The sequence below is a fragment of the Ruegeria sp. CDSC068 genome (assembly GCF_059610545.1).
Window position 1 is genome coordinate 1 of sequence record NZ_JBXWNV010000013.1, and the last position, 56,739, is coordinate 56,739.

General features: G+C 54.1%; 56 protein-coding genes. 34 read left to right on the forward strand and 22 right to left on the reverse strand.

Annotated features, from left to right (window positions below; genetic code table 11):
* On the reverse strand, window positions 1–311 hold a 311-nt coding region (locus AC2FID_RS20455), incomplete at its 3' end, for a hypothetical protein (RefSeq protein ID WP_496838466.1).
* A 180-nt stretch (window positions 312–491) separates the two neighbouring features.
* Here AC2FID_RS20455 and AC2FID_RS20460 point away from each other — a divergent pair.
* The 7 genes from AC2FID_RS20460 (at window position 492) to AC2FID_RS20490 (ending at window position 8,806) form a co-directional block, all read left to right on the forward strand.
* Window positions 492–1,883, forward strand: coding sequence for a metal-dependent hydrolase family protein (locus AC2FID_RS20460; RefSeq protein WP_282022546.1), 1,392 nt, complete (start codon window positions 492–494; stop codon window positions 1,881–1,883).
* A 62-nt stretch (window positions 1,884–1,945) separates the two neighbouring features.
* A complete protein-coding gene (locus tag AC2FID_RS20465; RefSeq protein WP_496838468.1) occupies window positions 1,946–3,337 on the forward strand; it encodes a metal-dependent hydrolase family protein in 1,392 nt (463 codons plus the stop codon).
* A gap of 72 nt (window positions 3,338–3,409) precedes the next feature.
* The gene (locus tag AC2FID_RS20470; RefSeq protein ID WP_496838469.1) at window positions 3,410–3,811 is read left to right on the forward strand and encodes a hypothetical protein; all 402 of its coding nucleotides are present in this window, start codon (window positions 3,410–3,412) and stop codon (window positions 3,809–3,811) included.
* 62 nt (window positions 3,812–3,873) lie between these two features.
* The gene (locus tag AC2FID_RS20475) at window positions 3,874–5,097 is read left to right on the forward strand and encodes a carbohydrate porin (RefSeq protein WP_496838470.1); all 1,224 of its coding nucleotides are present in this window, start codon (window positions 3,874–3,876) and stop codon (window positions 5,095–5,097) included.
* Between the two features lie 151 nt (window positions 5,098–5,248).
* Window positions 5,249–6,571, forward strand: coding sequence for a mechanosensitive ion channel family protein (locus tag AC2FID_RS20480; RefSeq protein ID WP_282121341.1), 1,323 nt, complete (start codon window positions 5,249–5,251; stop codon window positions 6,569–6,571).
* The gene (locus AC2FID_RS20485; protein WP_496838472.1) at window positions 6,568–8,181 is read left to right on the forward strand and encodes a mechanosensitive ion channel family protein; all 1,614 of its coding nucleotides are present in this window, start codon (window positions 6,568–6,570) and stop codon (window positions 8,179–8,181) included. Before AC2FID_RS20480 ends, AC2FID_RS20485 begins: the two co-directional genes overlap by 4 nt.
* Window positions 8,182–8,305: 124 nt before the next feature.
* The gene (locus AC2FID_RS20490) at window positions 8,306–8,806 is read left to right on the forward strand and encodes a hypothetical protein (RefSeq protein WP_282171046.1); all 501 of its coding nucleotides are present in this window, start codon (window positions 8,306–8,308) and stop codon (window positions 8,804–8,806) included.
* A gap of 11 nt (window positions 8,807–8,817) precedes the next feature.
* Here AC2FID_RS20490 and AC2FID_RS20495 read toward each other — a convergent pair whose 3' ends face one another.
* Together AC2FID_RS20495 and AC2FID_RS20500 are read right to left on the reverse strand one after the other, a co-directional pair.
* Entirely contained in the window at window positions 8,818–11,562 is a 2,745-nt protein-coding gene (locus AC2FID_RS20495; RefSeq protein ID WP_496838474.1) for an AsmA family protein, read from the reverse strand.
* A gap of 112 nt (window positions 11,563–11,674) precedes the next feature.
* Window positions 11,675–13,300, reverse strand: coding sequence for a L,D-transpeptidase family protein (locus AC2FID_RS20500; protein WP_496838475.1), 1,626 nt, complete (start codon window positions 13,298–13,300; stop codon window positions 11,675–11,677).
* 228 nt (window positions 13,301–13,528) lie between these two features.
* Here AC2FID_RS20500 and AC2FID_RS20505 point away from each other — a divergent pair, with 228 nt between their 5' ends.
* Window positions 13,529–14,224, forward strand: a complete 696-nt coding sequence (locus AC2FID_RS20505) for an alpha/beta fold hydrolase (RefSeq protein ID WP_496686348.1) — start codon at window positions 13,529–13,531, stop codon at window positions 14,222–14,224.
* Between the two features lie 769 nt (window positions 14,225–14,993).
* Here AC2FID_RS20505 and AC2FID_RS20510 read toward each other — a convergent pair.
* Window positions 14,994–15,881, reverse strand: a complete 888-nt coding sequence (locus AC2FID_RS20510; RefSeq protein WP_282121335.1) for a LysR family transcriptional regulator — start codon at window positions 15,879–15,881, stop codon at window positions 14,994–14,996.
* A gap of 102 nt (window positions 15,882–15,983) precedes the next feature.
* On the opposite strand from AC2FID_RS20510, the gene AC2FID_RS20515 reads away from it, so the two are divergent.
* The 8 genes from AC2FID_RS20515 (at window position 15,984) to AC2FID_RS20550 (ending at window position 20,326) form a co-directional block, all read left to right on the forward strand.
* Complete coding sequence (locus AC2FID_RS20515; RefSeq protein WP_282121334.1) at window positions 15,984–16,274, forward strand: putative quinol monooxygenase; 291 nt, start codon at window positions 15,984–15,986, stop codon at window positions 16,272–16,274.
* Between the two features lie 26 nt (window positions 16,275–16,300).
* Entirely contained in the window at window positions 16,301–17,314 is a 1,014-nt protein-coding gene (locus AC2FID_RS20520; RefSeq protein ID WP_496837886.1) for a zinc-binding alcohol dehydrogenase family protein, read from the forward strand.
* Window positions 17,315–17,695, forward strand: coding sequence for a VOC family protein (locus AC2FID_RS20525; RefSeq protein ID WP_496761472.1), 381 nt, complete (start codon window positions 17,315–17,317; stop codon window positions 17,693–17,695). It abuts the gene before it with no gap.
* Window positions 17,696–17,840: 145 nt separating this feature from the next.
* Entirely contained in the window at window positions 17,841–18,224 is a 384-nt protein-coding gene (locus tag AC2FID_RS20530) for a nuclear transport factor 2 family protein (RefSeq protein ID WP_496699904.1), read from the forward strand.
* Between the two features lie 136 nt (window positions 18,225–18,360).
* The gene (locus AC2FID_RS20535) at window positions 18,361–18,864 is read left to right on the forward strand and encodes an aggregation factor core (protein WP_496699903.1); all 504 of its coding nucleotides are present in this window, start codon (window positions 18,361–18,363) and stop codon (window positions 18,862–18,864) included.
* A 13-nt stretch (window positions 18,865–18,877) separates the two neighbouring features.
* A complete protein-coding gene (locus tag AC2FID_RS20540; protein ID WP_496699902.1) occupies window positions 18,878–19,330 on the forward strand; it encodes a TspO/MBR family protein in 453 nt (150 codons plus the stop codon).
* Between the two features lie 11 nt (window positions 19,331–19,341).
* Complete coding sequence (locus AC2FID_RS20545) at window positions 19,342–19,896, forward strand: CIA30 family protein (protein WP_496699901.1); 555 nt, start codon at window positions 19,342–19,344, stop codon at window positions 19,894–19,896.
* A gap of 259 nt (window positions 19,897–20,155) precedes the next feature.
* Entirely contained in the window at window positions 20,156–20,326 is a 171-nt protein-coding gene (locus AC2FID_RS20550; RefSeq protein WP_282121329.1) for a hypothetical protein, read from the forward strand.
* Window positions 20,327–20,869: 543 nt separating this feature from the next.
* Here the strand turns inward: AC2FID_RS20550 and AC2FID_RS20555 are convergent.
* From AC2FID_RS20555 to AC2FID_RS20575, 5 genes are all read right to left on the reverse strand, one after another.
* On the reverse strand, window positions 20,870–21,319 hold the full coding sequence (locus AC2FID_RS20555; protein WP_282121328.1) for a MarR family winged helix-turn-helix transcriptional regulator: 450 nt from the start codon (window positions 21,317–21,319) through the stop codon (window positions 20,870–20,872).
* The gene (locus AC2FID_RS20560; RefSeq protein WP_496838478.1) at window positions 21,309–22,409 is read right to left on the reverse strand and encodes an Acg family FMN-binding oxidoreductase; all 1,101 of its coding nucleotides are present in this window, start codon (window positions 22,407–22,409) and stop codon (window positions 21,309–21,311) included. Before AC2FID_RS20560 ends, AC2FID_RS20555 begins: the two co-directional genes overlap by 11 nt.
* A gap of 215 nt (window positions 22,410–22,624) precedes the next feature.
* Window positions 22,625–23,302, reverse strand: coding sequence for a GntR family transcriptional regulator (locus AC2FID_RS20565; RefSeq protein ID WP_496838480.1), 678 nt, complete (start codon window positions 23,300–23,302; stop codon window positions 22,625–22,627).
* Window positions 23,299–24,330, reverse strand: coding sequence for a Gfo/Idh/MocA family protein (locus tag AC2FID_RS20570; RefSeq protein WP_496838481.1), 1,032 nt, complete (start codon window positions 24,328–24,330; stop codon window positions 23,299–23,301). The genes AC2FID_RS20565 and AC2FID_RS20570 overlap by 4 nt, the downstream gene beginning before the upstream one ends.
* Window positions 24,327–25,415, reverse strand: coding sequence for an isocitrate/isopropylmalate dehydrogenase family protein (locus AC2FID_RS20575; RefSeq protein ID WP_496758183.1), 1,089 nt, complete (start codon window positions 25,413–25,415; stop codon window positions 24,327–24,329). Before AC2FID_RS20575 ends, AC2FID_RS20570 begins: the two co-directional genes overlap by 4 nt.
* A gap of 135 nt (window positions 25,416–25,550) precedes the next feature.
* On the opposite strand from AC2FID_RS20575, the gene AC2FID_RS20580 reads away from it, so the two are divergent.
* From AC2FID_RS20580 to otnC, 7 genes are read left to right on the forward strand one after another with little or no spacing between them, the layout of a single operon-like run.
* Window positions 25,551–26,558, forward strand: coding sequence for a Bug family tripartite tricarboxylate transporter substrate binding protein (locus tag AC2FID_RS20580; RefSeq protein ID WP_282121323.1), 1,008 nt, complete (start codon window positions 25,551–25,553; stop codon window positions 26,556–26,558).
* 57 nt (window positions 26,559–26,615) lie between these two features.
* Window positions 26,616–27,365 (forward strand): hypothetical protein, encoded by a 750-nt coding sequence (locus AC2FID_RS20585; RefSeq protein ID WP_496838482.1) that lies wholly within the window; start codon window positions 26,616–26,618, stop codon window positions 27,363–27,365.
* A 4-nt stretch (window positions 27,366–27,369) separates the two neighbouring features.
* The gene (locus tag AC2FID_RS20590) at window positions 27,370–28,881 is read left to right on the forward strand and encodes a tripartite tricarboxylate transporter permease (RefSeq protein ID WP_282121321.1); all 1,512 of its coding nucleotides are present in this window, start codon (window positions 27,370–27,372) and stop codon (window positions 28,879–28,881) included.
* Entirely contained in the window at window positions 28,881–29,168 is a 288-nt protein-coding gene (locus AC2FID_RS20595) for a putative quinol monooxygenase (RefSeq protein WP_496838484.1), read from the forward strand. Before AC2FID_RS20590 ends, AC2FID_RS20595 begins: the two co-directional genes overlap by 1 nt.
* The gene (locus AC2FID_RS20600; protein WP_496838485.1) at window positions 29,165–29,962 is read left to right on the forward strand and encodes an N-acyl homoserine lactonase family protein; all 798 of its coding nucleotides are present in this window, start codon (window positions 29,165–29,167) and stop codon (window positions 29,960–29,962) included. Before AC2FID_RS20595 ends, AC2FID_RS20600 begins: the two co-directional genes overlap by 4 nt.
* Window positions 29,959–31,236 (forward strand): 3-oxo-tetronate kinase, encoded by a 1,278-nt coding sequence (gene otnK / locus AC2FID_RS20605; protein ID WP_496838487.1) that lies wholly within the window; start codon window positions 29,959–29,961, stop codon window positions 31,234–31,236. The genes AC2FID_RS20600 and otnK overlap by 4 nt, the downstream gene beginning before the upstream one ends.
* Window positions 31,233–31,874, forward strand: coding sequence for a 3-oxo-tetronate 4-phosphate decarboxylase (gene otnC / locus AC2FID_RS20610; protein ID WP_496838489.1), 642 nt, complete (start codon window positions 31,233–31,235; stop codon window positions 31,872–31,874). The genes otnK and otnC overlap by 4 nt, the downstream gene beginning before the upstream one ends.
* A gap of 531 nt (window positions 31,875–32,405) precedes the next feature.
* Here the strand turns inward: otnC and AC2FID_RS20615 are convergent.
* From AC2FID_RS20615 to AC2FID_RS20645, 7 genes are all read right to left on the reverse strand, one after another.
* A complete protein-coding gene (locus AC2FID_RS20615; RefSeq protein ID WP_282121316.1) occupies window positions 32,406–33,962 on the reverse strand; it encodes an ATP-binding protein in 1,557 nt (518 codons plus the stop codon).
* Complete coding sequence (locus AC2FID_RS20620; protein WP_108861842.1) at window positions 33,956–34,639, reverse strand: response regulator transcription factor; 684 nt, start codon at window positions 34,637–34,639, stop codon at window positions 33,956–33,958. Before AC2FID_RS20620 ends, AC2FID_RS20615 begins: the two co-directional genes overlap by 7 nt.
* 153 nt (window positions 34,640–34,792) lie before the next feature.
* Complete coding sequence (locus AC2FID_RS20625) at window positions 34,793–36,877, reverse strand: VIT and vWA domain-containing protein (protein WP_496838491.1); 2,085 nt, start codon at window positions 36,875–36,877, stop codon at window positions 34,793–34,795.
* Window positions 36,874–38,328 (reverse strand): exosortase T, encoded by a 1,455-nt coding sequence (xrtT, locus tag AC2FID_RS20630; RefSeq protein ID WP_496838493.1) that lies wholly within the window; start codon window positions 38,326–38,328, stop codon window positions 36,874–36,876. The genes AC2FID_RS20625 and xrtT overlap by 4 nt, the downstream gene beginning before the upstream one ends.
* A gap of 222 nt (window positions 38,329–38,550) precedes the next feature.
* A complete protein-coding gene (locus tag AC2FID_RS20635) occupies window positions 38,551–39,723 on the reverse strand; it encodes a saccharopine dehydrogenase family protein (RefSeq protein ID WP_496838494.1) in 1,173 nt (390 codons plus the stop codon).
* On the reverse strand, window positions 39,720–40,421 hold the full coding sequence (locus AC2FID_RS20640; RefSeq protein ID WP_496838496.1) for a DUF4166 domain-containing protein: 702 nt from the start codon (window positions 40,419–40,421) through the stop codon (window positions 39,720–39,722). The genes AC2FID_RS20635 and AC2FID_RS20640 overlap by 4 nt, the downstream gene beginning before the upstream one ends.
* A 40-nt stretch (window positions 40,422–40,461) precedes the next feature.
* A complete protein-coding gene (locus AC2FID_RS20645) occupies window positions 40,462–41,025 on the reverse strand; it encodes a GbsR/MarR family transcriptional regulator (RefSeq protein WP_496838497.1) in 564 nt (187 codons plus the stop codon).
* A 479-nt stretch (window positions 41,026–41,504) separates the two neighbouring features.
* Here AC2FID_RS20645 and AC2FID_RS20650 point away from each other — a divergent pair, with 479 nt between their 5' ends.
* From AC2FID_RS20650 to AC2FID_RS20675, 6 genes are all read left to right on the forward strand, one after another.
* Window positions 41,505–41,681 carry a hypothetical protein gene (locus AC2FID_RS20650; protein ID WP_282152763.1) on the forward strand — a complete coding sequence of 59 codons (177 nt, stop codon included), beginning with the start codon at window positions 41,505–41,507 and terminating at the stop codon, window positions 41,679–41,681.
* A gap of 326 nt (window positions 41,682–42,007) precedes the next feature.
* On the forward strand, window positions 42,008–42,931 hold the full coding sequence (locus AC2FID_RS20655; protein ID WP_496837846.1) for a hypothetical protein: 924 nt from the start codon (window positions 42,008–42,010) through the stop codon (window positions 42,929–42,931).
* On the forward strand, window positions 42,928–43,803 hold the full coding sequence (locus AC2FID_RS20660) for a ThiF family adenylyltransferase (protein WP_496837844.1): 876 nt from the start codon (window positions 42,928–42,930) through the stop codon (window positions 43,801–43,803). The genes AC2FID_RS20655 and AC2FID_RS20660 overlap by 4 nt, the downstream gene beginning before the upstream one ends.
* The gene (locus tag AC2FID_RS20665) at window positions 43,800–44,984 is read left to right on the forward strand and encodes a hypothetical protein (RefSeq protein ID WP_496838500.1); all 1,185 of its coding nucleotides are present in this window, start codon (window positions 43,800–43,802) and stop codon (window positions 44,982–44,984) included. The genes AC2FID_RS20660 and AC2FID_RS20665 overlap by 4 nt, the downstream gene beginning before the upstream one ends.
* On the forward strand, window positions 44,981–46,087 hold the full coding sequence (locus AC2FID_RS20670) for a hypothetical protein (protein WP_496838502.1): 1,107 nt from the start codon (window positions 44,981–44,983) through the stop codon (window positions 46,085–46,087). The genes AC2FID_RS20665 and AC2FID_RS20670 overlap by 4 nt, the downstream gene beginning before the upstream one ends.
* The gene (locus AC2FID_RS20675; RefSeq protein ID WP_496838503.1) at window positions 46,087–47,061 is read left to right on the forward strand and encodes a hypothetical protein; all 975 of its coding nucleotides are present in this window, start codon (window positions 46,087–46,089) and stop codon (window positions 47,059–47,061) included. The genes AC2FID_RS20670 and AC2FID_RS20675 overlap by 1 nt, the downstream gene beginning before the upstream one ends.
* On the opposite strand, the gene AC2FID_RS20680 is transcribed toward AC2FID_RS20675, so the two are convergent.
* Both AC2FID_RS20680 and AC2FID_RS20685 read right to left on the reverse strand, forming a co-directional pair.
* Entirely contained in the window at window positions 47,058–47,348 is a 291-nt protein-coding gene (locus tag AC2FID_RS20680) for a YiaA/YiaB family inner membrane protein (protein WP_113790425.1), read from the reverse strand. The genes AC2FID_RS20675 and AC2FID_RS20680 overlap by 4 nt on opposite strands.
* Window positions 47,349–47,395: 47 nt before the next feature.
* A complete protein-coding gene (locus tag AC2FID_RS20685; RefSeq protein WP_496838505.1) occupies window positions 47,396–48,097 on the reverse strand; it encodes a PspA/IM30 family protein in 702 nt (233 codons plus the stop codon).
* Window positions 48,098–48,210: 113 nt separating this feature from the next.
* On the opposite strand from AC2FID_RS20685, the gene AC2FID_RS20690 reads away from it, so the two are divergent.
* The 4 genes from AC2FID_RS20690 (at window position 48,211) to AC2FID_RS20705 (ending at window position 51,775) form a co-directional block, all read left to right on the forward strand.
* A complete protein-coding gene (locus tag AC2FID_RS20690) occupies window positions 48,211–48,804 on the forward strand; it encodes a TetR/AcrR family transcriptional regulator (protein ID WP_496723452.1) in 594 nt (197 codons plus the stop codon).
* A 114-nt stretch (window positions 48,805–48,918) separates the two neighbouring features.
* The gene (locus AC2FID_RS20695) at window positions 48,919–49,908 is read left to right on the forward strand and encodes a TRAP transporter substrate-binding protein (protein ID WP_496723454.1); all 990 of its coding nucleotides are present in this window, start codon (window positions 48,919–48,921) and stop codon (window positions 49,906–49,908) included.
* 73 nt (window positions 49,909–49,981) lie between these two features.
* Window positions 49,982–50,500 (forward strand): TRAP transporter small permease, encoded by a 519-nt coding sequence (locus tag AC2FID_RS20700; RefSeq protein ID WP_496838506.1) that lies wholly within the window; start codon window positions 49,982–49,984, stop codon window positions 50,498–50,500.
* A gap of 3 nt (window positions 50,501–50,503) precedes the next feature.
* Window positions 50,504–51,775: a TRAP transporter large permease gene (locus AC2FID_RS20705; protein ID WP_496838508.1), complete on the forward strand. Its 1,272-nt coding sequence runs from the start codon at window positions 50,504–50,506 to the stop codon at window positions 51,773–51,775.
* Window positions 51,776–51,902: 127 nt separating this feature from the next.
* Here the strand turns inward: AC2FID_RS20705 and AC2FID_RS20710 are convergent, their stop codons facing one another.
* From AC2FID_RS20710 to AC2FID_RS20720, 3 genes are all read right to left on the reverse strand, one after another.
* Window positions 51,903–52,268, reverse strand: a complete 366-nt coding sequence (locus tag AC2FID_RS20710; protein ID WP_282152752.1) for a cupin domain-containing protein — start codon at window positions 52,266–52,268, stop codon at window positions 51,903–51,905.
* A gap of 73 nt (window positions 52,269–52,341) precedes the next feature.
* A complete protein-coding gene (locus tag AC2FID_RS20715) occupies window positions 52,342–53,874 on the reverse strand; it encodes a phospholipase D family protein (RefSeq protein ID WP_496838509.1) in 1,533 nt (510 codons plus the stop codon).
* Window positions 53,875–54,161: 287 nt separating this feature from the next.
* Window positions 54,162–54,377: a hypothetical protein gene (locus AC2FID_RS20720; protein WP_108861834.1), complete on the reverse strand. Its 216-nt coding sequence runs from the start codon at window positions 54,375–54,377 to the stop codon at window positions 54,162–54,164.
* A gap of 241 nt (window positions 54,378–54,618) precedes the next feature.
* On the opposite strand from AC2FID_RS20720, the gene AC2FID_RS20725 reads away from it, so the two are divergent.
* Window positions 54,619–55,548, forward strand: a complete 930-nt coding sequence (locus tag AC2FID_RS20725) for an autotransporter domain-containing protein (RefSeq protein ID WP_222424386.1) — start codon at window positions 54,619–54,621, stop codon at window positions 55,546–55,548.
* Window positions 55,549–55,615: 67 nt separating this feature from the next.
* On the opposite strand, the gene AC2FID_RS20730 is transcribed toward AC2FID_RS20725, so the two are convergent.
* A complete protein-coding gene (locus tag AC2FID_RS20730) occupies window positions 55,616–56,632 on the reverse strand; it encodes a Fe(3+) ABC transporter substrate-binding protein (RefSeq protein ID WP_496838512.1) in 1,017 nt (338 codons plus the stop codon).
* Window positions 56,633–56,739 lie beyond the last annotated feature (107 nt).

The window sequence follows — 56,739 nt, forward strand, 5'->3', positions numbered from 1 at the left end:
TCTCCCAATGTAAGGGCTTCTGCCAGCATATCGCCAAGCGGGAGAAATTTGACAAGATCGACGGATTGCCCGACCCGTGCGCAAAAATCCGGTGAAGTGGCTTCTGCCACGGCCTGATAGATTTGGTAGACGGTATCGTGGCGCAGGAAATTCTTCGGGTCCATTACCTGCGCTTCGTTCAACCCCAGAGGATCCAGAACAAACGCGGGTTCGACCCCCACGCTGCGAAGCGCTGCGACAACCGGACCCGCAACTGAAGCCCTGACGAGTGGCAGCGACTGATCCGTGTTATTACCAAGTCTTCTTGTCATCTCTTCTCCAGAAATTCGCAATATTCCCGAGTGTAGGAAATTCCCACAATAAAATTATGAAACCTTGCAATTTCCCAAAACTATTTTTCTCGAACCGGTAATCTGTCAGGCATCAAGTTATTCGAATTCTATAATGACTCCTAATTGCGCCTTTTACGATTCTTGATGATAGGAGCCCTGATGAACGGATGTCTGATGCGCATACTTGTGCCCGCAGTACTGGCTGCGAGCTATCTATTTCCAACTCATGCCGCTTCACAGGAAGAAAGTTTCCCGGTCCTTTTCACAAATGTTCATGTCTTTGACGGGGTGAACGAGGCGCGGATCGAGAACGCAAACGTTTTGGTCGTCGATAACCTGATCGCCGAGGTTTCGACTGAGCCGCTTGTCGTTGCCAATGCGCAAATCATCGAGGGCGGTGGGCGCACACTGATGCCCGGAATGCATGATCAACACGTGCATCTTACCGTGTTCAACCCTCTCAGCGATGGTTTGCGCCAGAATATCACACCCTTTCATCTTGGCGGCGTCGCGACAATTCGGTCTGAACGCATCCTGATGAATGGGTTCACCACTGTCCGGGACCTAGGCGGACCAGCAAAATCCATCGCTCGCATTATAGATTCCGGCATGTTTCCCGGGCCGCGCATTTACTCCTCTGAAGCCTTCATCACCCAGACATCCGGGCACGCGGACTTCCGTAAACTGAACGACCGGCATCCCACACTGTCTGGGCAAGGACCATCACATTGGGTCGAAAGTGAAATGAGCTTTATAGCCGATGGGCCGGATCAGATCCGGATGGCCGTACGCGAGAACCTGCGCCGCGGGGCAACTCAGATCAAAATTATGGTCAGCGGCGGTGTTACGTCCGAGTTCGACCCCCTGCATTCGCTTCAGTACCAAGCCGATGAAATCCAGATGGCAGTCAAAACCGCCGAACAGTGGGGCACATATGTGACCTGCCATGTGTTCACTGAACAGGCGATCCGAAACTGTATCGACAATGGCGCGAAGACCGTCGAACACATCCCGTTTCTGACTCCGGAAGTGGCCGAGGTTATGGTTCAAAAACAGATCATGTTTGCGACCGCCGTGGCTCCGGTCTACTCGGTCTCCACCGAGCAGGCCGAAGCATTTTACACACCAGCGTCGTTTGCGAAGTGGAAGACGGTGCGGGATGCCGCGGCCAACATGATTGAAGTAATTCAAACCACGCCAGGCATGATCGACCTCTATACCCTGGGCACTGACCTCATCAACAACTGGGACCAAACGCTAGAGCAGGACAAGAAGATGAGCGACGAGTTCAAATACCTGCTTGAAGCGAATTTCACACCCTTCGACATATTGCGCATCGCAACTTCAAACGGCGCGCGCATGAACCGTCTTACTGGTTTGAACAATCCTTATCAGGACGGCCCGCTGGGTGTGGTCGAAGTGGGTGCATACGCCGATCTTCTATTGGTCGACGGGAACCCGCTGGAGGACATCCTGCTGCTATCCGATCCCGACACCAATCTGAAGATCATCATGAAGGATGGCGTGATCTACAAGAACACACTCGACTGAGTGTCGCGTGGGGTGAACTTACCTCGGCACCCCGCGCACTAAATTTTAAGGGAGAGAAGGACATGAATATTTCGACAAAGACGGGTGCCGTCGCGAGCCTGGTTTTTTTCACGGCCACTGCCGCGTTTGCGCAGGACACCCTGCCACAAACCCTGTTCACCAACGTCCATGTCTTTGACGGAGTAAATGAGGCGCGGATCGAGAACGCCAGCGTTTTGGTTGAAGGCAACTTGATCAAAGAAGTGTCCACCGAGGCCATCGACGCCCCTGGCGCGACGGTTGTGGATGGAGGTGGTCGCACATTGATGCCGGGGCTGATCGACAGCCACGTCCACCTGAACCTAACCGGTCTGTTCACAAGCTTTGGCGGCGCGGAATATGCGAATTGGGACGGCGTCGGCGCGATGGCAGTCGCAAACGCACGTGATTACCTTATGGATGGGTACACAACGGTTCGCGATGCCTGTGGCCAAGGCGATGCGATGAAAAAGCTGATCGATCAGGATATTCTTGTCGGGCCACGGATTTACCCGAGCGGTGCGTGCATCGGTCCACAATCTGGTCACACGGACTGGCGCAGCCCTCGTGCCCGGGCTGAAGGTGGCCCCGTCGCACAGGTGGAAGAACTCAATCTCGCGGTCGTTGCAGACGGCGTAGATGAAATCAGAACGGCCGCGCGCCGGAACCTCAGCTATGGGGCCACGCAAATCAAGCTAACCGTTGGCGGCGGTGTTTCCTCGGAATTAGACCCGCTTTGGTCCGTTGGATACAGCGTGGAAGAAATAAAGGCAGCGGTCGACGTTGCGGCTTTTTTTGACACTTATGCTTTCACGCATGCCTACACGGACGAAACTGTCCAAATGGCACTGGATGCGGGCGTCAAGGTCATTGAACACGGCCAGATGGTCACAGAAGAAACCGTGAAACGAATGGCTGATGAAGGGATATTCTGGTCCCTCAACACCGCCGGGTTCTCACCGATCCTGTTTGAGCACCCGAACTTTGCACCGGGTACGCCAGCAGGCATCAAGCTTGCGGTTGCACATGACCAAAGCAAGGATCTCATCGCGCTTGTCAAGAAATACAAACCCAAGGTCGTGCACAACGTTGATACAGTACTGTCAACGCTCGATCAGGGCCGTGCCCATCGCGATTTCGAAAAGTACCAGTTTGCTGATTGGTTCGGCAATCATGCCATGCTGGTCTCCGCTACGTCGACCGCGGGCGAACTGGCGCAGCTGACTGGCCAACGTAATCCTTATCCGGAGCAGTTGGGGGTGATCCAAGAAGGAGCCTACGCCGATATCCTGATCGTCGATGGCAACCCGCTGGAAGATCTTTCTGTCTTGGGGGCCCAACCGAAATGGTTTGACGCGGAACCGCGTGAAGAAGGTTTCGACACTATCCGTGTCATCATGAAGGACGGCAAGCTCTACAAGAATACGCTGGAATAAAAGGAAAGTGGGGTGGTCTATCTTTGATAACCCCACACTTCAGCCAAGAAACCTTCCCTGAAAGGAAAGACTGTGAAACATCTCAGCCTTGGCGTCTTTATGGCGATCTGTGGTTCAATTGCCGCTGCTGAAGACGCCGAAAGCATGCGTACGTTTTTGTTCATTGGCACGTCCAATAGCACCGCTTGGGAAATGCAGATCGCCAATCCGGGGGATCGCGCAGCCTCGGTGAAAAGCGGGATCGAAGCGCTCGGCGGAGAGCTTTTGAGCTATTACTGGGGGCTTGGAAACGGGAAGAACTACATCACCGTTTCACTGCCAGACGATCCAAGCTTTATCCAGGCCTTCTATGTCAGCCGCCTCGGCGACGGCTTGTTGGATGACTACCAGATGATCGAATTGATGAGCAGCGCCGACATGGCTGTGGCGCTGGAACGTGTTCCCGAAATCAAAGCTGTGGATGACGTAAAGTGATTGGAGGCTTGTCGCACCAGAGATCGTATCTTCCACCACGACCGACCCTTGCCACTGCATTATTGAGCGCCTTTGCACTATTTGGCGGTGCTGCTGATGCCCAGGAAAATTCTGCTCAGGCGAAACTGGAGGCCGCAGCCCAGGTATCGTTGGGTGGTCCGGGATCAGCCAGCGCGCAGCAGGAGCAAGACAGGTTGCGCCGGCTGGAAGATTCGCGTTGGCCCGGTTTGGACCGTGCCATTGATCCAACCGAAACCGCTTTGGGTCGATTTCGGGAAAACACCGGATTGGCGCTCAGCTTTGATTACCAAGCGCTATACCAACGCAGTTCTCACAGCCTGACCGGGCAGGACGAATCTGCATCCGGTCAGCTCAGGATGGTTGGGACGTGGGAATTGGCAAACCGGGGTGGTGAAAACCCGGGTAGCCTTGTCTTTATTCTGGAGAACCGACACCGGTTGGGCCAGTCCATTGCACCCTCAGCACTGCCTGCGCAAATTGGATATCAAGGGGCAACTGCGGTCACGTTTGCGGACACGAACACGACCTTGTCGGTAGCTTACTGGCAACAAGCCTTCGCAAACGGACGAGGAGGAGTGGTGGCGGGTCGAATCGATCCGGGCGACTACTCTGACATTCTGGGTTACGTGAACCCAAGGACGACCTTTTCGAACTATTCAATCCTGTTTAGCCCGGTGCTGCCAATCCCCGATCCCGGTTTTGGTGTCACGGTCGGCGGCTACCTGACGGATCAAATTTATGCGTTAGGGGTGGTCAGCGATGCCAATGGGTCTCTCACAGACATTGAGTGGTTTTCCGGGGGTAGCGAATTCTACAAATACGCCGAGATCGGCTGGACGCCCGAAAAATCAAAACGATTTCTGACAAACGTTCATCTGGGGATGTTTCACACGGATGCGCGCCAACAAGTTGGCGTACCGGAAACATATGGAGCCACACTTTCTGCCAACCATACATTCGACAACCAACTGATGATCTTCGGACGGCTGGGATGGTCCAATGGCGGCGGTGCGTTGGCCAAGCGTGCAGTCAACGCAGGCTTGATGTGGCGACCTGGCCCCTATGATGATCTCCTTGGCATAGCGGCCACTGTTGCCGACCTGACGACACCAGGATTGCCCAATCAAACGACACTTGAAGCTTTCTACCGTTTGGACTTGGCCGACAATCTGGCACTGACGGCAGACGTGCAATACCTGAAAAATCCCGGATCAAACTCGAACGACCCGCTGGTCTTGGGACTGAGACTGAGGGTCAATCTTTGATGAATGCCGGGTAGCAGTTTCCGTTCGGGCTTCATTTTGGCCGGAACGGGCGGGGGCGGCAAGTGAGTGGGTCGCCCCCAACTATTTTTAATGGCAGACCTTTTCGGTCTCCTTATGATCTCTTCAGTCTTTATGTGGGAGCTTTAGTATCATGGCGCGATACATCTACGGTTTGGTTATTTTGCTCTTTGCTGCGGCGGTTTCGACGTCAAACGCTGTTCCAGCGTATGCACAGAACGCGGCGAGTGAACAGGAACCTGCTGAGGTACAGCAAGAAGATCTCTTAACTCAGGTTGCCGACAAATCAATTTCTGCCGGTGACCTGGAGATACTGCTTGTTCCGCTGACGACTGATGAGCTTTCAGAAATTGCTGTTGCCTGGCAAGACCATGTTCGCAACCAACTTGAAGAAATTGCCCGTATCAATCTTAGCCTTCAGGCCGGAAACGAAGCGCAAGAAGATGACCTGAGATCACAGCTTTCTTTGATAAACGACACTGGCACTGTAATTTTGGATAATTACACTCTGGTCTTGAACGAATGGGCCCTAAAGGGTGCCGCCGAAGAAGACCTGAAACCGCATACCGATTATCTTTTAGCGCTCAAAACTGGCGTGCTTAAAACAACGGATTTACAGACTTTATTTCACAACGCTCTCCAATGGTTGGTTTCCTGGGAGGGAGGTGCTGGTCTTCTATTGGCTGGGTTGGGTGTTTTGGCTGCTGTTTGGGTTATGATGTTTGTAGCCAAAATGGTGCGTCGTTTAACTGAGCGCGGTCTTGAAAAGATACCAACAATATCGCGGATGCTTAAGAAATTCATTGCGACCGCAGTGTTTTGGGCGGTCTTTATTCTCGGCATTCTGGTTGTACTTGCCTTGTTCGGTGTGAACGTCACTCCTTTGTTTGCAATATTTGGTGGTTTGTCTTTCATTCTTGGCTTTGCGCTTCAGGAAACGCTAGGCAATCTCGCCAGCGGTCTGATGATCATGGTTTTGAAGCCATTCGATACCGGAGACTATATTCAGGTTGGCGGGTCATCTGGTTTTGTTGACGAGATGTCGGTCGTTTCGACAAAAATCCGAACCTTCGACAACCAGATCATCATTGTGCCGAATAGTAAGATCTGGGGTGACGTAATCACAAATGTCAGCGCATCTGATGAGCGTCGCGTCGATCTGGTTTTTGGGATCGCGTATTCAGACAACGCTGCTCACGCAATCGATGTTCTGAAGGAATTGGTCGCAAGACATGAACTATGCCTGAAGTCGCCTGATCCAGAAATATTTGTTGGTGAACTTGGCGACAATTCAGTCAATATCTTTTGTCGACCGTGGTCCAAGTCTGACGACTATTGGACTGTCTATTGGGACCTCACAGGACAAGCCAAGGAGCGGTTTGACCAAGAGGGAATATCAATACCGTTCCCGCAGCGCGATGTTCACCTGATCCCAGTGGAAGGAGTAAAGACATGAGAGCATTAGTAATATGGATGATGTCCTTTCTGCTTCTTTGCAGTGTAGCCTCGGCTCAGTCAGAAGAAGTTTTGCTGCCACAGCAGGAGCGAGAAGATCCCGAATTCATAGCACCGGTCATTGTCGACGGGGATGAGCTTTTTGTCGTCCGCGGATCCAGCGCATTGCCCGCAACGGACAGGGCCGCAAAGATTGAAGAAAGAATTGCTCAAGTCGCGGATAGATCAGAGAGCAAAACGGTCGACATCCAAATCTCCCGGGCTGAATTTGGACAACTCGTACGCGTCGACGGCCATATGGTCACTATTACCACTCAGGCTGACGCCGACCACGAACAGATGGACATTGAAGTTCTGGCCGGGCTGCAAGCAGAGGCCATCGAAAATGCCATTTTAAAGTACCGGGAAGCGCGATCCAGCGAAGGCCGCGTTGACAGCGCCTTGGCCGCTGTCGCTTGGACGGCGTTGTTTGCACTGGTGTCATACTTCTTCTTTGCCAAACGGAAGAAGTTTCTGGGCTACGTCAGAAACAACTTGGAAAAGAGAGCGGAAAGCGTCGAGGAAGCTACAAAGTCAATCCTACGAAGCAGGGCAATCGCGTCTATCATCGTTTATTCAATTCATGCTTTGATGTGGGTGCTGTTTCTGTTTTTTCTTTATTACTACCTGTCCTTGGTTTTGCTGTCTTTCGCGGAAACTCAGGCCATCGCTCAAGTTCTTCTAAAGTACGTCAGTGAGCCATTGATAAATGTTGTGCTGGCTGTCGTTGGGTACATCCCAAACCTGATCATGCTGGTGATTATTGCAGCCTTATGTCGATTTGCGATCCGCGGCCTCGATCTGTTCTTTGACAACCTGGAGAACGGTGCATTCGAAATCAAAGATTTCGAGGCGCACTGGATCGCGCCAACGAACATGCTGTTCAGGGCTTTGATCATTGTGATCGCACTGGTGTTCGCCTACCCATACATTCCGGGCTCAGGTTCCCGGGCGTTTCAAGGCCTGACAATTCTTGCCGGTATCATGGTCTCGTTGGGATCTAACACAGTTGTATCGAACATGATGGCAGGTCTGTTTGTCATCTATCGGCGCAGCACGAATGTTGGTGATCGAATAATGGTTGGCGACAAGATAGGGGACGTAACCGAAATCAAGCTTATGGAAACACTTATCAAATCCATCAAAAACGAAATGATCAGTATTCCAAACGCTCAGTTGTTGAACTCAGAGGTCGTGAATTATTCGCGCAAAGTCGATGGTCGAGGCCTTCTCGTACACACGACGGTCGGGATCGGGTACGAGGAGCCGCCAAAAAAAATCACGGCAATGTTGATAGAGGCGGCTCATCGCACACAGAGTTTGAAGAAAAACCCGGAGCCTTTTGTACTTTGGACACAGTTGGCTGACTATGCCATCAATTACGAAATTAACGCATACACATCTCGAGGATCGAGTTTGCCTAAGATTCTGTCTGATCTACACCAAAACATCGTGGAAGTGTTCAACGAGAACAGTACGCAAATTATGACACCGTCCTACATGGCTGACCCGCAAAGTCCTAAGATTCCCACTGAGGAATGGGATGGAAAGCTTGCTCATATAGCGGAGTAAAAGAATACCAAGCCCACTCTGGGTCCACAAAACCCCGCCCTTGCAGGTTGTCGGATTAGTTTGATTGATCCAGAGCTATGGGTAGGATTAATGCAATAGTTTTCAGAAAGTTTTGGGGTTCCAGATGATCAATTGGACATTTACCGCAATAGTAACGCTTCTCGCGAGTGGCGCTCTTGCCGCTGGTATGGAGCGGTGGGGTGAGTCTGGCGACTGGACAATTTTGATCGACCTCGAGAAAGGAAACGGCTGCCTCGCGTGGAAGCCCTTCGAAGACGACATGACAGTTGAAATTGGTGTCGCACCCAATCAGGCTGGCGGTTTCTTTGCCGCCTACAATCCGGCCTGGGTTCAGATTGAGGACGGATCAACCGGTATCGTGAACTTCGATTTCGGTGACGCAAAGTTTGAAGGCGAAGCCGTAGGTGTTTTTAAAAATGGCGTCCCCGGGGGTTACGCCTTTTTCGACAACCCCGCGTTTGTAACCGAATTCGGCAAGCGCCAAAGCGTCACGATAATTGGTGAAAGTGGAACCGAAGTAGAACTTGATCTAAGTGGGTCCTCAAAAGCCATCGAGGCCGTTTTGGCATGCCAGGCAGAACAGCCTGAACCACTAAAGAACTAGGTCGTGACCGACTATTGAAGCTGATTCATGTCTGGCACGCACGGTTGCCTGTCTGCTGGCATCGCATCAGCACCTTCCGGAGCCTTGTTTCTGGATCCACCTACATCCAACTTGAACTTCGGTGACGAAAGTTGGCCAGTCACGTCAAACGGCCACGCGCTACGGGATAGCGGTTTGCCAACTCGACGAGGTTCTGCCCTGATCGCAATAGTATCTTTGACCCAATCCACTTGGCCCTTGGCCACCAATTGAACAGAACCCGTTTCAACCACGATGGAGTCTGAGCTTACCCGGCCGGCTTCGATGCTAATTGGTGCCACAACGCATGTTATGTCCGTGTAACCTTGACGGAGTTCCTCTGAAAACAGCCATGGGAAAATACCAAGCCCTGCCAACTCCAGAAGGCTGGTGCTGACATAGCCTTGTGACATCGATAAAGAAGCAGTGCCGCGCATGGAATTCACAAACGCTTTGCCAGACGCGGTATTGCCTGAAACGTTAAACTCACCACTCAAACGTCCATAGGCATCTATCCCGATACCCAGTTCATCGAGAATCTCTCCGAATTCCCATCCTGAAGTTGACCCCGACAAGGAGAGCCAATCAGGTGAGTCAATCAGATCCATCACTGCCCGTAGGCTGAAGTTTCCACCGCCATAAGCCATCTGGAGCGGGCCAAAATCTACGGTCCCTTCTTTTGCAGACAATTGGCTGGAAACAGAAGTTACGCCTTGTTGGCCAACAATCTCCTTAAAGTCGATCTGTACCTCGACGTCTGCCTCTCTCAGTACGCGCTGCACATCCAGAAGATCGGCTGGCTTTCCTTTCTCCTTTGGTAAAACCAGGGGCTGTACGTTGGTTTCCTTCGGTAGAACCAAGGGCTGTACGTCGGTTTCAGGATCTTTTGAAGCGTCGCCTACCAAGCTTTTAAGCTGGTCCAGCGTAGCGGTCAGGTTTTTTAGATCGTTTAAATCGAGCCTTTTACTCGCAACGTTTCCGCGAATTACAGAAGCGCCCTCGGGAAATTTTGCATCCAAAGCGGCCAGAAGGTGTGACGAACCGGCTTCAAACTCGATTGAGGCAGTGAAGTCCTCGCCCTGCTTCGACGTCACTGCATCGACGGCAAGTGCGCCAATCTCGACAGGTTGCAATTTAAGCGCAGTCAGAAAACTAGCTCCGTCGCTGACATCCAGTTCCACGTCAAAATCAAGGCCTGACAGCCCTTTCAATTCGCTGACCGATAGCGCGAGGTCAAGCGCCCAAATATCTGTGCCATAGGTGGTTGCATTAAACCTGTTGAGCGAAACAGGCCCTCCTTCATTGGACAAGCTGAAGTCGGCATTTATGCCACCGAGCTGATCGACAAAATCTTCATCCATATTTGGCAAAATCAATTTGGCCGGCCCGTTGAGTGTGCCTTCGAAAGTCACGTCCTGAAGCTGAAGCAGGTCGAGAATTTCGCCGTCGGCCTTTAGAATTGGGTCCTCAATGGGTCCAGCCTGTAAGGCGATGCCCAGCATCGCAAGCCGACCATCGGGCATGCGGCGAATGCGTTCGATAGAGGCTGGCCCGATCACGTCCAGGCCTTGATCAAATGCGTTAGTTTGGAACAGAAGTTTCTCGAACTCGAAAGACGCAAGTGATCCTACCATGTGCATTTCAAAGGCTGTGAACTTCAGCTCCTGGAAACTCTTTGCTGCGTTCGGCGGCTGCCCTTCAGAAAAAAGCCGCGCGTCGAATAACAGATCAACGCCCCGAGCTGTGTAGAGGTCTTCTATCGACCCTTCAGCTGTAAGTTGCTGTCCGTCCTCAAGGTTTACGGTGGTCGTAAAGGTCTCGATTTTCAGAGCATCCTGAGAAACAAGCTCTGCTTGCAACTGGCCATTCCCTTCCAGAACTCGCTCCAGTCCAATGACTTCAAGAAAGTCACCGAACTCACCAGTGTCCATCTGCAAGACAGCACGATAGCCACCTCCTTCGCTTTCCGAAAATGGTTCGCCGTCATAGCTCACCGTCATTTCGCCAAAATTGGCGCGCGTCGTAAACGGTGCACTATGAGGATAGTCACCCTCGATTTCGAAACTTTGGCCGTTGACGGAGCCTGTCCCCGAGACCTTTGTTCTTTGCCCGTTGTCTACCTGTTCCAGAGCGAGAGACTGGAGGTCAAACACGAACGAAAAGCCAGAGGTTTGATCATCAATGTTCAACCCAATGGATGTGAAAGCTACATTCTTGTCACTCAGGAATGAGAGGATCCCGCTACCTTCTGGGTCGCCCTCATTGGACCCGCCTGTCTCAGCTATAGCTTCTTGATTGTCCACTTCCGTGGCGTTTACGGGTTCAGGTTTTGGCGTCGGTCGGCCTTTTCGCCAACTTGTAGTGCCGTCAGCAGCTGTAAGGAAATTCGCCTGGAGACCGTCAACGACGAGGTTGTCAAAGTGCAGACGTCGATTGGCCAAAGCGGCAACATCCAATTCCAGTTCCAGAAGGTTCAATTCTGCAAGAGATGCTTCCGGCATTGTTTGGCTCGGGATAATCACACCACCGACGTAAATGTGGGTAATGCGTCCAAGCGCGACACTTACATCGTCGTTGACCACAATCGGTTGGCCGATTTGTTCAGAAAGGACTTTTTCGACCAGGTCACGTCGCATCTCCGAGAATAGCGGCGCAGCAAGTAGCAACCAAACAAATCCGATTGTTGCAAACACAAGTAGTACGACAATCCCAATTGATCTAAGAAGCCAAGTCCTCATGCATCCCCCTGTCGTCGCCTACGCCGTTTGATCTATCTGCAATTCGGCGTTCGCCAATCTGCTGGACTAGATGGGCACATAATTCGGTTCGCGCGCGCCGCGCATTTCGTGCTCATCGGTCCAAAGCTGCCAGGATACGGGCATCCCGTTCGTAAGGGTCCTCGCGGAAATGAACGACCCCGTCTTCGACCCACGCTGTCCAATATGTCAAAAGAACCGGCATTGGCTCAGGTAGATCAACGCGCGTTGTCTTTCCGCTATCCAAAATGGACTGCATCTTCTGTCGGCTCCAATCTGGCTCTCCCTCCATCAGAAGGCTCGCGAACTCGAACGGATACTCAAGGCGAACGCAGCCGGAACTGAGATTTCTCTCGTTTCGGTCAAAAAGGGTTTTGTCGTTTGTGTCGTGCAAGTATACAGCGTATTTGTTTGGAAACATGAACTTAACCAAACCCAGCGCATTGTCTGGGCCCGGTTGCTGAACCAGGGTCACGCCGGGGTTCTTCGCCCCCCAGTTTACAGCGTTTGCGGGGATTGTCTGGCCATCCTTGTTCCGAACGACATAGTTGTTGCGTGTCAGATAGGCTGGATCCTTGCGGATGCGCGAAAGTTTGTCTTTACGAAAAATCGAGGCGGGAACGGTCCAGGTGGGATTGAATTCAATGTACTTGATTTCGTCTCGGAACACTGGGGTCTTTCGATAGGCTGACCCTGTGATTGATCTAGTGGTCCAAAGCGTGCCATCCGATGTGACCAAATATGTGCGGGCTCCTGCAATGTTCACCAGCACGAATTCGTCGTCGACTTCCCGCATAAGCCAGCGGCCACGTTCCAAGCTGAGACGCAGCTTGTTAATGCGATCTTCCACCGGTTTGTTTAGCGATGCGAACGTCTTACCGCCAATGACCCCATCGGCTTCTAATCCATGCCGACTCTGAAAAGATTTGACTAATTTCAACAATTTATCGTCGTAAACCCAAGCTGGATTTATGCCGTTTTCGCCATCTTCAGAAGAACTGCTTGTTTCAACGTAGCCTTCTGCCGCCAGCCTTACACGCAGCTCAGCGACGGCAGGGTCCACCATCTCTGGTTTAAGAACGGTTTCATCCGAAACATTGGTCCAACCGCCCTGTAAAGCAATGGCCCTATACTTACTCAGTGCTTCGACAAGCATCATATACTGCGCATTGTCGATATCGATGCGCTCGATTAACGCGCTAAAACCTTCACCTTGAAGAAACTGATTTAGGACAACGGCTGGGTCTTGTTGAATTACCGGTTTTGAGAAGTTCCAATCGTCGTCCAGTGCATTTGGGTCGACTTTCCCAAACACCAAATGATGAACCAGTTTCACCGCAGCGTCCGTTGCCAGAATATCGAACAATGCTTGATTAGAAACATCGCCAGTTTGGGCGGCCTTAAATGCGGCTTGAAGCTCCGCTAAGTCAAAATCTTCCGGTCTGAAGCCCTGTTCTATAGCGCCATCCAACTCCTCCAAGAGTTCGTCTGCCAATGCATCGCGTGTCCACGCAGGAGTGAAGCCCCTCTCTTCGTAGAAACGCGGCACTAGGATTTCAGCATCCAAGCTCTTTCTGTCAGGTAGCGTGCTACTCACGTCCAACTTGGCACCGAGTAGAGAAGCAATCTGCTCTGATATCTCGTTTGCGACACTTGGGTTGGGGAATATTGTTACCAATGCAGTTAGCGAAATCGCGACTAACGACTTAACGTGACCCACCAATACCTCCTGCGGCTTCGCGCTATATGCTGTCTCTATGTGGGAGGATACTCATACATAATGTATAATCAAATCGTAATTTATGATTTTAGTATGGCCATTTGATTGGAGGGTTCGAGTGCTGTGTGTATATGCAGGGGATTGACGCTGAACGTCCAAACGATCCTGTGGACGAGGCGGCCCTGTTGAATCTACTGTCATTGCAGTATCGACGGAGTTGGGCGGGTTATGGCGACATTTGTATTGGTCCACGGAGCGTGGCAAGGGGGATGGTGTTGGGCTCGCGTAGCCGCCCTTCTGCGCAGGGACGGCCACGACGTTTTCACCCCGACACTGACAGGGTTGGGTGAACGTGCTCACCTCGTTAGTGACGAAACCGATCTGGCCATGCATATCGAGGATGTCCTAGGGGTAATCACGTGCGAAGAACTCTCTGACATTGTTTTGTGCGGTCATAGCTATGGCGGCATGGTTGTCACCGGAGTGGCGGATAGAGCGCCCGACCACATTCGCTCACTTGTGTACCTCGATGCGCTCGTACCGGGCGATGGGCAGGCGGCCTTGGATGTTTTGCCTGCGGATATCGCGGCAGGGCTTCGTGATAGTGCCGCCGATGGTAAAGTCGCGCCGGGCCCAGCGGAGGCTTTTTCGGTGAATGGAGCAGACTGTGCGTGGGTGGACCGCCGAAATGTCGCGCAACCACTCAAGACATTTGAGCAACCGATGCAACTGGTGAGCGGCGGAGCCGAGGTGGTAAAGCGGACCTACATCTATGCCACCGGCTGGGTCCCTGGGCTTGGCCAACCGTTTTTTGAGCGATACCAGTATCAGTCGGGGTGGACGGCGATTTCGGTGCCATTCGGGCACTACGTGATGATCGATAGGCCTGACGACTTGGCCCGAATGCTAATGTCTGCGATTTGAATTTGGCCGCCGGATCCTGCACGAGCGCGCGGACAGCGAAATCGCCCGCATAGGAATAGTTATTGCTTCTATCCCGATTGTCCTACTTCAATCAGCGCTTCGGGCGAGATGCGCCGTAGCTCTGCAAGTGAATCCGCGTCTCGACTGATCAGCTGGCATTGATCTCAAACCGAAGCTTCAGCTTCAATGGCAGGCAACCGATCTCGGCGCCGTCACTTTCGGATGCTCGATAATGAGTATGCGGTACTAGCTAGGAAAATAAGATCGGCTCAGACAAGGCGCTCGACGTTATCTTGGCCAACAAGTCTCTCACAATTGCCTTAGAACTGTTTCCCACTGACTAGGGTTGAATTTTTTCGACCAGAGTGCACTCTTGATTGTGGATGAGCGTCTAAAGTCGATTGAGCTGAGAGAGGACTACTATAAATTGAACGAATTCTACGCACCGCGCAAACTTATGGGCAAAAAATGCAAACTTATGCGCAAATCTCGCGCAAGGTTATGGGCGTAGAATCCGTAATTTTCTGAATGTAATCAGTGTTGGGCGCGCAGCGATATGCGCGCGCCTACAGATATTGTGGAAGTTCGATATCGGGTTCATCTGCCTTGGAATCGTTATGATCTAAGGTGGTAAAATCTGGTTTGTAGATCGAATGGTCTGGGTCTGGCGCGACTTCCAAAAAAGTGGCGGGTCGTTGAGTGATCTTGAAACTGAGCGCTGAGGAATTGCCCTCTTGGAACAGTTCGCGGCTGCCTGTTCCCGTTTGGGTCAGATCGCACCCATTTTCCGGCGTAGATACTGCGCGAACTCCGCCACTCGGCGAGGTTGGGCTCGGCCGGGTGGAAACATCATTTGTAGCGGCTTGGGTGGTGGGAGGAATTCGCCTAACAGGGCCACAAGCTTTCCGGCTCTGACATCATCGCCAACATCCAGTTCCGATTTCAACACGATGCCATGGCCTGCCAGAGCCCAACTGCGGATAAGCGAGCCATCATTTACAATTCGGTTTCCCTTGACTGGGACAAGCTGGCGCTCTCGGCCTGCGACAAACTCCCAAACGTTGTCGAGCGAACCACCGAAACGCATAACCAGGCAGTTATGATTTGCGAGGTCTTCGGGCAGTTCTGGTGCTCCATATGTCGCCAGATAGCTGGGTGCTGCGCAGACGAAACGCTGGTAGCTTCCAAGGTTGCGTATTCGGAGTGAGCTGTCGGTGATGTCCCCAAACCGAACAGCCAAGTCAAAACCCTGACCCACGAGATCGACATAGCCATCGGATAGCGACAGTTCTATTGACACAGCCGGGTTCTCTTCGGTGAATTCAGAGATCACGTCAGAGACAACACCACGACCTAAATCAATAGGCGCACTGACGCGGATCAGGCCAGAAAGGGTTTCGGCGCCGAGGCGAATGCGGGTGTCGAGGTCGGTGACTTCACTGAGAACGCTCTTGGCGCCATCGATCAGGACCCGACCCTCTTCGGTCAAACTGATTGAGCGTGTCGTTCGGTTGAACAATACCACACCGTAGTGTGATTCCAGCGCAGCGAGCCGTTCGGAGACAGTTGTGCTCGATAAACCTGTCTCTCGGGCCGCCGCGACAAGGCTGCCTTTCTCGGCGATGGTCAGGAAGAGGCGGAGGTTGTCGAGCAGCATTAGTCGATATTTCCGGATTATATTTCCGATGAATGACTGTTTATCCCGTTTTGGCGGCGGCGTAAATCTACGACACCAACGTAACAGCAAAGGAACGACCTGATGGCCAAGCTGACCATTGTCGCCAACATCAAAGCCAACCCCGGCAAGATCGACCTTGTCAAAGCAGAGCTCACCAAGCTCATCGACATAACGCGTGCCGAAGAGGGTTGCATTAACTATGACCTGCACCAGGACAACGACAACCCGGCACATTTTGTGTTCTACGAAAATTGGGAAAGCCGAGAGCTTTGGCAAAGCCACATGGGTGCTCAGCACCTTGCGGCTTACCTGGAGGCGACAGAGGGCGCCGTTGCAGAGTTCACGTTGAATGAGATGACAGTCATCGGTTGATACAGAACCGGACAAAGGAGCACGTTATGAAAGCCGTGGGATACCGTGAGACAGGGTCGATTGAGCGGGCGGATGCCTTAATCGACTTCGATACCGACAGACCGACGCCGAAGGGGCACGACTTGTTGGTCAAGGTGCAGGCCGTGTCAGTGAACCCAGTCGATACGAAAATTCGTCAAAAACGAGCGCCTTCAGGTGCAGCACCAGATATTCTGGGGTGGGACGCAGTAGGGATCGTCGAAGAAGTTGGCGAAGCGGTTGAGACTTTTAGTCCAGGACATACAGTTTGGTATGCCGGGGCGATAAACAGACCGGGAACCAATGCTGAGTTTCATCTGGTTGATGAACGTATTGTCGGAGCCGCGCCAAAATCCATACCTGCAAAAGCAGCTGCGGCGATGCCGCTAACGACGCTTACTGCCTTTGAGATGCTGTTCGACCGCTTGCGAGTCCAAGATGCCGTTCCCGGCGGGACAAAAACGTTGCTGGTTATAGGTGGCGCAGGCGGTGTCGGATCAATCACCATTCAATTGGCACGGGCTCTCACTGAATTGACAGTGATAGCGACAGCGTCCCGACCCGAGACACAAGACTGGGTTCGAGAGCTGGGCGCACACCATGTCATCAACCATGCGGAACCTTTTGGCGCACAACTCGGGGCTCTCGGTATCGAAAGCGTGGATTTCATCTATTCAACGAACCATTCCCAGCTTTATGCGTCTCAAGCCGGAGAGGTGATGACACCTCAAGGTCGCTTTGGGTTGATCGATGATCCTGAGACCTTTGACATCGCGCCATTCAAACCCAAATCGATCTCATTGCATTGGGAGTTCATGTACACTCGGTCGCTTTTTGGGACTGGAGATATGAACCGTCAAAGCGAAATCCTGAATCAGGTCGCCGGGTTGATAGACGATGGAAAGATCAGATCCACAGCAACCGATACACTTGGTACAATCAATGCTGCAAACTTAATGAAAGCGCATGCTATCCTCGAAAGTGGCAAGGCCAAAGGAAAGCTCGTGCTTGAGGGTTTTTAGATGAGAATTGAGCGGCTAGATCATGTGAACATCGTAACAACTAAGTTGTCTGAAATGGCTACTTGGTATGAAGAGGTCTTGGGTTTGAAACCTGGGGCCCGCCCTGATTTTCCGTTTCCCGGGGCTTGGTTGTATGCGGGTGATCACGCCGTGGTTCACCTTGTGGGTCACGAAGGCACGCCAAACGTTGGCTCCGAAGTGAAGTTAAAGCTCGAGCATTTTGCGCTCTCAGCCACTGGTTTGAGCGCATTCGAAGAAAAACTGACCTCATGTCAGATCCAGTACCGAAAAACTGACGTCCCGGGGGCTCGAATGGTCCAAATTCACGTGGCGGATCCTGATGGGAATCATATTCATATTGACTTCGAAGAATCCGAGTAAGCGGCTAACCCGTGAAATAGATGGAACGCAAAATCAAGCTCGTAACTTCTTGTCGATTAGGGATTGAGATCCTTGTCGGGGTTGCTTCCTAGAACTACGCAGGTCAACATTTTCGGGAGGTGCAAACGTCGACTTGGAGATTAGCATGCCGGACCTCGAAACAAACAAGAAAAACGTCATCGCTTTCTACGAAATGATGTTCAACGAGTGTCGACCTGCCGAGGCCATAGCGACCTTTGTTGGTGAAACCTATACGCAGCACAACCCGCATGTTGGCGACGGCAAGCAAGCCTTTGTCGAGTATTTTGAGCGCATGGCTGCCGAATACCCGGGAAAGCGCGTGGACATCGAACGCGCGTTTGCTGAAGACGACCACGTTATTCTGCATTGCCACCAAATCTGGCCCGATGGTCTCGAGTACACAGGGATTGATATATTTCGCCTGGATGCTGAAGGTAAGGTTGTCGAGCACTGGGATGTTCTTCAGGAAATTCCAGCAAACAGCGAGAATGACAATGGCATGTTTTAACTTAACCGTTCTGACTATGGTGCATGGAACTTTGAAGACTCCTGTCGGCTGAACCACGATAGTCAAAGGGCGTAAGTCTGATCCAAGAATCCCGCCGAAGCGTATCTATCAAGAACCTTTTAGAAAGGAGATAAATATGCTCTCGAAGAGTATTCTTGCCGCGACCCTTGGATTGTTTGCAGCTACTTCGCCTCAAGCTGGTGTACAAATTCGGTTCATAGAGGGCGCACCCAAGGACCGTTTTGTTCTGACAAATGTCGGAGCGTGCGAAGTAAATGCCTCGACTCTCAAAATCGACTTGTCGCAATCTGCCGGACGATTGATCTTCGACGTTACCGAAAAAGGTGCGGGCGTAGAGGTCTTTCAACCTCTCGAATTCGTTGAGGGTGTGGATGCTCTGCGGCAATTTCCAGTGGTCGTGGATGGGCAAGATTCAATTGAACTTGAGATAGCCTCCCTCGCGGCTGGGGACAAACTCGCCTTTACCATCGATGTAGATGACACCATCGGGCAACGCGAAATCACCGTAACAGGGTCGGAGATCGAAGGCGCTACGGTGTCTTATACTGATGAGGGAGAGACCATTACTACGACCTTCTCTTCCGAAGCGTTTGTCAACGTCACGACCAAGGATTGCTGAAAGCAGTAGCGCAATGTCGAATTTGTTGATCCGCATAGCATTTCTTGCGCTCATGTTGGGAGGCGGCATCCTGATCGGGACACTGACTGCACCTGGCGAATGGTATGCTCAGCTTTCTAAACCTGCTTTCAATCCACCAAATTGGATATTTGGCCCGGTCTGGACGGTGCTTTATGTGTTGATCGCCATGGCGGGTTGGCGTCAGTTCGAAACAGACCGAAGCTCGGCTGCGATGAAGCTGTGGTGGGCACAGATGGGTCTGAACTTTTTGTGGTCCCCAACCTTTTTCGTACTGCAACAGCCTTGGTTTGCGTTTGTGGTCATTGTCGGGTTGCTAATTGTCGTCGTCGTGTTCATCGCTCGAGTCAGGGACTCGGATAGGGTCTCCGCACTAGCCTTCCTGCCGTACTTTGCATGGGTCGCATTTGCCGCGGCACTGAACCTTTCCATTGCAATACAGAACTGAGAAGGAACAATATGCGTGCCAAATTTGCTGGGTTTGTTTCAGGTCTTGTTATCATCGGATCTACAATGGCACAGGCTGATGGAAATCTTACTGAGGACTTCTCCGAGTCTCCGAAGACGCGTTGGGACTACGTTGCGGACACTGTCATGGGAGGGGTCTCATCAGGGCAGGTGCAGTTTCGTTCGGATGGTGATGTTGCATTCGCGAGGCTGACCGGATCCGTCAGTACAGAAAACAACGGTGGATTCATCCAATTCAGACGCAAGTTGCCTGATCGGCCAGATGCGAGTGTATCGGGCGTCAGGCTGTTGGTACGGGGGAATGGCGAGCAATACTTCGTCCACCTCAGGACACGCGGCACGGTGCTTCCGTGGCAATACTATCAGGCCGAGTTCGCAACTTCTGACAAATGGACCGAAGTCTCTTTACCTCTGTCAGGCTTTAAGGCTTCAGGTGCCATGTTGCGCGCTATTCCCGTTGCTAACGAAATCACCTCTGTTGGAGTTGTAGCCTACGGGCGCGATCACGAGGCCAGCGTAGATGTCAGCGAGATTGGATTCTACTGAAGGTCTCTCAAACGAGGGCTGTGTTCTTCAAATAGGTCCGCAACGCCGGTATTTCTTCTTCTGTCAGTTCCTGAATACGGATGTGCTGTTTCTTCTTTTTAGAAGCTGAACCTGTCTTTTCTGAGCGAACATTCAGAGTGTGCTGCTTTCTGAAGAGACAACTCGACTGGCAGTCCCAAGTTAAAAATACTTAATCAAAGCAAAGTACTTTTAGCAAAAAACAACTCCCACATGACGCTTATCTAAAGGAGTGAGTATCATGAAGAGGATTGCAGCATTGGGCCTTGTTGCCCTGACCCTATCATTTGTTGGCACTGGTGCGTTTGCGGAGTGCTACTTTGGGAACGATGAGGTAACCGGGGCGGAAACGATCATCTGTGAGACAGAGAGTGGCTTTTCCAGCTGGGGCACAATGATCGCTGAAGCTTGAGCGCTTCGGGGCACAACACCAGGCTTTCTGTGAGTTAGGGTAAATCAGATCGAACTCTGCAATTGGTAGCACCAAAGCCGAGAAACACGCAGCGCCGAGAGTAGTTACTCAACAGACTCTTCGGTAGTTGTTGCACGACGCGGAACCTCGGGTTTCGCTGCGATTCAAGAAGCTGCTCCAGTTCTTCACCTTGGTTTGCATCGCCGGAAATTTCAAACTCACGCAACATTGCGCAAATTCTTGGCGTTCTCCGACTCTCTGGCCAGGCAATGTGTTGGCCTCTATTGTTAGGAGTTCAATCGCTCTTTGTATTGACCCGTCACGTCACTGCCCCACCTTTCTAACTCAGTTTTGGGAACATCCTGAGTGTTTGTGAGGCCCACCGCCTTATTGATTTTTGCTGTGTCTACCCCGGCCATGTCACTGCAGCTTCGCGAAACAGGGCGTTATGAGCTCAATCAACCCGCAAGTCTTCCCCCGGGGTCGAGATTGCATAATGTTCTAAGAATTTGGCTTCACATTCTGGCTAACACCAGTTTTTGCCTAGTCCCGTTCGCTGTCCAAAGCTTCGCGTATGAGCGTCAGATTCGGCAACGAATTGTGAAATGGACTTGCCCCGAGTTCGGACAAAATTGGAGCCAGAGATTCCGACATCCGCTCCATACAAGTTTTCAGGAACTCTGCGCCTTGCGGCGTTGACCGGGCAATTTTTGAACGCTTGTCATTGGGGTTGGCTTCAAGGGTAATCAGGGCATGATTTTCAAGGCTGGCGAGCATGTGCGTCATCGAAGTTTTCGGCACTTGAAACGCTTTCGAAAGTTGCAGTGGTGTCTCTCCCTCGGGGCGCCGGACCAGGTGGCCCAATATGCCAAATTGGGTTGCGGTCATACGACCAGGTAAGAACGCTTCAAGCTTGGTCGAGATCAACTGATTGATGATCCCGACCTCGGTGAAGAACCGGTAGACTTCGTTGGTCTCATCTTCAGGCTTCATTCAGAATTCGTGTCTCCAGCGGCCAGCGCGGTGTGGCGATTGGCTCGGGTCCATGCCCCAAACGCAGCAACATTTGCACTGTGTGGCCCGGTGACGCAAGAAGCTCATGAGCCAGCGCGTATTCGTTAGCCATCTCAGGATATTCCTGAAGGGCCTGACTGACCGGATGAACGCCCAGGCCCATTTCGGTTGTCTTCAGGTAAAAACGCATCAACTGACGCCCGGCATCGAGTTGATCGCTTCGCGTATTTGTGGCTGTCGTAAGGACTGCGTATTGCGGCGTCGCGTCTAGCATCGCGAAGTAGTCTCGCATGTGTGACTGAGTGCCTGGGTGGTCAACGTTCATCAGGGTCTCATTGTCCAATAGGCCGGTAAGTCGCAGCGTTTCCAGCATGGGATCGCGCAATTCAATCCCGTCCGGGTTGGCGTTGATTTCTGCTTTCCCGATCCGCATCAGGTCGACGGATTCTTTCAGGGTCTGCGGCGTTCGCATTTCGATTTCAAAAGCGCGTTTCGTAAGATCTTGAATACGGGTCACCAAATCTTCGTCGGTAATCAAAGTTGCATATTCGCCAAGCGTAGCCACTTGATCGGCAGAGAGGCGCTGTTCAGTGTATGGTTCTTTGTTCGAATGCCGTTTGAGGATTTGATCTGATAGTGGATCGGATGCCCCGCCCGGCACAAACACTGCTTCTGCGACGGGTCCGTCATCCCCATCAGGCAGTAACTTGACCTCGGTATCAAACCCCTGTGCACCTGCCGCCAGGACCATAGTCTCAACAAATGCACCGAGGCCAATATAGAGCTGGCGGTGGTAAGGATCGGTTTCCGGAAGCTCGCGATCAGGATCACGGTGGATGCGCACCTTGTCTTGTCCAGCCAACTCAACCAGCCAAGGTTGCAAGTTGTGCGGATTGGGGGCGAGAATTGCGTAAGATAAAGCGGCTTTACGTGGGTCGTCATACGGTTTTGGCGTCCACGGAGCCAGCGCGTCATGCGGCGTGCGTGTAGCGAGGAACGCAACCGCGCCCGTTGCCGCCAGTATTGTGCCTCCGCCTAGAATCTTGAGAAAACGTCTTCGGTTTGGCATGTTGACTCTCCAGTAGTGCGATATCGGACTAATTTAATACGAATTCGTACTACATCAACCCCAATCGATGCAGTGATTGGCTGAGTGATTTATAAAAAGAAAATCAGAACAGCCGGGCTCAACTGCGGACTGCCTTGGCAGACAATTATTCGGAGCGCTTTTAGTGCCGAAAATAAGCAGTTATTTTAGCCGATTAAGGATTGGAAACGAGAAGATCAGAGGCTGTTGAGCCGATGCTTTTCAAGTATCCCGCAAAGCATGGCCTGAGCTTGCAGCCTGTGTTCTCGATGACGTTCGCGGGCGGCATCTGGACGACCTTCACTAATCGCTTGAAAAACAACCCGGTGATCTTCATTGGATTTGACGGGCAGGGGTCTGATAAACAACGTCGTTGCGCGCGCGCGACGCACTTGATCGCTCATCATGGCGACAATCGCTTCGACTCGTTTGTTGCCGCCCAACCGAACGAGCTCCTGATGAAACAACTCGTCGGCCTCGGCCCAGGCTTCAAGGTCTTCGGCTTCGATGGCTTGGTCCATCTTTGCAATTGATCCGGCAAGTACTGCCAGTTCATCTTCTGAATAGCCCGCTTCGGCAGCGCGCTGTGCTGCGAGACTCTCGAGTTCCGTCAGTATGTCGTAAATTTCACGCATATCATCTGATGAAACAGGCAGTATCCGAACGCCCTTTCGGGGCCGCATTTCCAGCAAGCCCTTACTTTCCAACATCAGCGCAGCTTCCCGTATCGGGGTGCGGGACATGCCAAGGGTCTCGGCGAGTTCCGACTCCAGATGGTCAGTTCCGGCTGCAAGTTCGCCGGACAGGATCATCTTTCGCAAATCCCTGACAGCGCGTTGCGTATTGGAAAGAGTTTTTGCGTCTTGACCCTTCACGGCGTCTCCAGGTTGATCTTTCGTCCCTCCGCAGCCGAGAGATAGATGCTCTCTTCGATGCGGATCACGTCCAAATAGTCGCGAGCCGTGTTTTCCAACGGCGTGCCCCGTAGAAGGCCTGAAACGACGTGACTTTGCAAGGCGTGGACACAGTCTCCTCCAAATCCATCGTGATCGCTTGGAGGTAGAATCTGCTGTCGCTTCTGTTTTCCAAAAGCGCGGAGCTCGACTGAACCGTCGCCGTTAAGAACCAGTGATCCTTCCGTTCCTTCGATGAGCGCTTCGCCCATGGTCTGACGCAGGTTTTCGGCGCTGTGGTCAAGGCATCTGTTGCCATCGAACAGAGCTCTTAAACCGTTGGCGTGGTCAAACAGGATGTAACCTGCGTCCTCGCCTGCGATAACTGGGTTAACTTGGCGCAAGTCCGCATAAACTGCGCTGGGCGCATCGAATAGAAACCGGAACGTGTCTACCCAGTGAACCGCTGTTTCATGAACCAGGAAACGCGGCATGTCCTGAAAGTACGGCTGCCGGTCTAGGTAGGCTCGTGGTCCCTGTCCGTCGCCGGGCCGAAGCCGGAAAGTAGCTTGGAGAGGTGTACCAATTCGACCCTCGGTCATCGCCTCTTTGATTGCGCGATACCAAGGCTGGAAGCGGAAGTTCTCGTGTACAACAATAGTTGCTCCAACCGCTTCAGCCTCTGAAACAATCTTCTCAGCTTCATCCAGAGATAAGCAAAATGGCTTTTGGCAGATCAGCCACTTGATACCAAATCGCAGTGCCGAGCGGATTGCCTCGGCCTGCGCCACAGGCGGAAGGATAATGTCTACGAGATCCGGTTCTTCCGCCTCCAGCATTTTTGACAGATCATCGTAAGCGGCCAGTCCTGTTTCTTTCGCCTTGTTGATATCACGGTTGCAGGATGCAATCGGAACCGCTCCGGGCATTCGGGACCAGCTTTCGTAGTGGAACCTGCTGAAGTACCCCGCACCCACACACGCGACTCTGATGGCTTGTTGAGTATTCATGCCCGCATTGCTTCCAATACCGATGACGCGGCACCCTGCGTTCCGGCCGTTCCACCTAGGTCACGGGTCAGGTTCTGTCCGTTCGCCGTCACCTTTTCCACGGCTTCACGCAATCGTTCGCCGTCGCTGGACAGGTCTGGATGATCATGGGTGAACCCCAACCATTCAAGCATCATTGCTGCGGACAGGATCATCGCAAAAGGGTTTGCAATACCCTGTCCCGCAATGTCCGGGGCGGAACCATGGCAGGGTTGGAATACAGCGTGATTCAACCCGATATCCGCTGATGGCGCCAGTCCCAGACCACCCATGAGACCCGCACCAAGGTCTGAGAGGATGTCTCCGAACATGTTCTCAGTCACCAAGACATCAAATTCCCAAGGCTTCTGGACCATCCACAGAGCCGTAGCATCAACATAGGCATGGTCTGCCTGTAATTCGGGATGGTGTGCAGCTTCTGCATCAAACATCGATCTGAAGAACGCAAAGGCGCGGAATACATTGGCTTTGTCGACACATGTAACTCGACCCCGGCCGCGCCCGGTTCTTTTGCGGTTCTGGGCGAGTTCAAACGCGAACCGGAACAGTTTTTCGGACACCTCACGAGTGATCAGCAGAGTTTCACGTGCTTCGTCATCGGTAACTTCGCCAGCGCCTTGGGTGAAGAACAGCCCTTCTGTGCTTTCGCGTATCAAGACAAAGTCGATCTCTTTTCCACTGGGGAGCGACAAAGGGGTCATTTGTCCGCTGCTTACCTTTACTGGCCGCACACCAGCAAAAAGTCCCAGTTGCTTTCGCAGATCAATCTGCGGTGAAATCTCGGTTCCGTCAGGATATCGAACATCCGGCAAGCCCATTGCAGACAGCAGAATTGCGTCAGCATTGCGTGCAGTTTCGAGTGATCCAGTCGGAAACGATTCTCCTGTTTTGGCGTAGTGGCCTGCGCCTGCCGGCGCGTCTGTAAACGCCAGCTCGTAGCTGGGACTGTTGCCCGAGAGCTGGCGCAGGATTTCAAGCGTAGGGGCCATAATTTCCGGGCCGATCCCGTCCCCGTGGAACACCGCAACATCGTACATTTTTTTCATCTTGGCCCGTTTCCTTCCCGTTTCGCATTCATAGCGCGATAGCAGCTTCCACTACAGTACGTTGACAATGCATTCTTTAATGTATACGCAAATAAATGCAATAATAAACGCAAAGATGTTTGGGAGGACTTGGAAATGAAACTAAAGCTAGGGCGGTTGGCGGCCGCAGCCGTGATGGCGACCGGGATTACAGGGGCAGCTGCTGCGCAGGATTATCCCTATCGTGATATCACCACAGCTGTGGTCTGGGGGGCCGGAGGAGGTACGGATACGATCAACCGGATGATCATGGCCGAGATGGAAAAACACCTTCCGGTCTCGATCAATGTGATCAATCAAACAGGTGGTGTCGCAGGCTCCAATGGTATGGTTTACGTCATGAACCAACCAGACGATGGCTATACATTGGTTGGTTTGTCAGAGTCGAACGTCACCGCTGCTGTGCAGGGTGGTTGGGATAAGAAATTTGATTTTTGGTATCCGTTCATTGTTGGCGGATCACCTGATCTGATCTCGGTCCCGGCGGACAGCCCTTACAATACGCTGGAAGAACTGGTCGACGCTGCGAAAGCCGCTCCTGGCACTATTCCCGCGGCGGCTTCCGGCGCAGGTTCAATCCACCACTTGAACCTTCTGGCCATCGAAAAAGGGTCCGGCGCAGAATTCAAGTTTGTTCCCTACAAAGGCTCGGCACCAGGTCAGGAAGCAGCTATAGCGGGTGAAGTTGCGTTGGTTGTGACCTCACTGGCTGAACAAGCTCCGCTGATCGAAGGCGGTCAGTTGAAGCCGCTCGCGATGCTGACGCCCGAAGATGCGCAGATTGCAGGGGCAACAGTGCCTTCTGCCTTTGGCATCTATGACGGTCTTGATCAGTATTTGCCGCTCAAACAGGCCATCGGGTTTGCAGTTCACAGTTCAGCCGGGGACGATGTAAAGGCCGCGCTTGGTGATGCCTTCGAGCAAGCTATTGCCTCCGACACCGTCGCCGAATGGGCCTCTGCAAACAACTATGATGTCGGTGGTCAACACGGTGAAGAAGCTCAAGAACTGTTTGCGAACCTCGAGGCTACTTTTGCCTACACCTTGCAGGACCTTGGCGCTGCCACAGTGGATCCGGCCTCGCTGGGTATCGAGCAGCCCTAATCCGATCAATTTTGAAGGGGCGCGCTTGATCGCGCCCTTTCCCTCAGGAGGCAGGCAATGGACAAACCTGACGAAACACTGGTCATGCGGTCGCGCGACTTTTGGGCAGCAATTGTTCTTATAACAGTGTCCGTCTTTTTTCTTTGGAAGACATCGGACATTCCACTTTGGGGCGAAAACCGCGCAGGTGTAAGTGGATCGGATTGGTACAACTCGGCTGCAATTGTACCGCTGTTCATCTTCGGGGGATTGCTTGGCTTGTCCTTCGTTTTGCTGGCTATTTCAATCCGCTCAGGTGGGGCCCTAAACGCGCTCAGTGCTTTGGGCATCGGATGGGATAAGTCGGAAGCCTATCGAGCTTCTACAATAGGCCTGATCCTTCTTGCATATGTCGTCGGACTGGTTCCCAGAGTGGACTTCATTCTGTGTTCTGGGTTGCTGATTACAGCTCTGACTTACGGCTACTACGGGGGTCATGCGCGGCGTGCTTTGGTGGCCTGTAGCGCGGTTGTCTCTGCCGGGCTATTTGCGTTTGCTGTATTTCCCGCGCAGGCGGACTGGAACGCACACAGTGATGATTGGTTTACACTGGCCTTATGGGTCTCGCTCACACTTGTGGTGTTGAGCAAGGCGGTTTCCGAACGCGTTTTGCGATTCGTTCCGTTGGTGGCAATACTTGCCCCGTTCATTCTGGTTTGCGCGATGGCCTTTGTTTTCCGACAGAACGTGCCCGCGCGCGGCGGGCTGATCTTCGAGCAAATCGAATACCACTACTACGTGACGCTTCGTCCGCTATGGAAAGATTGACCGGATGGACTTTATCCTTTCGCAACTGGCTGGATTTGGGACCGCATTCGTGGGCCTGGCAGTAGACCCGCTGACCTATCTGTATTTGATCGCATCCGTGTTCCTGGGCATCACATTCGGCGCATTGCCCGGCCTGACCGCAACGCTGGCAGTGACGATCCTGACGGGTTTCTTCGGCAACAAGATCCCATTGGACTATTCGCTTATCGCTTTGCTCGGGGCCTATGTCGGCGCGATTTACGGTGGCTCTTATCCGTCAATCCTGCTGAACATTCCGGGCACGGCGGCCAGCGCGGCGACAGCCATGGATGGATACCCTCTGGCCAAAGCGGGTCGAGGGGGCGAAGCACTAGGGCTGACCACAACGGCCAGTTTCATTGGCACAGTTATCGGGACCATCACGCTTTTGATTTTCGTGTGGGCGCTGCTTTTGGTTTCAAAGAACATCGCAAGCCCGGAGAAAGCGTTGCTGGCCCTTTTCGGCATTCTGCTTTCTGGCACTTTGATGAGCGAAGACCTGGTGATTAAGGGATGGATCGCTGGTTTGATCGGGCTTGCGATGTCCATGGTGGGACTCGACCCTTTGTTGTCTGAGCCGCGCTATACCTTCGGCTGGTCTTACTTGATGAGCGGGTTTCAGGTCGTGCCAGTTTTGATGGGGGCCTTCGCCATTCCCCAAATCATCGACGGTTTAAGGCACGTTGAGGCCGGGAAAGCTCTGGCCCTGAAAGGTCGCATCCTTCCGAACCTACGCTCCATCCGACGTTACTTGCCGACCATTGGCCGTTCAGGAGTGATCGGGACCGGGGTAGGAGCGCTTCCCGGCGTGGGCGAAGATGTCGCCGGTTGGGTCAGTTACGGTGTCGGCAAGACCGTATCTGCCGAGGGCGACAAGTTTGGAAAAGGCTCTTTGGAAGGTCTGCTGTGCTCTGAAACGGCAAACAACGCCTGCATTGGGGGCGCGCTAATCCCGCTTTTGGTTTTGGGCATTCCCGGCTCACCACCCGCCGCGGCTTTGATGGGGGCTTTCAAGATTAACAACGTGATCCCAGGTCCGACGATAGACCCCGAGATCATTCTGCGCGTGGTTGCAATTTTAGTGCTGGCCTCCCTGACAATGTTCTTGATGGGCCTGTTCACTGCTCGGGTCTTTATCAAAATACTCGCCATCCCGCAGACCATCTTCTTGCCCGTCGTTATGGTTCTGACAACAATTGGGTCTTTCAGCGTTGGTGGTGGCATCAATGATCTTTACCTGATGCTTGGCGTCGGCGCCGTTGCCTATTTCATGAACCTGATGAAATACCCAATCGCGCCGTTGGTGATCGGGGTTATTCTAGGCAGCCTGTTTGACGAAACCTTCCGCCGGTCGCTGTTCTTGTCGGACGGGGATCTTTCGGTCTTCTTTTCACGACCCGGTGCGGCCATTCTGCTGGTGCTCAACATTGGTCTGATCCTCAGCCAGCTGCCCGTTGCAAAGCGCGCTTTCTCACGTCTGAAAGGACTTTCTGTCTGATGTTTGTAGTCACTGTCACTTTCGCTCTCAAACCCGGTACGAGAGACACTTTTTTACCGCTGATGGTCGCAAACGCTTCAACCTCTTTGCGTGACGAAGCCGGATGCCAGCAGTTCGACGTTTGCCTCGGCGACGAACCCGAGACAGTTTTCCTCTATGAGGTTTATGATGACAGCGCGGCGTTCTCTGCCCACCTAGAAAGCGAACATTTCCAGTCCTTTGATACGGCTGTGGCTGATATGATCGCCACCAAGGTAGTTCACCAGTACTCCGAGGTCATCCGATGAACGATTGGGAAATCCACGCCGTGAAATACGCGGATCGCAATGCCCGGACGCGAGCTGATAGTTTCATCATCGATGATAATCACAGCGCGCCTCACGCGATGGATTACTTCGTTTGGGTGCTCAAACGCGGTAACAAAGTCATTCTGGTCGATACTGGCTACGACTCCGATGAGGCCGCCGCCCGTGGTCGTCCCATTGCGATGGATCCTCGCGAGGCTCTGCGGCCCCTAGGCATTTCACCGGAAGCGGTAACCGAGGTTATCGTGACCCATCTTCATTATGATCACGCGGGGGGGCTGCATATGTTCCCGAACGCGAAGTTGCATATGCAATCGGCGGAGATGGCCTTCGCCACAGGCCCCTGCATGTGCCACGACCATCTGCGCGCACCTTTCACGGCGGGCCATATTTGCGAGGTCGTAAAGCGTCTCTATTCAGGGAAGGTCGTGTTCTACGATGGAGAAGTCGAGATTGCAGATGGGGTCACGGTGCACTGCATTGGTGGGCATTCGCGAGGGTTGCAATGCGTTCGCGTGAGAACGGCAGTCGGGTGGATGGTGCTCGCCTCTGATGCCTCTCATTACTATGAGAATTTCATGGCGCGCAAAGCGTTTCCCATCGTCGTCGACCTGCAAGACATGATGGATGGTTTCGAGACGCTCGAGAGGTTGGCCTCGCACCCTCGACTCATCGTGCCCGGCCATGATCCACTTGTGCGAGAGATTTTTCCCGTCGGAGCGGCACCGCATATCCATAGGCTGGATTTCGGGCCAACCAGGGACATCAAATTATGAAGATCGGCGTTATAGCGGACGACTTTACCGGTGCGAGTGATATCGCGAACACCTTGGCAAAGGGCGTTGAGCCGGAAGGTGGATTAAGAACCGCGCAGTTTCCAGGTATTCCGGATCTCCCAGCCGACGAGGAGATCGAAGCGGGTGTCGTATCGCTCAAGAGCCGCACTGCACCGGTCGAGGAAGCTGTTGCAGACAGTTTGAGTGCCTTGCGGTGGCTCGTGGACCAAGGATGCCAGCAGTTCATCTTCAAATATTGTTCGACCTTTGATTCCACGACGGAGGGAAACATCGGTCCCGTTGCGGAAGCGCTGGCCAACGAACTGGGCGCGGAAAAAGTGATTTTCTGTCCGGCCTTTCCGACAACGGGGCGTACTATCTATTACGGTCATCTCTTTGTGCTTGGTAAGTTGTTGCACGAGTCTGGGATGGAAAATCACCCTCTTACTCCGATGACGGATGCCAATATCAGGCGATGGTTGCAGTATCAGACCCAAGAAGCGGTCGGGTTGGTGTCAATTGACGCCGTGGAGCAAGGATCAGAGGCGATTGCTGATGCTTTGCAGAAGGCCGGCGAACGATTTGTAATTGGCGATGCGATTTCGGATGAAGATTTGTTCGCCTGGGGCGAAGCTCTAAAGGATGCCAAGCTCATTACTGGGGGATCGGGTATAGCACTGGGGCTACCAAGAAACTTCCTGAGAGAGACTTCATCCAATAGTGCTGGCAGTGCGTTCACTGGTATCGCAGGGCCTGCCGCGATCCTTGCGGGTTCTTGTTCAGGTGCGACCCGCGGGCAGATCGATGTTCATGCGAATTCCCATCCAACCTTCGCCATTGATGTTCCGGGTGTCATGTCCGGGGATGTGACCACGCAAACGCTTCTGGATTTCTTTAAAGCGCATCCGGGTCAGGCGCCGCTCGCATATTCATCGGGAAGTCCGGATGATGTGCGAGCGATCCAAAATCAATTTGGTCAGGAAGCTGTAGCGAACAGGCTGGATAATCTCTTTGCAGAAACTGCACGGGAACTTGTCCAAACGGGTTATGAGCGCCTTGTCGTGGCCGGAGGAGAGACGTCGGGAGCTGTCGCCCAGGCTGTCTCTGAGGCACTGGGGTCACCGGCCATGTCAATTGGGACAGAGATTGACCCGGGCGTACCTGTCCTGAGCGTTGGAAAAACTGAACCCATTGCGATGGCTTTGAAATCCGGAAACTTTGGCGCTCCAGATTTTTTCGCGAAAGCGCTGAAAATGATGGAGTCGGGCAAATGAGCCCTGAAGAAATGGCGCTGCGGCAGCAGATGTCGGAGCTGTGTGCCTCGCTGTTTGTGCGTGGCTTTTCCGTTGGCACTGCGGGCAATGTCTCTGCGCGTTTACCGGACGGGATTCTCATGACGCCAACGAATTCGACTTTGGGCAATGTTGACCCCGAGCGAATTGCCAAGATTGATTTGGATGGCAACCACGTTTCCGGAGACAAGCCGACCAAGGAGGTCTTTCTGCACCAAGCGTTCTATGAGACGCGGCCGGAAGCTGGTGCAGTGGTGCATCTGCATTCGACCTGGGCCACCGCACTGTCGTGTCTGGAAGACACCGATCCCAATGACTGTATTCCGCCGCTTACACCATACGTGGTCATGCGCGTAGGCACGGTTAAACTGGTTCGATACGTTAAGCCGGGTGATCCAAAATCCGGTGATTTGATCCGCGAACTGGGCGGCAAGTATAGTGCTGTTCTGCTGGCCAATCACGGTCCCGTGGTATCAGGAATGGATCTCTTCTCAGCGGTCTGTGCAGCGGAAGAGTTAGAAGAAACAGCCAAGCTGCTCGTGGCACTGCGGGGTATGCCAACCCGGATGTTGAATGCAGAACAAGTCGCAGAACTCAAAGAGACTTTTGGAAGGATGTAGTTGGACACCGATAGGGGGAGTGTGCAAACTTTTGGGTAAATCGTGCAAAATTATGCGCAAATACCACGCAATGTTATGGGCAAGAGCATCTGAATTTAATGATTGAAATCAATAGCAGAAGCGCAGCGTTATGCGCGTCCCTACAGATTTTGTAGGATCACCCATAATCGTTCGCGACGCCCTTAAACGTTCGCGGACGACCCAAACCGTTTGTTTAGGAGAATTTGACGGAATTCCAGGACTCGCGATAAATGTCACCGCTAGATTAAATACCACTTTCCGAAGAAGCGGACATAAGAAGAGCCGTCAAGCATCTTTCTATAGGCCTCACTTCCCACCGCTCTTAAGTTCACTATGTGTTGAATGTGGCTGTAGGTCTTGAACTCAAAGCCCCTCCAACTGGTTCGTAGTCGCTTAATGATGTGGAGATGCATGAAGTAGCACCGCTTTTGCCAAGTGTAGGTGAAACGAATAACGACGTATTTCTCTCAAGTGTCTCAAAGTTATTCGGCGAACTATTTCCAGCAAAGTTCAAAACTTGATCCGAAAACTGGCGCCTTGCTTTGGGGTCATTGTTTCAATCGCTACACCTGCCTGTTTCAAAACAGCGGTAACAATGGATAGGCCCAAACCAGTGCCGCCTTGGTCCCGTCTGGTTGTGAAGAATGGTTCTGTGATGCGTGCACTGTTTCGCGGGCAAATGCCCGAACCATTGTCGGAAACGATCAGGCTGTTTGAAGCCGCGTCAAAACTTATGTCGACACGTGTTGCGCCGTGTTGAAACGCGTTTTGAAGAAGGTGATGCAGAACGATATGGCCCTGATCTTTGGACAAAGGCAGGTACGTTTCTGGCGGCGCCTGCAACTCGACAACCTTTTCTGAAAACGCGGCTGACGCCGCCTGGACCATATCCGCCAGTGACGTTGGGGTAGGGTCAGTTCGAATACTGGCCCGTGCCAGTTCGCGAAGACGGCTCAGCAAGGCGTTCATACGCAGACCTTCTTGCTGAATGTTATGAACCAGTTTCTGGTTGCGATCACCGGATACCGCTGACGGCCCATCAGACAACAGCTCTGCCGCACCCAAAATTGCCGTGACCGGCGATTTCAACTCATGGGTTACGTGGCTCGTGTAAGTCTCGATCGCAGTCGACCGCTCTGACAAGGTTGCAGCCATCGAAACGACGTTGTTACCCAGTTCCGCCAGTTCCTTCACGCCATAGTGCTGCACGGGATCGGGGATCGGTTTCAATCCGCTGGCGACATCCTGGCTTTGACAGCTGAGATCGCGAATTGGCTTCGAGATCAGCCGCCACATCATCCAACCGACCACAGCTGCAGACACCAGCATGAACACCACGACAGAGCCAAGCGTGAACCGTTCCTGAAACAGGAATTTCCGAAGGTCCATTGGCGTGCGCGACAGGTAAACGGCCCCGATGACCCTGTCATTCAACACCACCGGGTGGGCGACAAACACGCGGTATGAGGTATCGCGACTGATCGAGTTCAGCAGGTGCCGATTGGACGTGTCATCGCGCTGTCGCAGCAATGAAACGGTTTCACCCTCCAACGCTTGCGACACTTCGGGTACATGCAGAAAAGACCCGCTGGCTGATCCACTGCTGGCGATGATCCGCCCAGAGTGATCCATGAAAACATACCCCGACAGAGTGGTTTTCTTAGCCGACCTCGCCAGCTGTGACAGTGATTGAGAGATCTCCGAATACGGCGCGTCCAGCGGTTCATCACTTGAAACCGGGTCGGGGCGCGGCGGCGAGACCTGACCGCGAAACAGATCCAAACTGGCTGGGATGGGATGAAAGTCCTGAGTAAGGCGTTCCATCTGCTCAGTGGACAAACTGTGGCCGACATCGGGTGCGGCCTGGATCTCAGAAAAGGCCGTGGCATAGATTTCGCCAAAGATAACGGCCTGAGACAAAAGACTGCGTTCGGTTTCGCGTGCGAACTGGTTGCTGGACAGGCGGGCACCCAAAACACCAATGATCGGAAGGGTCACAAGGGCGATGCAGACCAGCGAAATCACCAGCGCAAGCGGCGGTCGCCATTTTTGCGTTACGGTCAGCACTGGCAAACGCCCAGCTTCACCCCAACCCCGTGCACGGTTTGAATCAAATCTGGATATCCCAAAGTGCGCGCCTTCTGACGGATATTACGGATATGGCTATCCACCGTGCGACCAGACAGATAGGTGTTGTGGCCGTAAACCAGCTCGATCAAGTGCGCGCGCGCATAGACGCGGCTTGGTGTTTTGGCCAGGATCGACAGGACCGCGAATTCGATCCCGGTCAGCTGGACCTCGGCCTCGGCAAGGGTGCAGCGATGCGCGCTATGATCCAGTTGCAGATCCTGAAAGACCGTCACGTCGTCCGGCGATTTAATGTCGGCCGAGCGGGCAAGGATGGCCTTGATCCGCAGCACCAGTTCACGCGGACTGAAGGGTTTGGTGACATAGTCATCGCCACCAAGCTGAAACCCCAGAATGCGGTCAATCTCATCATCTCGTGCCGTCAGAAACAGGATCGGCACGGTTGAGCTTTTGCGCAATTCCCGGCAGGCCTCCAACCCATCCATTTCGGGCATTCCGATATCCAGCACGACCAGATCGGCCGGGGTATTGCTAAAAACCTCCAATGCGTCCTGACCAGTGGATGCTTCGGTTGTTCGAAAGCCGGATTCTTCCAGCGCAAAGCGTACGACATCGCGAATACGGGCATCATCATCTACGATCAGGATGTTGTTCACTGTATGCGTCCGCCGTCGAAATATTACCGAAGTCACGATCAGAGATCATACTGCCATTGTCCGGGTCAAGTGGAGCTTGCACCTGTTGTCTGCGCCAGGTGAAATCATCCCCCAGCCACCAGGCATCGGTGCGCAGTTTGTAGGGTATCGCTCTCATGCCGAAACCCTCCGGCCTCGGCTCAGGCGCAGCGCGCCCAAAGCCATCAGCATTATCAGTCCGAAAATCGTTTGCGGCTCGGGTGTCGAAGACCCGCTGAACGCTGTTTTGGGATATGCTGCTGGGCCAACGCTCGCCACCTGCGGCAAGGCCACCGGCTTGGCATCTGCTGGCGCGTCGTCGGGGTTTACGACCATTTTTGAAACCGCAACAAAAGAGGTGAACTGCGTCTGAAGGTTGAATTTCAGCCCAAGATCGGTGATTTGCGCTTCAATCTTTCTGGGATCGCCAGCCTGCACCGCCATGGCGCGGTCAAGATCCGCGATTTTGGAACGTGCCCAGGTCAGTGGGATCGCAGTGCCCTGATGCGTATCACTTTCTGGACCGGATTCTGTTGGCAGGACTGTCGAGAGTGGCATCTGTGCTTTTCTACCTTGCACCAGGCCATTGATCGTGATGTCCGCAGGCCCGCCACCTTCGTACCGAGCCAAAACCCGGATTGAGCCGCCATCGAACAGGTCGGGAATATGTTGTGGCACCACTTCGGTGACATTCAACCCGCCCCAATCAATGGATACATCCGTCAGCACCGGCGATTTCAGATCCCGGGCCAGTGTGTCGGCGACATCCGAGGCGTGCTGGGTCGGATCAACGTAGCGGGCATAACCGCGCCCTTCTTCGGCCATCGCATCCAACAGATAGCGATTTACTGCAGTACCCACGCCAAAGGCATAGATACGCGCATCGCCGATCTGTTGCCGGATTGTGCGCAACACGCGGGATTCCTGCCCAATATACCCATCGCTAAGGAAGACGACGATGCGCAATGTGTCGGCAGGTTGCAGCGTTGCAAATGCATGACGGATTGCGTTGTCGATTTCTGTACCACCCCCGGCGCGCAGACTGTGCACGTAGCGCAAACCGGACTGGATGTTACTGCGTGTGGCAGGAACGGCTTGGGACGCAAACTCGGACGCGCCCGAGGAAAACCGGATCACGCGGAAATAATCCTCGGGGCGCAGGCCTTTCAACGCGGTCTCCATAAACCGCTTGCTGGCATCCAAAGGCGCGCCGCCCATTGATCCCGAGGTGTCCAGCACAAAGACCAGCTCTCGTGCAGTTATCTGATCCGACTGCGGGATTTTTGGCGGCTCAACCAGCACCGATACAAAGCCACCCCGGTCATCATGGTGGGCCAGCACTCCGGCTGTCGTCTCATCACCACCAAGCGCGTAGCGAAGAACAAGATCGCGGTTGTCGATCACCCGCCCGTGCTTAAAAGTGGCGCTGATCACTCCCTCCGACTCCTGGACTTGTAGATCATGCGTGGCGCTTGTCAGATTGGAAACGGGAACTGCACCGCGCAGATTGAGGTTCAGCGAGACCCGAGCGGGTTCAATTGTATCGGGGTTCGCCAGGCGCGGAACCAGAGGGTATTGCGGTAGCTCGGAAACCGTCCAACCATCGACTTCGGTTACGGTAGAAGTGACCGGTTCTTCAGTATGGAAATCAGCCAACTCAACGCCCTGAGACGTTTGGTCAAAATTCACCGCCCCTTGATAGCGCGGCCCGACGATCAGAGGGAGTACTAGCTCATAAGCCTCGTCTATCTTGGGGACGGCCTGCACATAACTCAGCGTCACGGTAATCGGCTGCCCCGGCATCAGATTGGCGACGTTCTGCGTGAACATGTTGGGACGATGCTGGGTCAAAAGGGCAGCGGCTTTGCCCTCTTGCTTTGCTATCTCAAAGGTTTGTTCGGCCTCGTGCTTTTGTTGGATCTGCGCCTCAATCACTTCGTCGCCCACCTGCATCTGCATCGCGTAGACGGCGGCTTTTTGGTTGAGGGGGAACAGATACTCCGCCGACATCGGATCGTCCGAAGGGTTTATGAACACCTGCCGCACCTGAACGGTTGCCATATCGCCCTGAATATCAACGGAAAGGTCTGATTTCAGCAGGGGCAGATCCAATTGACCAGCCGCTCCGCTGCCGATCAATCGACCCGCGATGTCGTCTTCCGGCTGGGTGTACGCAGCCGCGGGGAATAGCAGAATAATAAAAGCAAAATACCGTATCATATGTCCGTTCCTTTGATGGTGTGAATGTCGAGCGCTGCAATCGCGGCAGCGTCGAGTTGGGCGCGCAAGCTCGTGTCCAAGGCCCATGGGGTGATCCTTTGCACGCTGCTCCAGGTGCCGCCGGACCCGTTCAGCCAGCGCCAGATCGCTTCGCCCACGCTGGGTGTGACTTGCCCGTTTTGTGCGACGTAGCTGACCGCAACCAGCCATTGGTCCCCGTCCGGGCCGGTGGCACGGTAGTAGGCGCTGGGCACGCCGTCATAGCGTGTGCCCAGAAACCGAACCTTGTAGCCAAGACCCCGCAGGCAGATTTCAGGGGCGTGCAGATGTCGCAGCGGCGCGCGCGTGCTGACCACATTCAGCCCCAGTGGACCGAATTGAGCCTTTTGCGCGTGTCCGCCATAGGCTTCGAAATAATAAGCTTCCATCTGTGTCAGGGGCACTTTCTGCCCCAGATATCCTTGGATTTGTGCGGGCAGATTCGGGGTTACGACACTGCCTGAAACATCCACTGGGTTTGCCTTGAGAGACACGATCGCAATGCTGCCGATCAGGCATGCAAACCCTGCCAGTGCCCTGATGGGTTTGGGCAGAATGAACTGCTTGGGATGTGCGCGGCTTTTGTGCGTGTTTCTGCTGCGGGGCCGATAAAACAAGGCAAAAGGCGCAACTGTCAGGCTAAGGGTCACCAGCCCGATAAGGCTGTGCCAAGGCTCGGCCATAACATCCAGACCACGTGCAAGCCCAATCGCCAGCAGCGAAATGCGCAGGCTATTACCCAAGGTGGCGCATCCGATCACGGCCAACAGGCTAAGGCCACCGACATGCCATCGCGGGCGCATAACTGCGTTTTGCGTAACCACGAAGGCCAGCGACAGCAAAAGCCCCGAGGCTCCGGAACATGGCAAGTCCACCAGAATATCTCTCTGTTCCAAGGTGATGCGTACGCCGTCGCAGACAACATTCGAGAACAGTGCGCTGAGCATGTGGCAGGACAGTTCCGCGGAAGCCATCTGTAACGGGAACCCAAGTGTGCGCTGCAAGACCATTTCGGTCGGTAAGGAAAACAAGAACAGCGTAGCCATCCAAAACGGCGACAGCGCAAAAGGGCGCCGATTCAGCTGCAGCAACCCGACCAGCGCAAAAACATCCAAAGCAAGCGCAAGAGCGCTGAGAATGTTGATCGCCAAAACCTGCCCCAGAAACCGGATCAAAGCCGCCAAGAGCAACAAGGCAATCGCTGGAACGTCAGAGCCTGCCTCTTTCCGGCGGCCGCTCAGCAAGCTCATCCCGGCCAGGCCCAAAATCAGTAGGACATAGACATACCCAAAAGACCCATAAGCTGGGCTAAGCCAGCTTCGAACAAGCCATTGCAAAGGTTGCGCGGCCAGAATTGCTGAGGCAATCGCGAAGGCGCCCCATGCCAGTGTATCTGCGGTCAAGTGTTTCATGCCGCCAGAAGTGACAGGTGAATGCGCAGTTCCCCTGCCCAAGATGTGCAGATTTTGATGAGGTCCTCTTAGCTGAGGTCCTTGCCGCGATTGTTATCTAGGCTGAAATACAAGGTTGCGGACCAGCCTATTAACCAATGCGTCAAATCTTGAATTAAGTGAACTGTATGGCGTATCGCAAAACGCCACTATTTGCCGTTTTTGATTCGAGTTCAGGTTCTTTCAAGGTGCTGCTGTGTTTAGGCGCTGCCTGTTCGAATTGCCTGAGCGTTTGCTCTTTTGCACGTCGCCTCTTGGGTCAGTTGTGCCATGATCCTTCAAGTCGACGATCTCAGTACGAATTTCCAGATCCGCCATTGCGCCTTCAACCAGGGGCCTTGTCAGCTCTGCCAGGCAGGGTCGCGCACCAGCATTCACGTTGTCATGTTCTCGCAGGATCGCGCGGCACATGACACCGGGAACAAAAGGACCGTGCCCCTTTTCCGCGATCAGCTTCCAATTTTGGGTTAGGCTCTGCCCGGCGCGCTTGCCGGAAACACTTACCTGCATACCGCCTCGGTCACTTCCGAAGGCATAAAGCGCTTTTGAAAGAACGTAGAGCGCAGAATAGGCAATGGCCGGTAATTCAAAGTGCCCGTACTGCCTGAGTTTAGCCAGCAGATGTAATGCCCAGTTCATCAACGGAAGTTCCAGACCTGCACGAAACATGACGCTCTTCGCGCCTGTCTTTTCCGGCAGCAGTGCGATGTCGGGAACGTCGACGCTGTATCCGGCGCGCCTCATACCCGGTTCCAACTCATACAACTTGCGATCCGTCCATCCGCTAGTTGTTTCCCAGGCACCATTGCGCCACACCTGATGCCGCCGTCCGACACCGCTGACAATACTCTTGATAACGGACATGCCTCGCGGTGCCCGGTTACCTGGCAGGATTGCGATGTCGATAACATCAACTTCATCCAGATCTTCGATCAAGTCTTCGACGATACAGGAAGACAGACCGGGTACGCTGGACGCACCGGAAAGGGCAAAAACACCTGCGGTTGTTGCTTCGGTGTTCAAAGCACCAATACCCTTCGTGAACTTGGCGCTGTCAGACAGATCAAGATAGTGGCAGCCATGAGCGATACAGAGTTTCGGGACTTTATACGGATCATCACCATAGTGTTGGAACGGTCCTGCCGCATCAATCACAACGTCTGGCTTAACGTCGAAAACAGCTTCTGGTGCTTTGCCAATGTTCAATTTCAGGGTTTGCGCCCCGAGTTCCTGAGCCAGAGCGCGACCCTTTTCAGGGCGTCGCCCGGCCAGCCAAAGCTGATGCCCATCACGTGCCAGCAATCGGGCAGTCAGGGATCCGAAAACACCGTATCCGCCGATAATCACGACCTTCATGACGGGACACTCCCGATAACCTCAGCATCATGAAAGGTTGCGTCCTGCCAGATCAGCTGACCAAAAAGCGGATGCACCAGTTCCAGAGTGAACCGGAACTGCCCACCCCCAAGTTCTTCGTGGCCCACCATAAGCCCCCCAGGACAGACCCACCGTGGCAGAGGCAGTCGGTTTTGCCCCAGTTTCAGGAAGTAACGGTCGCTGACGAAATAGAGACCGTTCGCTGTGCTTTCGATCTTTAGCGAGATGCCGATCCCAAAGCCGATATATTCTTCCAACCCGGTTGGCCCGGCAAAGCGTTTTGAGCTGCCGACCATCTGTGGAAACCCGGCCGCCCGACCATATTGCCGGATCCAAAACTGCCCGCCCGTTGCCGCATCTTCGGTGACGGTGACCACGGCGGATCGACCGACCGAGGTGCGATCAAACGGCAGCGGTGCCCCGATCACGCGCAGGGCAAAAGCCAGCGCACGCCCTGCGGGGTTCATCCGCATTTGGGTCACGCGGCCCTGATAGGCAAGGCTGGCATCCCCCAGCAGACGCTTGCTGAATCGGCGCTGAATTGCTTTGGGCAGGCGAGACCATGCCGAAGCCCCCAGCAAGTTCTTGAACCGATCATCCAGACTGCTGACCGCATCGGATTGCGGTTGAGCCGGCTTCGGGCCTGGCGGCGCTATCCTTTTGCTAATTTCGATCATTCTGTTTTTTCCGTCAAAAGAGAAATAGCGGGACAAATTTTTAGCTGCTTTTTTTGCCTCCGGTGAAGCTGAGCAGGGAAACGACTTTGGTTCCCATTTTCATCAACATTACCAGTTTCGGACGGGGCACCGTAAGCATATCGCTGAACCACGTATCGGCGGTGGCCAGAAATTCTTGCATGTCCTGCATGCGCCGCAACGCTGTTGGGTCAAGACTGCTTTCGGTTTCAGCCTGGGCCACGCACGCGCGCAGGGCTTGTGTCGCCGGATCAATCTCGCGTTCCTTGCGCCCTTGGGCGATGCGGATCCCCATTTCCCAGACATCCACTTCGGCCTCATAATGCTCGCGCCGGTCGCCTGGCACCGGAATGCGGCGAATGAGGCGCCAGCTCACCAATTCTTTGAGCGAGTTGGACACGTTGGATCGCGCAATACCCAACGACTCGGCGATCTGCTCGGCATTAAGAGGTTTGGAGCTAAGGTAAAGCAGCGCGTGAATCTGCGCCACAGAGCGATTGACGCCCCATTGATTGCCCATATCACCCCAATAAAGAATGAAATGGCTTGCAGCGTCTGATTTCGTTATGTCATAAATTTCTGTCATGACAGAAATATCAGATAAGATGGTGCGAAAATCAAGACCTTTGTTGATTCAATGACACCTAATTTCGTGCTGACGCGACGGCCCAATGTCCAAAGGCGATCGAACAACTGATTTAAGGAGATTTCTCCTCATAGCATTCATGCAGCCGTTCAGCGTTAAAATCTGCGCCGGTAAATCTCAGGAATATGTATCGCAGCCATCAACAAGAAATGACACGGAAAGCAACCGACATGGGCGTCGAAGAGCTTTATCAAGTGATCTTGAATGATAGGGTCAGGCGCGCAAAAGAATAACATGTGGATGCACCGGAACGCTCGCCTGATCAGATCGACCGGCTTGGAACGCCCGCGGGTGACACGCAATCTGTGCAAGATTTGACGCGTTTCAAAACAGCCAGCCGACAGTAGTCTTGGGTGCAAGGCAAACAACTTGATCTGACATTTTCGCCCTTCTGGTGCGCAAGCAAGGCGAGGCGATCAATGACAAGCATTCCGGAAAAGACCATCGATCCGAAACTCGGGTTGCTGGAATTGGTCGGGCAGGTTAGCAGTGTTTCGCAGACCTATGAAGCAATGGGATACAGCCGGGAAATTTTTTATCCGGTTCAAGGAGCACCCAATGCTCAAATTGTACTTTGTCAGGGTAGCGAGGTTTGAGCGCGACCCGACAATAAAAGTGACATTCGGGCGTTCGGCTTTGGCAGAAATATCCCCGCCGACTTCCTTTGCTATCCTGGGGTACAAGCGGCGGATATGTCGACCACCTTGCTGACGGCGGAAAGAGAAGTTGGTTGGACGCTGGCGGAATTCAGGACTTGCGCCGAAAAGAAAAAAACCGGTTGATGACGAAGCGATGCGACTGCAGGCAAAGTTGATTTCAAACGTTGGCTTTACCGAAACATAGTTCGGATCCAGAGTTGAGCAGACATTAACGGGAACGGAATTTGATAAGTGCCATAATTAACGCGGCTTCGCAGCGTTACATGGATATTCGTCTGGGTATTCCGGGTGGATACCACGTACGCATTGTCGAACGCCCCGGCCTTTGGATGCCGAGCGAGGAGCTGGACAACCTGGTCGCGGATCTGCGGAGCGTGGCGTCGAAAACGCTGCCTGCCGGGGAACTGGCGTATGGCGTCTTCGCTGGGGATCGCGACCGGCTTGAGCATTCGGTGATCACTCTGATTTCGCGCCGGGATGATGATACGCCTGTTGCCTTCAATGCCTTGGCCCTGATGGATGTCGATCTCGGGCACCGGTCCGAACAGGTGTTGCATCTGGGATTGGTCATGGTTGATCCAGATCTTCGCAACCAGGGCTTCAGCTGGGTTCTCTATGGGTTGACCTGTGTGCTGCTCTTGTTTCGAAATGGTATGCGCCCGCTTTGGGTTTCGAATGTGACACAAGTCCCTGCAGTTGTGGGGCTGGTTGGTCAGGGCTTTGCCCGTGTGTTTCCCACGGCGCAGACAGGGCCGCAGAACCGACGCAGTCTTCTGCATCTGCATTTGGCGCGAAGTATCATCAAGGATCACCGCCATGTTTTCGGCGTCGGACCTGATGCAGGGTTTGACGAAGACCGCTTTGTGATCACCAACGCCTATACTGGCGGGTCGGATTATCTGAAGAAAACCTTCGAGGATGCGCCGAAACATCGGGATCAGGTCGTCAATGCGTTCTGCGAGAACCAGCTCGACTATGATCGGGGTGATGACATCCTGCAATTGGGGCAAATGGATATGCCAACCGCCCTGTCTTATGTCGGGCGCGAAGTTCCGCGCGGATCCGTTGTTGCACTTGCCCTTGCTGTCATAGCCGCGGTTTTGCAGCGACTGGCGATGCCGCTTTGGCAATGGGCAGACACGCGGCACGAATTTGGCATCCTTAGGCCACGAGAGCAGAATAAATGACGGAATTTACCTATCAGGACTTCACCACCCGCAACCTCGGTTTTGTGTCCGGGGATGAACAATCACACCTGCGCAACGCCTGTGTGTTCGTCTGCGGCACCGGAGGAATGGGAGGCAGCGCGATCATGACCCTGATCCGCGCCGGGGTGGGCCGGTTGATCCTGGCCGATTTGGATGCGTTCGAAGTGTCCAACCTGAACCGACAACTGTTTGCAACGCTGAAGACAGTCGATCAGGACAAAGCGCAGGCAACCCGGGATCAGTGTCTTCAAATCAATCCCGAAGCTGAGATTGAGGTGCTTGGTGCGGAATGGTCCGACCATGTGGATCGTCTGGTTCAAAGCGCGGATGTCGTGATCAATGGCACCGACGATCTTGGTGCCAGCTTGCTGTTATATCGCACGGCGCGGGCCAAAGGGCGCGCGGTGATCGATGCCTATGCGTCCCCGTTGCCGTCAGTCTATGTCACAACCCCCGACGACCCCATGCCCGAGGAGCGTCTGGGCTACACCACACGCGGCACCAGCTGGAACGCGCTGACCCCCGAGTTGCGGGATGCGGCGGCCAAAGCTGAGGCCGAATATGTGCTGACCCATTCCTCATCCCGGCATCACGTTGATCTGGCTCTGGCAGGTGAGGTGATTGCTGGAACCCGCAGCCGCATGTCCTTTGCGCCGATGGTCATCATGGCGGGGACATTGATGGGAGGAGAGGCGCTTCAGTCTGTTCTGGGCCGCCCGCACGGCGCGGATTATCGCGGTTGGTTTCTGAACCCACACACAGGCAAGGTTGAGCGGCCTTTACCGCGCTTTCTTGCCGCGCTGATGCGTCCGCTGGTTCGACGGCAGATGAACAGGTTGCTGGCGTCATGATGGATACTGCGGCTTTTCTGGCGGATGCCTGGGTTTCGCTCTGTGCGGCGCTGGGTGCGGCAACTGTGTTGCTGCATCTTCAGGATCTGGTGCAGAGGCCGGAAATCGCCAAACGGTTTCAATTCTGCTTGTGGGTTCTGGTTGTTCTGATGCTGGCGCGGATTGGTCACTGGGGCGGCTGGGGCTGGCTGTTTTCGGCGGTCACAAATATCTGCGCGGCACTGATTCCTTTGGCTGCACTTGTTCTGTCCGAAGGGCTTTCGCGCCGCCACGCGCCGCCGGTGCTGAAACAATTCTGTGCTTGGGGGGGCGTGATTTTCGGGCTGTTGGGTCTTTTCCAGTTCAGCAGTATCGAGATCACCCGGCTGGCCGGCCTGCTGCTGTTTCAACTGTTCGGTTTGGGCGGCGTAGCTCTGTTTGTGTTGCGGCGTGACAAAGACAGCCTGTCACCGGCGGAAAACAGAGCCATCAATTGGATAAGCCTGTCCTTTCTGCTGATCCTGCCGTTTCTGGCAACGGATTTCATGCGCGGGACAACGCTTGACCTGCCGGTCAGACTGGGTGGCGTGGCCGTGCTGGGACTGTGCTGGTTGTCGATCGGGATGAACCGTTCCGGATTGCGGCCGTGGGATACGCTGAGAGGTTTCGGCATCGTTATAGTCATGGCCGTTCTGCTACCGCTGATCTTTTCGGCGATCGTGCCGGTGGATATGCGGTCTGGCGTGCAGGTAATGGCGATCACTTTGTCCACGCTCATGCTATTGGCAATTTGGCAGGCAGCGATTGCCTTGCGGATTGAGGATCGCCAGCTGATCGCTTTGCGCGAGATTGCGGATGTCAAAGGGCAGGGACCACAAGCCAGCCTGACTTTGCTGCGCCGTGCTGCCGGATCTCCGGACTTGATACTGGTTGAAGAAGCAGATTTGATGGACATGAATCTTGATGATTTGCGCGCCAGCTTCACCACAACACCCGTGCAACAATTGGGGGCAACGGATGACGAACAGGTCAATTGGCTGTTCGCCCGTTTTGATGCGACCCATGCGGTGTTCCTGTCCGGCACCCCAATGCGGGTGGTCATGCTCAACAGCCCTGAAATCGCGACCCTGGACAGTACCGGTGCAGCCTTGCGCGCCGTACAGCGCATGGCGCGCGTCTTGGTACATGAGGGGGCAGTATGATTGAGCTGCTCGAAAGGGATTTTGCAAGTTTCTTCGCGGCCCCGTTTCACGCCTATGGTGCCGGCACTCCGTATGTGTCGCCGATGAAGGCAGATCTGAAACGTTTCCTGTCGATCAAGAATCCGTTGTTTTTCGATGCATCGGATTTCACCTATTTCTCGGTGAAACGCCAAGGCAAGCCTGTGGGTCGCATCACGGTCCATCTACATCGTGGGTCGAACGACCTGCATCATGAGGCGCGAGGATGCTTTGGCTTTTTCGATTGCGCGAATGATCCCGAGGCCGCTGCGCAATTGCTGCAGGCGGCGGAAAGCTGGTCCCGCGCGAAAGGCATGACCCGGTTGACCGGCAATTTCAACCTGACCGCGATGCAGCAGGCCGGGATCATGACGGATGGATTTAACCGCGCCCCTTTTACCGATCAGATCTGGGGGCCTGCACACCTGCCGCGGCTGCTTGAGGCGAATGGATATCAGCCACACTTTCCGATGACGACGTTCGCGCGGTGTCTGGACGCCAACCCGGCTCCGCAGGTTTTGCCCGACGAGCAGCGCGCGCAATTGTTAGAGCAAGGGTTCTCTTTCGCGCGTGTCACCCGTGCGACTATTGCCGAACGACTTGAAGACGCCCGTGCCATTCTGAACCGAAGCTTCAAAGACAATCCAATGTTTGTTCCGGTGACGGCTGAAGAGTTCCACTTTCAGGCCAAAGACATGAAATGGATCATGGACCCGCGGATTTCAAAGGTAGTGCATTATCGTGGTCAACCTGCGGGCGCGGTGATTGCCATTCCCGATCTCAACCCGTTGCTCCGGCGGATCGGATCGCGGTTGCGCCTGTCGCTGCCGTATCACTACCTTAAGTACAAGGCCCGCCGTGACCGCGCAGTGGTCATCTTTCAGGGCGTAATGCCCGAGTTTCAGAGTCGTTCGGTCAATCCATTGATGCTGAGCGAGATGACACGGGACATGATGGCCGCCGGATACAAAACGGTTGGTGGCACGTGGATTGCTGACGAAAATGCGGCCAGTTTACGCCAAACTGAAAAGGCGGGGGCCGTGCCGTTGCACAGATTGCACCTGTTTTCCAAGGAGCTGACGTAGTGGATCGCGCAGAATTTGAAGCAATTGTTGCGCAGGCGATGCTTGCCCCTTCGGCGCATAACACGCAGCCAGCGCGATGGCGGCTGGATGGCGCGTGTATCGAGGTCCATGCCGATCTGTCGCGGCGCCTGCCTGTCGGTGACCCGGACAATCGTGATCTGTACGTTTCCTGTGGCGCGGCGGTCGAGGGCACGGTGTTGGCCCTGGCGGCGCGCGGGGTTGGTGCTGACGTAACCTTGTCGGAAGGGCCGGTCGAGGCGGGATTGCGTATGATTGCCCGCATTGTCCCCAAGACAACCGCCGATACCGGTGATGTTGTGCTGGCCAAGGAGGTTTCAAAGCGTCTGACGCATCGAGCAGGTTTTATACCAGTACCGCAAGAAGCCTTCCGGAATTGGCGCGCCGACCACATGACATTGGTCCAGAATGCGTCCCAGATCGAATGGCTTGCCGGGCAAATCGACATCGCCTCGTCCCGTGTTATGCGGTCCAGGGACTTTCGGTCCGAGTTGCTGCACTGGATGCGCTTGCGCGAGGGCGATCCCAACTATCACACCGACGGTCTGAACCGAGAGGTGCTTGCTATGGATGCGGCCACCGCAAGGATTGCACCGACTATTCTAGGTGGCAGGCTTTATGACATTTTATCATTTTTGGGCCTTGGCCCGCACCTGTCGGGCGAGGCTGCGCGCAGCCGTGGTGCAGGTGCAATCGCACTGTTTCACTGGCCTGAAAATGGGTCGATGGTCGCCGCTGGCCGGGCGTTCTATCGGTCCTGGTTGCAAGCCACCGCATGCGGGTTGGTGGGTTGGCCTGCCGCGGCTTTGGCGGATGAGCCACTTACACGCGCCGCTGTTTCGGATCGTTTTTCCATACTTGCCGACAGGGTTCTCTTTAACGCGTTAAGACTGGGGGTCGCCAACGGTGCCACCCCCAGTCGAACGCGCCTGTCGGTGCGCGAGGTTATCGTTTAGGCAGCGATGTTCTCGCCCACCTCTTTCAGCAGCTTCTCGGTCTTTGCGTCTTCAATCCGATTGTGCAGACGTTGCGATTCCTCACGGTCGCGCAGGGTTTTTGTGATCGAAACGGTGGTATGTACCAACATCAACGCGGACATTGAGTAGAACCCTTTTGCCGCAAAGCTGGCTTCCAGGAAGTAGATGCCGCCGGCCATCATCGCTGCCGCGACAATGAACGAAATAATGGTGAACATGTTCCAGGCGTTGGATTGCGGCAGGTTCAGGTTTTCTTCGGTATTCATGGATCAATTCCTTTCAATTTCTCTGTTGGTTCAATTCAGTTCGGTCGTCAGCTCGATTTCGATTTATTGGATTTCTGCGCCTTCTTTTTTAGGCGATCGAGAACGTCGTCAGCGTTTGATCGCAAGGGCTTGCCGCACCCTGCTTCGGCCAACTTGTCGCGAATGTGCTCGGCCGAACCCGTTGTTTCCAGCTCGGTCATGGCGCGCGCGGTGGCGTCCATCTCGCTTTGACGCTCTTGCAAACGCTGCAAGGTGTCTTCTGCCTCGCGGAGTGTGGACAACCCGCTGTCGGGTGCGACTTGCTGAAGGCGCTGCGTCTTGTCCGTGGCTGTGGCAAGGCGCTGACCGCGCTGTAACTGCCTTAGCCGGGTTTCGGCCTCGCGCAGGACAGTGCGTAGGCGGCTGATCTCGGTTTCAAACCGGGCCTGCGCTTGCGTTGACACGTCACGCTCTGCCTCAAGATGTGCGATTGTCTCGGCAGCATCCCGGGCCAGATCCTCGCGGTCTTGTTGCAAGGCATCCAGCGTGCGCGTTTCGAGGTCTGCGATCTGTTGGGTCAACCTCTTGTGCTGTTTGATCTCTTGTTCGTTCTGCGCCATTGCGACAGCGACCGCCTTGCGCGACACCTGAATGGCATGGGCGCAATCCCGGATTTGCTGACGCAAAATGGGCAGAGCGTGACGATCCGTAACAACGGTTGCCGCCTCAAAGGCCCGGCCTCTTAACAAAGTGGCAAACTGTTTGAACATCTTTGGCTCCTCGTTTATGAACATTGTTCATGAAGGGACTATGCGATGATTCTGAACATTGTTCAACAGTAAAAATGAACGATGTTCAAAAATTTTGAGCCTGCGAGGTTTAAATGGCAGAAAGTAAAAGAGAAATTCTGAAAAAAAAGATCTTGGATGCTGCGGAAAAGCGTATTGAATCGCAAGGTTTGGCCGCGCTGCGCGCACGTGACATCACAAAAGATGCCGGGTGTGCGCTGGGCAGTCTTTATAATGCGTTTGAAGATCTGGACCTTCTGATACTGGCGGTGAACTCGCGCACACTGGCGCGTTTGCACGTCTCACTACAAAACGCCCCCGCATCGCAGGAGACACCCAAGGAAAAGCTGCTTGCACTTGCGTTGGCTTACCTGGATTTCGGTAACGAGAACCCAAACCTATGGGCCGCTTTATTCGATCACCGGATGCAGCCGGGCGTACCGGTCCCGCAATGGCACCTTGAGGAACACGCGGTGCTCATTGCCGAGATCATCGCTCCGTTATCGCAATTGAACCCTCAGTTGGACGACGACACCTTGGCTTCGCGTGCACGAACTGTGTTTTCTGCCGTGCACGGCATAGTAAAGCTATCGCTGGAAGGTCGGTTCGTCGCGTTGGACCCGGATGCGGTACAAGCTGAATTGTCCGAGTTTATGTCCCAATATCTGCAAGGGTATCAGCCAGGGTAGATTTTTCGATTTCCCGAATTTGGATGCATATGGAATTGACATTAATGCCATCGCATTGCGACGCTGCCAAACAAGTTAAGAAAGCGGAAAATCCGAATATTCGACGGAGGAATCATGCGTAACATGTTTAAGGCGGCGTTGGCTGCAACGCTCATCGTGTCGGCTCCGATCATGGTGCAGGCCGAAACAATCATCCGAGTCACGTTACAGTTGCCTGAGACCCATTCGCTTGGACAGAACTGGATCGCGTTCAAGGATATCGTTGAAGAGAAGTCCGGCGGTGAGCTAACGGTTCAGTTGTTCCCGTCGGCGCAGCTTTACAAAGATAAGGAGGTTCCAGAAGCAGTGGGTACAGGCGCTGTCGAAGCCGGTTCGGCGTTTCTTGGCCGATTTACTGGGGCGGTCCCAGCGGTAGACGTTGTGAACCTGCCCTTCTTTTTCCGTGATGAAGACCATCTGCGGGCTGCCGTTGCCACTGGATCACCAATGCGCAACATACTGGATGCCGCTGTGCTTGAGGAAACCGGGGCCAAGGTTCTGTGGTGGCAGGCGTTTGGGCGTAATGTCTATTTGTCGAACGGGTCTGCCATCCGAACGCCCGCCGACCTCAAGGACCAAAAAGTCCGGACTTACGGCAAGGTGATTGGTTGGACCGTCGAGGCGCTTGGTGGCGCACCCACGTTGATGTCGGGGTCCAAACAGTTTCTGGCTTATCAGCAGGGTGCTGTCGATGTGGGAATGACAGGTGCGTCTGCCGTGAAGTCGCGAAAACTGCACGAAGTGATGGATCACATGACATTGTCATATGACAGTGCCATCGAATTTGTCGCCGTCATGAACAACGACTTTTTCGAAAGCCTTTCGCCTGAGCATCAGCAGATCATTCTGGACGCCGCCGCTGAGGTCGAACAGCAATTGCGTGACGCGATCTACGCAGAAGAAGATACAACGATCGACGAAATGCGCGGCCTAATGACCGTGGTCGACCTGACCGATGAAGAGCGTCAGCAATGGATTGAGGCGACCTCGAGCGTTTCTCAGCGTTTCGTCGATGACGCAGGCGATACAGCCGCAGAAGTGATTTCAGCCGTGTCCGGAATGTAATCCCTTCTTCATATTGTCAAAGCAAGCGGACACCTCTGGTTCGGTTGCTTCTTCTCTTGGCGAGGCGCCCCGAATGCTGCATGCCCTGACCAGAACCGTCGATTGGCTGTCTGAACTCTTCGGTATCGTCGCCGGATGGATGTTCTTCGCCATAGGCATATTCGTGGCTTACGAGGTCTTCATGCGCTACGCGCTCACCAGCCCGACGGTCTGGGTGGATGAGGTCGCAAGGATCTTTCAGGTGTGGGCTACTTTTGGCGCGACAGCCTATGTTCTAAAGCACCGCCAGCACATCGTCATTGATTTGGCGTTCCGGGATGCGAACACGCTTAGGCGCCGGATTGTCGAGACGTTTTCGTTGCTTGTTATCGTGTTCTTCGGATGCGTCGCCGCACGGTATGGCTGGGACATCTGGCTGAAATCCACGCTCGCCGGGCACACGACGGACAGCTACCTTGCCGTACCCAAGGCCTATACTCAATCGGCGATCTGGGTTGGGTTTGGTTTGCTGTCACTTCAGGCTTTGGTGGAAATCTACCGGGTGTGGACGGGTCAGGCGAACCTGCAAAACCATGAACTTGGGGGTCACTGACCCTTGGAAACCATTCTGATCATCGGGGCCCTGCTGGGTTTACTGCTTTTGCGCGTGCCCGTCGCCTTTGCCATGGGCGCCCTCGGGGTTGTGCTGTTATGGCTGAAAGGGCTCCCTTTGATTGCCGTGCCGCAGCGCCTGTTCGGGACGATGGACAGTTTTGAGCTTTTGGCCGTGCCTTTGTTCCTGCTTATGTCAAACGTGCTGTTGAAAGGCGGCGTCGGACGGGATCTCTTTGCCAGCGTGCAGGCTTGGGTCGGGCATTGGCCCGGGGGATTGGGCGTAGCTACGATCAAAAGCTGCACGCTTTTTTCGGCGATTTCGGGATCCTCGGTGGCGACGGCGGCCACAATTGGCACCGTCGCCATCCCCGAGATGGAAAAGCGCGGCTATGACCGTCCATTCATCTTGGGACAACTCGCCGCCGGAGGAACCCTGGGCATTCTGATCCCCCCATCGATACCGCTGATCATCTATGGCGTCATTACCGAGACTTCGATTCCAACGCTTTTCCTTGCCGGAATTGGACCTGGCTTGTTCCTTGCCACGCTCTTTATCATCTACGCCATGCTTTATGCGCGCGGCAAAAAGAGCTTAAAAGTCGAGCGCATGCCAATGAAACAACGGCTGCTGGTGACATTAAGTGCGCTTCCGACTGTCATCTTGGCTATAGCAATCATTGGATCAATCTATGCAGGAATAGCCACGCCATCAGAAAGCGCGGGCATAGGGTTCGTGATCGCGATGGTCATAACATTCGCGATGGGAAGAATGACCTTCGCAAAACTGCGAGAAGCCGTGCATGATTCACTGATAACCACCGTGATGATCTTCATCATCGTCGCGGGTGCCAAAGTTTTTTCTTACGCCATTACTTTGTATCTGATTCCGCAATCGATCAGCAGCTTTCTCACTGAAAACATCTCAAACCCGACGATATTTATCTTCGCGGTCGGGCTCGTGTTGCTGATTATCGGCTTTTTCCTCGAAGCACTTTCCATGATGCTGATTATGGTTCCGGTGCTCTTCCCTGCGCTTGAAGTCATGGGAATTGATCCGATCTGGTTCGGCATCTTTTCCGTCGTCCTGATCGAGACAGCGCTAATCACTCCGCCGGTCGGATTGAACCTGTTTGTCCTTCAGGCTGTCGGAAAGGCGCGCCTTGAAGAGGTTATTCAAGGGGCCATCCCATTTGCATTCATAATGCTGGCAACGGCCGTGTTGTTGTGGTTTTGGCAGGATTTAGCGCTTTGGATTCCTTACAAGATGTTCTGACGGCAAAAGCGGCGCACTCTATGGGTTCATCCAAGCAGCCATACCCGGAAACCGCCAGGTCGAAACGGTGCCGTCCGACGGTGAATATTCCGCCTGGGGTTTCGTATACGGCCTCGGATCGCCGAAGTTACTCGAGCTGAATTATGACGGCTTCAAAATCCTGATCGCTTGTGACCCTGGTGTGGTGACCCTTTCCCACCTTGTCTTCCATGTGCCACACGTCGCCGGGGCCGATTTCACGATAGTTTCCATCGCTTGCAGTGACGCGGATTGTGCCTGCAAGGCATATCAGCCTTTGCGCCACCGGGGTCGGATGGATAGGCTCGTTCCAACCGGATCGAAGCCGCAGGAACATTGTCTGTTTGACGCGCTCTGGCTCGGATACCTCGATGGCCTGCGCGGGCGGGGCGAAACTCCGTTCCTCGAGGTTGACGTCAATGTCATCCCAATGGCTTTCGCCAGCAGCATCGGCGTAAAGCTTGCAATACTTCACGGTGAACGTCCTTTCAGCTTTTCGCAGCGGTAAACCTAAGAATGATCGGTCGCGTTAGTCGTTACTTGCGGGCTTAAAGCTGTGACCCGATCGGTAAAATACTCAGAAAACCAGAGACGATGTGATCCCAGACCGACCCCGTGGGCTCGGAATCGTATTCCAGTATTTCCCCGTCCGCTCCTCGTGTTCTCCATTTAAGCTGGCCTGCGCGTTCCAACGTCACCTGGTAGGTGTAGGCGGGCAGGGCCGCGTCCAATGCACCCATCGTTTGAACGGCCATCGCGGGAGAGTCGATCAGAATGCCCATTTCGGTATTGATGTTCACAGACCGCGGGTCCCAATTGAATGAGCCAACAAAGAGGTAACGGTCGTCGATGGCAAAAGCCTTGGAATGCAGGCCGGATCGGGATTGTGCCCAGTTGATACCGCGACGCTGAACCTGATAGGCGTCTGGCCGCAATTCATAAAGCTCAACCCCACCGCGCAGCAACGCCCTGCGTTTCTTGGCGTAATGCGCATAGACCGGCACGACGTCGTTCGACCCTAAGGAATTGGTCACGACCTTGACGTCCACACCGCGATTTTCCAACTCGGTCATCCATCGGACGCCATTGTTGCGCGGCACGAAATAGGCCGAGATGATATTTACCTCGCTGCGGGCAATTTCAAAATACGGCAGCAATTGCGATGCAAGAATGGGGTCGGACGTTTCAACGCCCGCAGCTTTTGAAGGCGGGTCCGCATACAAACGCGCGGGGACCCAATTCAGCCGCAGCGCGCCGTCGGCAAAATTCTCTTGCGCGGATTTCCTGAGCGCAGCGCCGTACTGGGTCTGTTTTGCTTCCTCCACCAGCTCATTCAGCCTTGCGCGCGCATCGTTCAGGTCAAACGAATCCGGTTGTCCAACAACCACGCGTGCGGGAACGGCAAATTCACTGTTCCAATAAGAGTCAAAGCTCTGGGAAACTTCAGTCACGACTGGGCCTGCCGCCAGCACGTCCAGATCGGCATAGTTCATTTCTTCCCGGGCCAGGAAATATTCGGCCCCAATGTTGCGCCCCCCGACGATCGTGAAGATGTTGTCTGCGGTCATGGATTTATTGTGCATCCGGCGATTGATGCGTTTGAAGTCTGTCAGACCCGCAATCAGCAGGCTTTGATCCCGCCAAAAGGGATTGAACAGCCGGATCTCGATATTCTCGTGATAGTCCAGCGCTGCGGTCATAGCGTCGTAGCTGGACGTGTCCATGTCATCCAAAAGCAGCCGGACACGAACGCCCCTGTCTGCCGCCTGCAAAAGGCTGGCCGCAAACAGGTGGCCCGTGGGGTCATTGTGCAAAAGGTAGTACTGCGCGTCGATGGTATGCTCGGCCGCAGCGGCCAGCAAAAGCCTTGAAACCAGCGCTTGTTCCCCATCACTGATCAGTTTTACCCCGGACCGCCCATCCTTGGGATCGCCAAGCCGGTTGGCCGCGCGCACCAGGGCGCTGTTTGCGGGGGTCGCAAAGGACGACGAAACAGATTTTTCATAGCTGCGCGTTTTGGGGGCGCATGCAGCAAGAGCCAGCGTACTGCACATACAAACCACGATAGCCCATGGCTTCATCGACATTCTCCCCCCCGTTCCATCTCAGGTGACTACGCTTGTAGGGGTGATTGCAAGTTTGTTTCCGGATTCGCCGGGCCGTTTCCCAAGCCTGTGTTGTTTGGGCGAGACCCTAGAAGGTCCGGGCAGCGGTGTTCGCTGACCGCGTCGTTTTCAATTGAGGACGGAGTCTCGGATACCAAAGCTGGAGGAGTGTCGCGGGTTCTTGCAGGTCCGATAGGCCCCCTATTCTGATCATAAAGCACCTAACTGAGACATGGCACCGTCCCACAGATGGGCGACAAGCATCAGGTTCGGGGTTTGCGGCTCAGCAACCCGTATTTCATGGCCCAGGATCGGAATGAACGACGTTTGCGTTTTTCTGATTTCACTGCGCGCGTGGACTGTGCGCCGCCTTGCCGATTGAATTCGAACACATCAATCACCCTCTCGGCACAGCCGCAGGCTTCACCCATGCCAACTTTGGCAAAGTAGAACTTCTCGAAACTTTCCGGGTTTTTCATGACAAATCTCCTGACACGATTGAACCCGTTTCGGGGTAAAATACCAAATCACATTCGGGATGGTCGCTGAAAACGTCATCGCGACCGAGTGTTTCCAAAATACAAGTCCTCAGAATTCATGGCCGCGAATTCGTTGTTTTAGTTTTTCGTAAACAAAGACTGGGTTACGATCCGTCAAACGCATTGCGCGTCGATAACGATGTGCTTGGCAGTCGACAAAAACCGACAGGCGAACCCGCGATTGAAAAGACTTGTTGCGTACACATCGTTTTTGATCTGGAGTTTCGCCCAGCCTGCCACCGCGCAAAACCTTGATCCAGACGCCTCTGAAGCCGCCGCCCGCGCCGCGCTTGCGGTGCTGAGCGTCGCGGCCACACCGAACGAAACACTATCGTCCCTGTCCTTTCTGAGCGCATCTGGTGACGCGAGAAATCTGCGGTCCACGCAGCTGCGCGGCGGATTCAAACCGTTGGGCAATGGCCTTTATCTGGAAGGACAGTTTGCCTATCAGAACTATAACCCGCTGGTGATTTTTCCCGAGATTGGGTCTGATACCGAGCTGGATGTTACATGGTCAAGCATCGCCGCGACCCTTGGCGTCGGGTGGGAGCTTCCGCTTACCAATAACTGGTACATCCGGCCAGTTGCGCATCTGTCGCTTGGCCATGTCACCACGGATGCGGTGTTTTCCAATTTTCCGCTGTTTCCGTCCCGTTCGAACGGGGCAGGCGCAGTGGACGGTAACCTTAACGCCTTTGGTGTCGGGGCGTCCCTGAGCGTCTTTCGCGAGGCACAATTCGGCCGTTGGGAGGCCGAGTACAGGTTACGTCAGACGTTTTTAGAGTTCTATCCGATAAACGAACCGCAAGCGGGGGATGCCCGCGCAAATTCGAACCAGACGACGTTGTTTTCGCGCTACCGTTATCCACTTGATAAGGTCAAGCTGCTGGGCCGTCCGTCCAAGTTGGTTTTGGATGGGGGCGTTGTGCTTTACCACGGCGACAGCGCGATGGTGTTGGATACGGATTGGCTGGCGACGGTCGGTGTCGGAATTGAGGTCGATACCACAAAGATTGGGCTGCCCGCCGTCGAGGGCGCGCGCGTCATGCTGAACGGCGTTATCGCCGATTCATTTTCCGGGTTTTCAGTTGGGTTTGGGGTGCGGTTCTGAACCAGCCACCAAAGGAAAAGGGCGCAGAAAACCTGCGCCCTTCATACTGCTCTGGTTCTTGCCTGGATTATTTCCAGCCGGCTTCGTTAAAGATCTTTTGTGCTGTCGGCAGGTTTTCGGCGACGTCGGACAGGACGACCTCATCCGCTTTGAACTCACCCAGCGATTTCACCGAGTCCGCCAGTGCGACGCCTTCAACCGCGGGGAATTCGTCATTCCCGGCGGAAAAATATTGCTGGGCGCTGTCGCTTGCCAAATATTCGAGGAAGAGAACGGCATTCTCTTTGTTCGGTGCATTTGCGGCAACACCTGCACCGGACAGGTTCATATGCGCGCCATAGCTGTCCTGGTTCGGGAAGACCCAACCGATTGCGTCGATATCGGCCGAAACACCTTTGACATCTTTGCGGATTGCACGGGCAAAGTAATAGGTGTTTGAAACCGCGATGTCGCATTCGCCGGATACGATACCCCGCAGCTGATCGGTGTCACCGCCCTGTGGTTCACGGGCCATGTTGGCCACGATGCCTTCGGCCCATGCCTTGGCGGCCTCTGGGCCTTCATGGGTGACGATCGAAGCCAACAGGGTCTGGTTATACGTATTGCTGGACGACCGGATGCAGACCTGACCCTTGTATTCGGGCTTGGCAAGATCGGCATATGTCGCCGGCGGGTTGGCGACGTTTTCCTTGTCGAAGAAAATAATGCGGCCACGCTGCGAGAAGCCGAACCATTCATTGTCGCTATCCTGAAGGTTGTTCGGGATGCGCTCTTCCAGAACGGCGCTTAAGATCGGTTGCAAAATGCCTGCATTCTTGGCCCGTGAAAGGCGCGAGGTGTCGACGGTCAGCAAAATGTCCGCGGGCGAGTTCGCGCCTTCGGCTTCCATCCGCGCGATCAGCTCATCGGCTTTGCCTTCGATGCGGTTGATGGTGATGCCGGTGGCCTTTTCGAAATCACTGTACAGGTTTTCGTCGGTGTCATAGTGGCGCGAGGAATAGAGGTTCAACTCACCCTCAGCAGCGGCAGAAGTGGCGATCATGGCCGACAATGCGGCGGCGAAGCAGGTAGAGGATTTGAGCATCATAACTCCCAACATTGAAATGTGCGGCGTAGTAATCCGACTGAAATTGTCAATTAAACGATTCCCAAGGGGATGCAAGGAAATCCGACAAAATTAGTTGGTCAACT

What these genes read in the sequence shown, in the direction of transcription:
- AC2FID_RS20460 (WP_282022546.1), top strand. Translation starts at nt 492, where the DNA reads ATGAACGGATGTCTGATGCGCATACTTGTGCCCGCAGTACTGGCTGCG.
- AC2FID_RS20465 (WP_496838468.1), top strand. Translation starts at nt 1,946, where the DNA reads ATGAATATTTCGACAAAGACGGGTGCCGTCGCGAGCCTGGTTTTTTTC.
- AC2FID_RS20480 (WP_282121341.1), top strand. Translation starts at nt 5,249, where the DNA reads ATGGCGCGATACATCTACGGTTTGGTTATTTTGCTCTTTGCTGCGGCG.
- AC2FID_RS20485 (WP_496838472.1), top strand. Translation starts at nt 6,568, where the DNA reads ATGAGAGCATTAGTAATATGGATGATGTCCTTTCTGCTTCTTTGCAGT.
- AC2FID_RS20490 (WP_282171046.1), top strand. Translation starts at nt 8,306, where the DNA reads ATGATCAATTGGACATTTACCGCAATAGTAACGCTTCTCGCGAGTGGC.
- AC2FID_RS20495 (WP_496838474.1), bottom strand. Translation starts at nt 11,562, where the DNA reads ATGAGGACTTGGCTTCTTAGATCAATTGGGATTGTCGTACTACTTGTG.
- AC2FID_RS20505 (WP_496686348.1), top strand. Translation starts at nt 13,529, where the DNA reads ATGGCGACATTTGTATTGGTCCACGGAGCGTGGCAAGGGGGATGGTGT.
- AC2FID_RS20510 (WP_282121335.1), bottom strand. Translation starts at nt 15,881, where the DNA reads ATGCTGCTCGACAACCTCCGCCTCTTCCTGACCATCGCCGAGAAAGGC.
- AC2FID_RS20515 (WP_282121334.1), top strand. Translation starts at nt 15,984, where the DNA reads ATGGCCAAGCTGACCATTGTCGCCAACATCAAAGCCAACCCCGGCAAG.
- AC2FID_RS20520 (WP_496837886.1), top strand. Translation starts at nt 16,301, where the DNA reads ATGAAAGCCGTGGGATACCGTGAGACAGGGTCGATTGAGCGGGCGGAT.
- AC2FID_RS20525 (WP_496761472.1), top strand. Translation starts at nt 17,315, where the DNA reads ATGAGAATTGAGCGGCTAGATCATGTGAACATCGTAACAACTAAGTTG.
- AC2FID_RS20530 (WP_496699904.1), top strand. Translation starts at nt 17,841, where the DNA reads ATGCCGGACCTCGAAACAAACAAGAAAAACGTCATCGCTTTCTACGAA.
- AC2FID_RS20535 (WP_496699903.1), top strand. Translation starts at nt 18,361, where the DNA reads ATGCTCTCGAAGAGTATTCTTGCCGCGACCCTTGGATTGTTTGCAGCT.
- AC2FID_RS20540 (WP_496699902.1), top strand. Translation starts at nt 18,878, where the DNA reads ATGTCGAATTTGTTGATCCGCATAGCATTTCTTGCGCTCATGTTGGGA.
- AC2FID_RS20545 (WP_496699901.1), top strand. Translation starts at nt 19,342, where the DNA reads ATGCGTGCCAAATTTGCTGGGTTTGTTTCAGGTCTTGTTATCATCGGA.
- AC2FID_RS20550 (WP_282121329.1), top strand. Translation starts at nt 20,156, where the DNA reads ATGAAGAGGATTGCAGCATTGGGCCTTGTTGCCCTGACCCTATCATTT.
- AC2FID_RS20555 (WP_282121328.1), bottom strand. Translation starts at nt 21,319, where the DNA reads ATGAAGCCTGAAGATGAGACCAACGAAGTCTACCGGTTCTTCACCGAG.
- AC2FID_RS20560 (WP_496838478.1), bottom strand. Translation starts at nt 22,409, where the DNA reads ATGCCAAACCGAAGACGTTTTCTCAAGATTCTAGGCGGAGGCACAATA.
- AC2FID_RS20570 (WP_496838481.1), bottom strand. Translation starts at nt 24,330, where the DNA reads ATGAATACTCAACAAGCCATCAGAGTCGCGTGTGTGGGTGCGGGGTAC.
- AC2FID_RS20575 (WP_496758183.1), bottom strand. Translation starts at nt 25,415, where the DNA reads ATGAAAAAAATGTACGATGTTGCGGTGTTCCACGGGGACGGGATCGGC.
- AC2FID_RS20580 (WP_282121323.1), top strand. Translation starts at nt 25,551, where the DNA reads ATGAAACTAAAGCTAGGGCGGTTGGCGGCCGCAGCCGTGATGGCGACC.
- AC2FID_RS20585 (WP_496838482.1), top strand. Translation starts at nt 26,616, where the DNA reads ATGGACAAACCTGACGAAACACTGGTCATGCGGTCGCGCGACTTTTGG.
- AC2FID_RS20590 (WP_282121321.1), top strand. Translation starts at nt 27,370, where the DNA reads ATGGACTTTATCCTTTCGCAACTGGCTGGATTTGGGACCGCATTCGTG.
- AC2FID_RS20595 (WP_496838484.1), top strand. Translation starts at nt 28,881, where the DNA reads ATGTTTGTAGTCACTGTCACTTTCGCTCTCAAACCCGGTACGAGAGAC.
- AC2FID_RS20600 (WP_496838485.1), top strand. Translation starts at nt 29,165, where the DNA reads ATGAACGATTGGGAAATCCACGCCGTGAAATACGCGGATCGCAATGCC.
- otnK (WP_496838487.1), top strand. Translation starts at nt 29,959, where the DNA reads ATGAAGATCGGCGTTATAGCGGACGACTTTACCGGTGCGAGTGATATC.
- otnC (WP_496838489.1), top strand. Translation starts at nt 31,233, where the DNA reads ATGAGCCCTGAAGAAATGGCGCTGCGGCAGCAGATGTCGGAGCTGTGT.
- AC2FID_RS20625 (WP_496838491.1), bottom strand. Translation starts at nt 36,877, where the DNA reads ATGATACGGTATTTTGCTTTTATTATTCTGCTATTCCCCGCGGCTGCG.
- xrtT (WP_496838493.1), bottom strand. Translation starts at nt 38,328, where the DNA reads ATGAAACACTTGACCGCAGATACACTGGCATGGGGCGCCTTCGCGATT.
- AC2FID_RS20635 (WP_496838494.1), bottom strand. Translation starts at nt 39,723, where the DNA reads ATGAAGGTCGTGATTATCGGCGGATACGGTGTTTTCGGATCCCTGACT.
- AC2FID_RS20640 (WP_496838496.1), bottom strand. Translation starts at nt 40,421, where the DNA reads ATGATCGAAATTAGCAAAAGGATAGCGCCGCCAGGCCCGAAGCCGGCT.
- AC2FID_RS20645 (WP_496838497.1), bottom strand. Translation starts at nt 41,025, where the DNA reads ATGACAGAAATTTATGACATAACGAAATCAGACGCTGCAAGCCATTTC.
- AC2FID_RS20650 (WP_282152763.1), top strand. Translation starts at nt 41,505, where the DNA reads ATGACAAGCATTCCGGAAAAGACCATCGATCCGAAACTCGGGTTGCTG.
- AC2FID_RS20655 (WP_496837846.1), top strand. Translation starts at nt 42,008, where the DNA reads ATGGATATTCGTCTGGGTATTCCGGGTGGATACCACGTACGCATTGTC.
- AC2FID_RS20660 (WP_496837844.1), top strand. Translation starts at nt 42,928, where the DNA reads ATGACGGAATTTACCTATCAGGACTTCACCACCCGCAACCTCGGTTTT.
- AC2FID_RS20665 (WP_496838500.1), top strand. Translation starts at nt 43,800, where the DNA reads ATGATGGATACTGCGGCTTTTCTGGCGGATGCCTGGGTTTCGCTCTGT.
- AC2FID_RS20670 (WP_496838502.1), top strand. Translation starts at nt 44,981, where the DNA reads ATGATTGAGCTGCTCGAAAGGGATTTTGCAAGTTTCTTCGCGGCCCCG.
- AC2FID_RS20680 (WP_113790425.1), bottom strand. Translation starts at nt 47,348, where the DNA reads ATGAATACCGAAGAAAACCTGAACCTGCCGCAATCCAACGCCTGGAAC.
- AC2FID_RS20685 (WP_496838505.1), bottom strand. Translation starts at nt 48,097, where the DNA reads ATGTTCAAACAGTTTGCCACTTTGTTAAGAGGCCGGGCCTTTGAGGCG.
- AC2FID_RS20690 (WP_496723452.1), top strand. Translation starts at nt 48,211, where the DNA reads ATGGCAGAAAGTAAAAGAGAAATTCTGAAAAAAAAGATCTTGGATGCT.
- AC2FID_RS20695 (WP_496723454.1), top strand. Translation starts at nt 48,919, where the DNA reads ATGCGTAACATGTTTAAGGCGGCGTTGGCTGCAACGCTCATCGTGTCG.
- AC2FID_RS20700 (WP_496838506.1), top strand. Translation starts at nt 49,982, where the DNA reads ATGCTGCATGCCCTGACCAGAACCGTCGATTGGCTGTCTGAACTCTTC.
- AC2FID_RS20715 (WP_496838509.1), bottom strand. Translation starts at nt 53,874, where the DNA reads ATGAAGCCATGGGCTATCGTGGTTTGTATGTGCAGTACGCTGGCTCTT.
- AC2FID_RS20720 (WP_108861834.1), bottom strand. Translation starts at nt 54,377, where the DNA reads ATGAAAAACCCGGAAAGTTTCGAGAAGTTCTACTTTGCCAAAGTTGGC.
- AC2FID_RS20730 (WP_496838512.1), bottom strand. Translation starts at nt 56,632, where the DNA reads ATGCTCAAATCCTCTACCTGCTTCGCCGCCGCATTGTCGGCCATGATC.